The following is a 56,030-nucleotide window of genomic DNA, read 5'->3' on the forward strand; positions in this document are numbered from 1 at the left end:
CGTACGGCGGCCACCCACTGGATGTACGCGGCGCTGTTCGCCGAGCGCTATCCGGCCGTACGGCTCGACCCGTCCGTGCTCTACGTCGACCACGGCGATGTGCTGACGGGGGCGGGGTCCACGGCGTGCATCGACGTCTGTCTGCATCTGGTGCGCGAGGACTACGGCACCGAGGCGGCGAACACCCTGGCCCGGCAGCTCGTCGCGCCCGCCCACCGGCCGGGCGGTCAGGCCCAGTACATCGAGGCCCCGCTGCCGGAGCGCACCGACGACTCGCTCGCCCCGCTGCTGCACTGGGCCGCCGAGCGGCTGCACGAGCCGCTGACCGTGGCCGACCTGGCCCACCGCGCCCACACCAGCCCGCGCACCCTGGTCCGCCGCTTCCACGCCGCCACGGGCACGACGCCGCTGCGCTGGCTCCAGGGCCAGCGGATCGCGCGCGCCCGGGAGCTGCTGGAGGGCGGCGATCTGCCGGTGGACCGGATCGCGGAACTGTGCGGACTGGGTACGGCGGCCAACCTGCGCCGCCACTTCACCCGGGCGGTCGGGGTGCCCCCACACGACTACCGCCGCGCCTTCCGCGCCCGCGAGGCGCGAACGCCCTCGGCCGTCTGAGCCCGGCGGATGTTTCCCCTCCCCGCCCCTTCCCGGCAGTATCGATATGCGGCTCCGCCGCGTGGGGGGCTCCGCCCCAGACCCCGGGGTCCAGGGGCGAAGCCCTTGGTATCGGGAAGGGGCGGGGAGGGGAAAGATTCCTGAACCGTCGCCCCTACAACCGTGGGTCCACCGGCTCCGACTCCAGCGCGAGCACCGCGAAGACCGCCTCGTGGACGCGCCACAAGGGCTCGCCCTCCGCCAGCCGGTCCAGCGCCTCCAGGCCGAGCGCGTACTCGCGCAGGGCGAGTGAGCGCTTGTGACCCAGGTGGCGCTCGCGCAGGCGGGCCAGGTTCTCCGGGCGGGTGTACTCCGGACCGTAGATGATGCGCAGATACTCGCGGCCCCGGCACTTCACGCCCGGCTGGACCAGCCGCCCGTCGCCCTTTCGGACAAAGCCCTGGAGCGGCTTGACCACCATGCCCTCGCCGCCCTCGGCCGTCAGCTCCAGCCACCACCGCACGCCATCGGCGACCGACGCCTCGTCCTCGGTGTCGACGATCAGCCGGCGGGTGGGGGTCAGCAGCCGGGCGCCGTCGGCGGCCGGCTTCTCCGCCTCGATCATCCGGTCGATCAGGGCGAGCTGCTGGTCGTGCGGAAGCGCGGTGGCGAGGTTGCGGCCCTGGACGGCCAGGATCTGGAACGGCGCCATCCGGATACCGTTCAGCCCGTCGACCGGCCAGCAGTAGCGCCGGTAGGCATCGGTGAACGCGGCCGCGTCCGACGCCCGTTCACGCTGCTTGTCCAGCAGCGCGGACACCTCGACACCGCGCGCCTCCGCGCCCTCCAGCGCCGCGAGGACGCCGGGGAGGACGGCGCGCGAGGCGGCGCCCACCGCCGCGTACTGGTGGCGCAGCAGCCCCTCGGCCTTGAGCGACCACGGCATCAACTCGGCGTCCAGCAGCAGCCAGTCGGTGTCCAGCTCCTGCCACAGCCCGGCCCGGTCGAGGCAGTTGCCCAGCCCGCGCAGCACGGTCTCCGTGAGCCGGGCGTCGTCGAAGAACGGCCGTCCGGTACGGGTGTGGATCGCGCCGGAGACGCCGTCCGGCGTGCCGAACCGCTCCCGCGCGACATCCGCGTCACGGCACACCAGCGCCACCGCACGCGAGCCCATGTGCTTCTCCTCGCAGATCACCTGGCGCACCCCGTCCGCGCGGTAGGCGGCGAACGCCTCCGCCGGATGCTCGAGGAAGCCGCCGTCGGCGGCTTCGCCGCCGGTCCCCTCCTTGGAGGTGGCGGTCGGCGCCATGGTGGGCGGGAGATAGCCGAGCAGCCGGGGGTCGACCGCGAAACGGCTCATGACCTCCAATGCCGCCGCCGCGTTCTCCTCCTTGACCGCGATCCGGCCCATGTGGCGGGTCTCGACGATACGGCGGCCCCGTACGTCGCCCAGGTCGAGCGGACGGCCGTCGGAGCCTCCGGGGGCCTCGGTGGTCAGCGGCTTGACCGGTTCGTACCAGACCCGCTCGGCCGGGACGTCCACCAGCTCGCGCTCCGGCCAGCGCAGCGCGGTCATCCGGCCGCCGAAGACACAGCCGGTGTCCAGGCAGATGGTGTTGTTGAGCCAGGAGGCGCGGGGGGTGGGGGTGTGGCCGTAGACGACGGCGGCGCGGCCGCGGTAGTCCTCGGCCCACGGATAGCGCACGGGCAGGCCGAACTCATCGGTCTCCCCGGTCGTCTCCCCGTACAGGGCGTGCGAACGTACCCGGCCGGAGGTGCGGCCGTGGTACTTCTCGGGCAGCCCGGCGTGACACACCACCAGCGACCCGCCGTCCAGTACGTAGTGGCTGACCAGCGACTCGATGAAGTCCCGCACCCGGTCGACGAAGGCCGGGTCCGCCCGGTGCTCCCGGTCCAGCTGCTCCACGGTCTCGGCGAGGCCATGGGTGACCCGGACCTTGCGGCCCTTGAGGTAGCGGGCGAGCTTGTTCTCGTGGTTGCCGGGCACGCACAGGGCCGCGCCGGAGGCGACCATGCCCATCACCAGGCGCAGCACCCCGGGGCTGTCGGGGCCGCGGTCGACGAGGTCGCCGACGAAGACCGCCGTACGGCCCTCGGGGTGAGTGGCGTCGACCGGGCGGCCGAGGTCGTCACGGCGCAGGGCGTAGCCCAGCTTGCCCAGCAGGGTCTCCAGCTCGGAGCGGCAGCCGTGGATGTCGCCGATGATGTCGAACGGGCCGCTGAGATGGCGCAGATCGTTGTAGCGGCGCTCGGTGGCGACCTGCGCCACCTCGACCTCCTCGGCGCCGCGCAGGACGTGCACCTTGCGGAACCCCTCGCGCTCCAGGGACTTCAGCGAGCGGCGCAGCTCACGGCGCTGGCGGGGGATGACATGGCCGGGCATTCCGGCGCGGTCGGGGCGCTGCGCGTTGCGCCGGGCGCACTCGCCCTCGGGGACGTCGAGGACGATCGCCACGGGCAGGACGTCGTGCTCCCGCGCGAGCGCGATCAGGCTGCGGCGGGACTCGCTGCGGACGTTGGTGGCGTCGATGACGGTCAGCCGGCCGGCCGCCAGCCGCTTGCCCACGATGTAGTGGAGCAGGTCGAAGGCGTCGGGGGTGGCGCTCTGGTCGTTCTCGTCGTCGGCGACCAGCCCGCGGCAGATGTCGGAGGAGACGATCTGGGTGGGCAGGAAGTGGCGCCCGGCGAAGGTGGACTTGCCGGAGCCGGTGGTGCCGACGAGCACCACGAGGGACAGGTCGGGCACGCCGATGGTGCGCTTCTCCTCGGTCATGCCGCTGCCTCCTTCGTCGTGGTCGTGGTGGTCTCTGGGGCGGTGCTGTCACCGCTCGCGGCGCCGATACGGAAGAGCGCCAGCTGGGTGGGCGGGCCGACCTCGGGGTCCTCGGGGCCGACGGGGCGGAACTCCACCGCGTAGCCATGCCGTTCGGCGACCTGCCCCGCCCAGGTCCGGAACTCCTCGCGGGTCCACTCGAAGCGGTGGTCGCCGTGGCGCATCCGCCCGGCGGGCAGGGTCTCCCAGCGCACGTTGTACTCCACGTTGGGCGTGGTCACCACGACGGCCTTGGGCCGTGCGGCGCCGAACACCACATGTTCGAGGGCGGGCAGCCGGGGCTGATCCACATGCTCGATCACCTCGCTGAGCACCGCCGCGTCATATCCGGCGAGCCGGGAGTCGGTGTAGGTGAGCGCGCCCTGGGTCAGCTTCAGCCGGGCCGACTGCCGCTCGGCCGCGCCCGTGTCGAAGCCGGGGCGGTCCAGCCGCAGCCTCCGCGCCGCCTCGTTGAGCGCGCGCATCGACACATCGACGCCCACGATCTCGGTGAACCGCGCATCCTTCAGCAGCGCACCCAGCAACTGGCCCTGGCCGCAGCCCAGATCGAGGACCCGGGCCGCCCCGACCCCGCGCAGGGCGTCGAGTATCGCCTCCCGCCGCCGTACCGCCAGTGGCACCGGCCGCTCCTCGGAACCCTCCTCGCTCTCGTCCTCCTCCATCAGCTCGGCCGCCGCCGGTTCGCCCACGGCGTTGTCGATCTCCTCCGCCGCGGTGTCGTCGGCCTCGGCGAGCCGCGCCAGCTCCAGCCGCTCCAGCGCGCTGCGCGTCAGCGACCAGCGGCGGGCCAGATAGCGGTTGGTGATCAGCCGCTGCTCGGGGTGGCTCTCCAGCCAGCCCTCACCGGAGCGCAGCAGCTTGTCGACCTCGTCCGGGGCGACCCAGTAGTGCTTGGCGTCGTCGAGCACGGGCAGCAGCACATACAGATGGCGCAGGGCGTCGGCCAGCCGCAGCTCGCCCTCCAGCACCAGCCGTACGTACCGCGAGTCGCCCCATGCCGGGAACTCCTCGTCCAGCGCCACCGGCTCGGCCGTCACCGCCCAGCCCAGCGGCTCGAAGAGCCGCTCGACCAGGGCGGCGCCGCCGCGCGCGGGCAGCGCCGGCACCTCGATCCGCAGCGGCAGCGCCCGCTCCGGCAGCTCGGGCCGGGCCTTGCACTGGCCCCGCAGAGCGCTGGAGAAGACCGCGCTCAGCGCGACGGCCAGCAGGGAGGAGGCGGCATACGGGCGGTCGTTGACGTACTGCGCGAGCGCGGAGTCGGGGGCGCCGCCCCGGCCCTTGCCGCGGCCCCGCCGCACCAGCGCCACGGGGTCCACTTCCAACAGCAGCGCCGCGGTGCAGCGTTCGGCGGTCGCCTCGGGGTAGAGGACATGCGCGGTGCCGTAGGAGGTCGAGAACCGCTGCGCCTTGTCGGGATGCTTGTGCAGCAGAAACCCGAGGTCGGTCGCGGGGCGCTCGGCGGTGCCGGTGGTGGTTATCGTCAAGAACACCCGTCCGAGTATCGCCCGACGCCCCTCCCTCACCTAATGGTTTCTCACCACCGCCGCCAGCTCCGCGATCCGCTCCGGGCCCACTCGGCAGCAGCCGCCGATGAGTCGCGCACCCGCGTCCCGCCATGCCTTCACCCGTCCCGGGTCGAAGGTCGCCCGGCCGCGCCAGCTCCGTGCCGTGGCATCCCACTCCTCTCCGCTGTTCGGATAGACCACCACCGGCTTGCCGGTGATCTCGGCCGCGATCTCCACGGCCCGGTCCGCGTCGCCCGGCTCACAGCAGTTGACGCCGACGGCGATCACCTGGTCGACCCCCGCGGCCAGGGCGAACGCGTCCCTCAGCGGCTGTCCGGCCCGGGTGGTCTCCCCTGCGATGCTGTAGGAGAGCCAGACCGGAACCCCGCATCCCTCGGCGGCACTCAGCATCGCCGCGGCCTCATCGGCGTCCGGCACCGTCTCCAGCGCCAGCGCGTCGGGCCCGGCCGCGGCCAGGGCCTCGATCCTCGGCCGGTGGAACCGGGCCAGCTCGGCCACGCTCAGCCCGTACCGCCCGCGGTACTCGCTGCCGTCGGCCAGCATCGCCCCGTACGGGCCGACGGAGGCGGCGACCCACACCGGCCCCGCGCCCCGCTCGCCCCCCGCCGTCCGTTCGGCGGCCGTGCGCGCCAGCTCGACGCTGCGCCGCAGCAGCGCCGTGGCCTCCTCACGACCCACACCCCGGTGGGCGAACCCCTCGTAGGTGGCCTGATAGCTGCCCGTGATGAGCACCCGAGCGCCCGCCCGGGCGTAGGCGGTGTGGGCCGCCTCGAGCTGCCCCGGGTCGTCGGCCAGCAGCCGAGCCGACCACAGCTCGTCGGAGAGATCGCAGCCCTGTGCCTCCAACTGGTTGGAGAGACCGCCGTCGAGGACGAGCGGTCCGCGCTCCAGCGCGGCGGCCAGGGAGGTGGGGGGTACGGACATCACGGGTGCTCCTGGTGGTGCGCTCAGCCCAGCTGGGTCTGGACCTGCGAGGAAATCAGCTCCAGGTGGTCGAGGTCGGTCAGGTCCAGCATCTGGAGGTAGAGCCGGGAGGCGCCCGCCTCCGCATAGCGGCCGATCTTCTCGACCACCTCGGCCGGGGAGCCCGCCAGACCGTTCTCCTTCAGCTCGCCGACCTCCCGGCCGATCGCCGCGGCCCGCCGGGCGACCTCGGCGTCGTCCTTGCCCACGCACACCACCAGCGCGTTGGAGTACACCAGGTCGTCGCCCTTGCGGCCGGCGGCCTCGGCCGCCTCCCGCACCCGGCCGAACTGGCGCTCGCTGTCCTCGGGCGAGGCGAACGGCATATTGAACTCATCCGCGTACCGAGCGGCCAGCCGCGGGGTGCGGGTGGCCCCCTGGCCGCCGATCAGCACCGGCACCTTGCTCTGCGCGGGCTTGGGCAGCCCCGGGGAGTCCACCAGCTGGTAGTGGGCACCGTCATGGCCGAAGGTCTCGCCGACCGGGGTCTGCCACAGCCCGGTCACGATGGCCAGCTGCTCCTCCAGCCGGGCGAACTTCTCCTTCGGGAAGGGGATCCCATAGGCCCGGTGCTCCTCCTCGAACCAGCCCGCGCCCAGGCCCAGCTCGACTCGTCCACCCGACATCTGGTCGACCTGCGCGACCTGGATCGCCAGCACACCGGGCAGCCGGAAGGTGGCGGCGGTCATCAGGGTGCCCAGCCGGATCCGCCGGGTCTCGCGGGCCAGCCCGGCCAGGGTGATCCAGGCGTCGGTGGGCCCAGGGAGGCCGTCCACGTCCCCCATGCGGAGGTAGTGGTCGGACCGGAAGAAGGCGTCGAATCCGAGGTCCTCGGTGGCCTTGGCGACGGTGAGCAGCGTGTCGTAGGTCGCCCCCTGCTGGGGCTCGGTGAAGATGCGAAGATCCATGGCACCCATCCTGCCTCGTCACGCCGCACCACCCCACTCCCCACCCCACTCGCGGAAGGTGAGGTGCCTGAGCATGCCGTGCACCCGGTCCCGGGCCTCGTCCGCCGCGTCGATCGCCTCCACGCACTGCCAGTACAGCGCCTCCTCCTCGGTATTGGAGGCGACTCCGACCAGCGCGAAGCCCGCCTCCGCCAACAGCTCGCCCAGCGCCAGCAGCACCTCCCTCGGATCGCGCACCTCCGAGAGCTGGGCGGCCCGTAAACCGCCGCCGCGCAATGTGGGGTGGTGCAGCGCCGGGTGGAACAGGGCGCCACGCGCCCGCCCGCCCGCCTCGCACAGACCGCGCGCCTCCGCTCGCGCGGCCGCCGGGCCGCTCACCACGAAATATCCGCCGACCGCTTCGGCCAGCGCTTGAACCTGCCAGGCTTCGGCCACGATGTCGTGCACGCTCCCGGCCTTCGCCAGGGCGTGCCGGGTGACACCGATCAGCCGCATCGCGTCCATTCCCCGCACCCCTCTCAACGGACTTCCGAGCCCGTCACTCCTCCACTACCCAGAGTGATGACTAACAGGCCGAAAAGCTAGGGGAATTCAGGAATCTGTTGACAACAGTTGCGGTGTGGATAACTTCATCATCACAGAGAGTGACGGATCAAGGGGTCGGAGCCCCGCGAGCCACCGGAGATCACGGTTCACCGCCACAGCCCCCGTTCACCGGCATAGCCCCCCGTTCACCGCGAGACCACCCATTCACCGCGAAAGCCCCCGTTCGCGGTCGGCCCCGCCGGCGCCGCGCCCCGCACGGCTACGCGCCCCGCACGCGTACCCGCACCCCCACCCGTACGCGCTCAACGCCCGTACGCCCTCAGCGCGCCCCGTTCACCGGAAACCGCGTCTCGTTCCGGTCGATCTTCGCCGAGAGCGCCGCGAGCGCGTCGATCCCCAGCACCTCGCAGAACTGGAGCAGATACGCCAGCACATCGGCGACCTCGTCCTCGACTCGGCCCGCCCTCCCCTCGTCCTCCATCACCCGCGCCGACTGCTCAGGCGTCAGCCACTGGAAGATCTCCACCAGCTCCGACGCCTCGACGCTCAGCGCCGCCGCGAGGTTCTTCGGGGTGTGGTACTGCTGCCAGTCGCGCGCCGCCGCGAAGGCGGCCAGCCTGCGCTGAAGCATCGCCACATCCAGGCCGTCGCCGTCGGTTCGTCGCTCGCTCTCATGGGACTCGCTCACGCCCCAGGTTTACCACCGTGACGGGGGCGTCCCCGACCGCCCCCGTCACGTCCCCCACCGTCCCCACGAGCCGGATGTGCCCCCGTGCGCACATCCGGGCCGCCACCCCCAGGAGCTCCCGCGCCTGCCGCCGGTCCAGACACCGGTCGAAACCGTCGGCCAGCACGGTCAGCACCTGCCGCGCGGGGAGCACATCGGCCGCCGGGTCCACGGCCAGCACACCGGGCCCGGTCAGCAGCACCAGCGCGAGCGCGAGATACCGCAGCTCGCCGTCGCCGAGGCGCTCCACGGGCATCGCGCCGAGCTCCCCCTGCTCGACCAGGGCCCGCACCACCCCGTCCGCCCGCCCCTCCGTGACCAGCCCCTCGACCGGCCCGGCGCACCCCGCCCGGACCGCCGCGACCAGCGCCGCGTGCCGCGTGCCGCACTCCCGGCTGGTCCGCCGCAGCACCGCCGCCAGGTTCTCGCAGCCGCCGCGCAGCCGCCCGTCCCTCGGCGCCGCCGGCGCCCGCATCCGGTCCGGCCGCGGATCGCAGGGGAAGACCGAGCGCAGCGCGATGACCACCTGCTCGGCGGCGGCGAGCGCGAGCCGCTGCCCCTCCGTCGTGCCCGCGACCCGCAGCGGCAGCAGCGAGGTCGCCAGCCGGTCGTCGGGCAGCGGGGCGCGGGTCACCGCGACCGCGCCCGCCGTGTGCCAGGCGGCCTGGACACAGCGCCGCCCCGGGTCGCGCAGCGCCGTCTCCAGCAGGGTCTCCCCCGCCCCCGTCATCCGCTCGCCCACGATGCGCAGTTCGGGCTCGGCCTGGACGGCGACATCGACCCGTACCGGCCCGACCGGGCCGTCCACGGTGCAGCCGATGCGGAAGCCGCGCCGCCCCTGCCGGTCCGGCCGCGCCCGGCGCGGGATGTACGCGGCCGGATCGCGGAACACCTCCGCGAGCCGGGCGCCGCCCGCGAGCCGCGCGAGCGCCGCGTACGCCTCCAGCACCCCGGACTTGCCGCTGCCGCTCGGACCGGAGATCAAGGTCAGCGGTCCCAGCCGGAACGCGGCACGGCGGTGGCTCTTGAAGGCCGACAGCCTCAACTCGGAGACGATGGGCCGCAGTTCGGTCCTTGCGGGCAGCAGCCCGGATGCGCTCATGCTCCGGAACATATCTGTGGCACATACCGCCGAACCGTTACTCCTTCCGTATCTTCCTACCATCGGGGGATAGCCGCCGTGGCCGATGATGACCAAGGGACAGCGGATGTTCAGCGCTCGAGGAATTGAGGACGGTACGGGGGCCCATGGCTGACAGCACGTTCTGGATCGCGGCCCTCACCGGTGGCACCGCCGTCCTCGCCAGCTGGGTCACCAGCCGCGGCAACACCCGGGCTGCCCGGATCCAGGCGGACACCGCGGCGCTCGCCCAGCGCGCGGAGCGGCTGCGCGACAGCAGGCGCACCGCGTATCTCGATCTGATCGAACAGACCCACAGCATCGGCGAGTTGTACTGGGAGGTCGCCGCCGTCGAGCGCACCGGCGCGACGGAACGCCGCCTCGCCCTCCTGGACGAGCTGGCCGAGCGGGAGCGCGACGAGTACGGCAAGATGCGCCGCTGTGTGCGCGTCGTCGAGCTGGAGGGCCCGGCCGCCGCGGCCACCGCGGCGAACGCGTTGCAGAAGGCCACCGGCCCGTTCCACCGCGCCCTGGGCGCGATGCGCTCCGGCGAGCCGGAGGCGGGGCAGCGCTTTCACGCCGCGTTCAGACCGTTCTGGCAGGCCCTGACGGAGTTCGTGGACGCCGCGAAGACGGCTCTCCAGGAGGTCTAGCGGGGCGCCCTGGCCAGGCCCTCCAGGAGGTCTGGTGGGGCGCCCTGACCAGGCGTGGCGGGACGGCCCGACGGGGCATGACGAGGCGTATGGGGCGCGTTGTCAGGAAGCGGACGGGACGGGCGGGAACGCCTCCGCGAGAAGCCGCCGGACGCACCGAGTTTGTCAACTACATGTCAGTCCGGCCCACTTCACGGCCCGCCCGCACCGCCGCCCCTGAAACTCGGACGGTGGCCGTCGGCCCGGGGCCCGAGGGGCGCCATCAGCACCGATGCTGAGACGTGGATCGCTTCCCTAAACCCTTTGGCGGAGCCGCCCTCACCCCCCAGGCCGATTTCCACGAGGACACGTGGTGCGGCCCGAACGGCTGTCCTAGCGTGCCTCTTACTGGAACCTTAACTCCCTAAGGAGCGTCATGTTCGGGCGAATAGGACGGTTCGCCGTCAACCGTCCATGGCTGATCGTCGCGATGTGGGTCATCGCCGCGGTCGGCCTGGCCATCCTTGCCCCACCGCTGAAGTCCAGCTCCGACCAAGCTGACTTCCTGCCCTCGCACTACGAGTCGGTGCGGGTGACCAAGCTCCAGGAGCACGCGTTCCCGCAGCAGGAGAGCGCGGCCGCCATCCTGGTCTACCAGCGGTCGGACGGCGGAAAGCTCTCCGAGGCCGACAAGGCCGCCGTCATCAAGGCGACCAAGGGGTTCCAGGACAAGAAGTACAAGACCTTCAAGTCCGTGGTGACCACGCCCCAGGCCGTCTCCAAGGACGGCAAGATGGCGCTGGGCAACATCTACTCGACCAAGAAGAACCTCTACGACGAGGACACCCAGCAGTCGATCAAGGATCTGCGCGAGGACCGCGACAAACTGCTGAAGGGCACCTCACTGAAGGTCGATGTGGCCGGTCCCGCGGCCTCGGGGCTCGATTCCGCCGAGTCCGAGGGTGACACCGACGCCATGATCATGATGGCCACCCTGGTCCTGATCATCGTGCTGCTCGGCGCCATCTTCCGCAGTCCGCTCATCGCGCTGATGCCCGTGCTGATGATCCTGGTGATGTTCATCATGGCCCAGGGTCTGATCGGCACCGCCAGCGACTGGTTCGGGCTCGAGGCCGACAGCAGCGTCTCCGCGATCCTGATCGTGGTGCTGTTCGGCGTCGGCACGGACTACATGCTGTTCCTGCTGTTCCGCTACCGCGAAAACCTCCGCCAGGGCCAGGAGCCCAAGGAGGCCTTGATCCAGGCGGTCACCCGGGTCGGCGAGACCATCGCCTCGGCGGCCGGCGCGGTCATCGTGGCGTTCCTCGCCCTGACGCTGTCGACTATGGGCAGCATGCGCGCCATGGGGCCCTCGCTGGCGATCTCCGTCGCGGTGACCCTGGTGGCGGCCCTCACCCTGGTGCCCGCGGTGTTCTCGCTGCTGGGAACGAAGGCGTTCTGGCCGTCCAAGGCGTGGAAGCAGTCGCCACGCAACCGGCTCGCCAACGGCACCGGCTCCCTGGTCTCGCGCCGTCCCGGGCTGATCGCCACGGTGTCCGCCTGTGTGCTGGCGGCGCTCGCGGTGGGCGCGTTCGGCTTCAAGGCCGAGTTCGACACCGACAGCTCGCTGCCGAAGGACCTGGAGTCCGTCAAGGCCATGACGGAGCTCCAGAAGAGCTTCTCGGCCGGTGAGTCCGACCCGAGCCTGGTGTACGTCGAGTCCAAGGACGGCGCCAAGCTCGACGCCGCGGCGCTGACCGGATTCCGGAAGAAGCTGGAGGGGGTCGAGGGCGTCGGTGAGGTCTCCCCCGCCGTGCCCAACCCCAAGGGCGACGTGGCCCAGTTCAGCGTCGTGCTGAAGTACCGGCCCGCCTCCGAGAAGGCCATCGAGCTGGTGGCCGGCGACCTGCGGGACACCGCGCACAGCTCCGCGCCCCAGGGCAGCGAGGCCCTGGTGGGCGGGACGACCGCGGTGCTTGGCGATATCGAGGACGCGGTCAACCACGACTACCGGCTGGTATTCCCGGTCGCGGGCGTGGCCATCATGCTGATCCTCGGCCTGCTGCTGCGCAGCGTGGTGGCGCCGCTGTACCTGATGCTCGCCGTGGGCCTCGGCTTCGCCGCGACCCTGGGCTCGACGGTCTGGCTGTTCCAGGACATCAGGGGCGAGCACGGCCTGCTCTTCATGCTGCCGATCGTGGTCTATCTGTTCGTGGTGGCGATCGGCACGGACTACAACATCCTGATGGTGGCCCGATTGCGGGAGGAGGTCGGGAAGGGCAAGTCCCCGGCCGAGGCGGCCCGGCTCGCGGTGGCCCAGTCGGCGCCGACGATCGGTTCGGCCGCCATCATCCTGGCGGGCACCTTCGGTGTGCTGATGCTGGCAAGCAACACCATGCTCCAGCAGATGGGCTTCGCCGTCGCCTTCGGCATCCTGCTCACCGCGTTCATCATGGCGCTGCTGCTAGTGCCGACGGTGACCGCGATGCTCGGCTCCAAGGCGTGGTGGCCCAACCACCGCTTCGACTCCCCGCACGCCTCCGGTGCCTCCGGCCCGGGGCGGGCCGAGGAGACCGACACCACGGAGACCGTACGGGTGTGATCCGCGGCTTACGCGGCCGCCGAAACGCCGCGGTGGCCCTTCGCGACCCGGTCGCGGAGGGCCACCGGGCGGACCGGTGTGACCGGTTGGGGCGGCTGGCCGCGTACGGGGGCTCCGCCGCCATGGCCCCCTACGTCGTCATCAAGGTGTCGTGGGTGGTCGGCTCACTGCTCGGACTCGCGCCCGTCGGGGCCGGGTTCGGGCTCGCCGAATGGGTGGTGCTCAACACCGTCACGATCGGCATGGCGGTCGTCGGGATCACTCTCGGACTGGCCCTGGCCCGGCCGTGGGGGATGCGGCTGCCCGGGGTGCCGCTGCTCTTCTGCGCCTGGGTCGGCGCGGGGTTCCTGGTGTCGATGCTGCCGTACGCGGTGGCCGACTCACTGCTGTCGGAGCCGGACACCTCCGGGTCCGGGACCGGGTCTGGGTCTGGGGGCGACAGCGACCCGCGGATGCCCGGCTGGGAGGCCGCCCTGATCCAGTTCGGCTTCATCGGCATGGGTCTGGGCCTCACCCTCGCGCTCCCCGCCTATCTGCGCAGACGCTGGCCGGAAGCGTTCACCGGCCGGGCCGGCGCCCCCTCACCGCCCGGCCGGGCGGCCGTGGCGCTCGGCGCCGCCGTCGGCCTGGTGTGGCTGTACTGGGCGGCGGGCGGCACCGCGGGCCTCGCCCACCCCGACGAGGCCCGCACCACCTGGCGCCTGCTGTGCGGGATCTGCGGCACCTGGGCCCTGGTCGCCGCGTCCGCCGTCGCCCACCCGCGCCGCGAGCGCCCCGGCCGCCTCCCCCGCTGGCTGCCGACGGTCCTCGGCTGGCTCGGCTCGGGCTCGCTCTTCGCGTGGAGCGGCTGGAAGCTGCCCTTCACCCTGTACGTGGCGATCGCCTCGCCCCCCGACGTGGTCCTCCCGGAGCGGCTGGGCCTCGCGATCACCCTCCACCTGTGCGCCGTCCTGGCGGGCGGCACGATGATGTGGACCCTCACCCGCACCCCGTCCCGGACCACCCCGGCCGCGACCCCGGCCGCCTGACGCCGCCCGACGACAACAGCCGCGCGGGCCGGAGCCTTCCGCCTCAGCGCTCCTCGCGGACGGGCTCCAGCACCGCCACGCACTCCACGTGATGCGTCACCGGGAAGAGGTCGAAGGCGCGGGTGCGGCGTGGGGCGTAGCCCGCGTCGTGGAAGTACTTGAGGTCGCGGGCGAGGGCCGCCGGGTCGCAGGCGACGTAGGCGATGCGGCGGGCGCCCAGGGCCGCGAGGCGGGTGACCGTCTCCCGGCCCGCGCCCGCGCGGGGCGGGTCCAGGACGATCAGGTCGGCCTCGGTGATCCCGGTGCGGGGCAGCACCTGCTCGACCTTGCCGTGCTCGATACGGACGCGCTCCAGGTCCTGGAGGTTGTGCCGGGCGTCCTCGACCGCGCGCTTGCTCGACTCGATGCCCAGCACCGCGCCGCGCTCCCCCACCCGCTCGGCGATCGCGCCCGCGAAGAGGCCGACGCCGCAGTACAGATCGAGGGCCATCTCGCCCTTACGGGGCATCAGACCCTGCATCACGGCCTCGACGAGCATGTCCGCCGCCTTCGAGTGGACCTGCCAGAAGCCGCCCTCGCCGACCCGCCAGGTGCGGCCCGCCGCGCGCTCGCGGACGAAGGGGCGGCCGTGGACGCGGTGCACCAGACGGGCGCGGTCGCGGCCGCGGGACTCGCTGACCCGCAGCACGGAGACCGGCCGGTCCAGCTCCACGATCGGCAGCCGTCCGCCGGGGCGCGGGGTGAGGACCACCTGCCGGTCGGAGGAGCCGGTGGCGGCGATGGCCTCCACGGTGGCGATCTGGGGCCATTCGCGCTTCTCGACGCCGAGTTCGGTGACGCCGGGGGCGGCGATCAGACAGTGGTCGATCGGCTCGACCTCGTGCGAGCGGTGGCGGCGCAGCCCGGGATGGCCCTGCTCGTCCACCGCGTACTGCACCCGGGTGCGCCAGGCCGGGACCTCGCCGCGGGCCACCTTGTCGCCGGGCGCGGGCTCGACCGTGCCGTCCCAGCCCGCCTCTTCCGGGGTGAGCCCGGCCAGCCGGGCCAGCTGCTCGGTGATCACGTCGGCCTTGAGCCTGCGCTGGGCGCCGGGGGCGGCGTGCTGCCAGTCGCAGCCGCCGCACTTGCCGGGCCCGGCGAACGGACACGGCGCCTCGACCCGGTCCTTGGAGGCGTCCAGCACCCGCACCGCGTCGGCGCGCAGGAAGCGCGCGCCCTCCTCGCCCTCGGTCACCCGGGCGACGACCCGCTCGCCGGGCAGCGCGTGCCGGACGAACAGCACCTGGCCCTCGGCGGTCCTGGCGATGCAGTGACCGCCGTGCGCCACCGGGCCGACCTCGACCTCGTACTCCTCGCCGACCAGCGATGCCTTGGGTTCACTTTGCATGGCGGGCTCAGGCTCCAGAAGGGGTGAGGGGGCACGGTGGGACAACAGCCCACCAGTCTACGTCGCGCCGGACCGCACCCCGTCACCCCGGAAGACCCGATATGCGGCTCCGCCGCGGAGCGCTCAGCGTCCCGGCACCTGCGAGGTGACCCCCGGCTTCTCGCCCTTCGCCCCCTTCTCGCCCCGCTCCCGCTTGGGCGGGATCACCGGGCCGCGCCGCACCGCACCCGGCGCGTTCCACTCGGCCCGCTTGCGGGCCCGCTTCCGGGCCAGCTCGGAGGAGTCCAGCTGCCACGGCACGGAGGTCACCATGACGCCCGGGGTGAACAGCAGCCGCCCCTTGAGCCGCAGCGCGCTCTGGTTGTGCAGCAGATGCTCGTACCAGTGGCCGACCACATACTCGGGGATGAAGACGGAGACCACATCGCGCGGGCTCTCCCGGCGCAGGCTCTTGACGTAGTCGATGACCGGCCGGGTGATCTCGCGGTAGGGCGAGTCGAGGATCTTGAGCGGCACGTCTATGCCGCGCTCGTGCCACACCGTCTGGAGCGCCTTGGTCTCGGCGGGGTCCACGTTGATGCTCAGCGCCTCCAGCCGGTGGGAGCGCATCAGCTTGGCGTAGGCCAGGGCGCGCAGCGTCGGCTTGTGGACCTTGGAGACGAGGACGATGGAGTGCACCCGGGAGGGGCGCACCTCCTCCTCGTCGAGCTGTTCGGTGGCCGCCGCCAGCTCCTCGGAGACGCCGTCGTAGTGGCGCCTGATGGCCGTCATGGTGACGTAGAAGATGACCATGCCGAGCAGGGCGACCCAGGCGCCGTGGGTGAACTTCGTCAGCAGCACCACGACCAGCACCAGGCCGGTGAAGAAGGCCCCGAAGGTGTTGATCGCGCGGGCGCGGATCATGCGGCGGCGGTTGTTGGGGTTCCGCTCGGTGGCCAGATGGCGGTTCCAGTGCCGCACCATGCCGGTCTGGCTGAGGGTGAACGAGACGAAGACACCGACGATGTAGAGCTGGATCAGCCGGGTGGAGTCGGCCCCGTAGAGGTAGACCAGGACGGCGGCGGCCGAGGCCAGCAGCACGATGCCGTTGGAGAAGGCGAGCCGGTCGCCGCGGGTGTGCAGCTGGCGGGGCAGATAGCGGTCCTGGGCCAGGATCGAGCCGAGCAGCGGGAAGCCGTTGTACGCGGTGTTGGCGGCCAGGAACAGCACCAGCGCGGTGGCCGCGGCCAGCACCACGAAGAAGAACGAGCCGTCGCCGAAGACGGCGGCCGCCACCTGCGAGATCACCGGGTTCTGGGTGTAGTCGGCACCGAGCGGTGCCCCGTTCTTCAGCAGGTCCCGCGCGGGGTTCTCGGCCATCTTGACGTTGGTGGCCAGGGCGAGGGTGATGATGCCGACGAACATGGCCACGGCGAGGCCGCCCATGAGCGCCAGCGTCGTGGCCGCGTTACGGCTCTTGGGCTTGCGGAAGGCGGGCACGCCGTTGCTGATCGCCTCGACGCCGGTCAGGGCGGCACAGCCGTCGGAGAACGCGCGCAGCAGCAGGAAGATCAGCGCGAAGCCGGCCAGCCCGGTCTGCTCGGCGTGCACCTCGTAGCCCGCGGTGGGGGCCTTCATGTCGTCGCCCAGGACCAGCCCGCGGTAGGCGCCCCAGAGGATCATTGCGAAGACGCCGCCGACGAAGACATAGGTGGGGATCGCGAAGAGCTTGCCCGACTCCCGTACGCCCCGCAGGTTCATGAGCGTCAGCAGCAGAATGATCCCGACCGCGCACAGCGTCTTGTTCTCGACGAAGAAGGGGACGGCCGAGCCGAGGTTCTCCACACCCGAGGAGATCGACACCGCCACCGTGAGGACGTAGTCGACCAGCAGGGCGCTGGCGACGGTCAGTCCCGCCTTGGGGCCGAGGTTGGTGGTGGCGACCTCGTAGTCACCGCCTCCGCTGGGGTACGCGTGGACGTTCTGGCGGTACGAGGCGACCACCGTGAACATCAGCACGACGATGGCGATCGTGATCCACGGGCTGTAGTGGTAGGCCGACGCACCCGCCACGGACAGAACGATCATCACCTGCCCCGGCGCGTACGCGACGGAGGACAGGGGGTCGGAGGCGAAGACGGGGAGCGCGATGCGCTTCGGGAGGAGGGTCTCCCCCAGCTTGTCGCTGCGCAGCGCCCGCCCGATCAGGATCCGTTTCGGGAGGTCGGTCAGTTTGGACACGCAGAGGATCGTAAGGGGTAGCCCGGGCCCCCGCCCACCCGCCCACCCCCGGGAAAAGGGGCGGACGGGAGCGCGGACCCCGGGGCGGTCAGGCCAGCCGCGCGGGCAGGGTGCGGTGGCCGTTGGAAATGAAGGACTCCACCGGCTCCAGCGGGCCCTGCCCGGACGCGAGCGTGAGCCCGGGGAAGCGGTCGAAGAGCGCCGGGAGCGCGATCGCGGCCTCCAGCCGCCCCAGCGGGGCGCCGACGCACAGGTGGACGCCGTGGCCGAACGCCAGATGGCTCTTGACCTGCCGGGTGACGTCGAACGCGTCCGCGTCGCCGTGCACCTCCGGGTCGCGTCCGGCGGCCGCGTAGGCGGCCAGGATCGCGTCGCCCTTGCGCAGCACCACGCCGCCGTCCAGCTCGATGTCCTCCACGGCGTAGCGCAGCGGCAGGTTGGCGACCGGGGCGGAGTGCCGCAGTGTCTCCTCGATCACATCGTCCCAGGTGGCCCGGCCCGCCCGGACGTGCTCGAGCTGCTCGGGCCGGGTGAGCAGCGCGTGGATGGCGTTGTCCAGGAGGTTGACCGTGGTCTCGTGGCCGGCCGAGAGGAACAGGGCGAGGGTGTCGGTGAGCTCCTTCTCGCTGAGCCTGGAGTCGCTCTCCTCGTCCCGCACCGCGATCAGCCCGCTGGTCAGGTCGTCGCCGGGCGTCTCGCGCTTGGTGGCCACCAGCTCGCCGAGGACGGCGTACATCTCGCCGTAGGTGGCGGTGACCTCCTCCGCGGAGGCAGAGGTGTGGAAGATGCTGTCCACGACCCGGCGCATCCGCTCGCGCAGGTGCTCGTCCTCGAGCCCGAACAGCTCGGAGATCACCTGGATGGGCAGCGGGTACGCGTACGCCTCGCGCAGGTCGACCACCTCGCCCGGCCCGGCGGCGGCCAGGTCGTCCAGGAGCCTGGCGCAGATCTCCTCGATGCGCGGCCGCAGGGCGGCGGTGCGCCGGGCGGTGAACGCCTTGGAGACCAGGGTGCGCAGCCGCCGGTGCTCACCGCCGTAGGCCGTGAACATGTTCTCCACGGCGACCCAGGTGATCAGCGGCCACTCGGGCGAGATCTCACCGTTGTTCCACGCGGGCCAGTGCTGCCGGGGGTCCTTGGAGACCCGGGGGTCGGTCAGCAGCTGTTTGAGCGTGCGCTGGCGGGTTATTGCCCACGCCACCACGCCGTCAGGAAGCTCAACAAGCGTCGCCTCGCCGCCCGCTGCGACTCGGGCTGCCTCTCCGACAATGTCTCGGCCGGCGGGGTCGAGGACGATGGGACGGGGTTCCACTGGCTGCCTCCAGGGCTCTCGTCGAATGGGGCCGACTTGGACACGGACGCCGCGAACGGCTCGGCCTGAGCCGCCGCCTGGGCGGGGAAGCGCACCGGCAGGGCGGCCAGGGCACGGTGGAAGGGTCCGGTCCGCCAGGTCAGCCGCTCGGCGGGGACCGCGAGTTCCATGTCCGGAAGGCGGTCCAGAAGCCGCTCGATGGCCACGGAGGCGATCACCCGGGCGGGCCGCTCGGCGGGGCAGCGGTGGGCGCCCGCGCTCCAGGCCAGGTGGGCGCGGTTGCCGGAGCGGCGGTCGGAGGCCAGGGCGGCCTCGTGGTTGGCCGCCGCGTAGCTGATGAGCACCGGGTCGCCCTTGCGCAGCCGTACGCCGGCGACCTCGCAGTCGTACCGGGGGAAGCGGGTGCCGTAGTTGGCCATCGGCGGGTCGTTCCAGAGCACCTCGTCCAGGGCGTCCTGGACGGGCATGCTGCCGCCGGACAGCTCACCGGCGAAGCGGTCGTCCGACAGCAGCAGCCGCAGCGCGTTGGCGATCAGGTTCTGCTGGGGGTCGGTACCGGCCGCCATCAGCAGGATGATCTGCTGCATCAGCTCTTCGTCGGCGAGCTGCGAGGGGTGCGCGATCAGCCAGGAGGTGACGTCGGCGGCGAGCTGCTCGCGCTTCTCCGCCACCAGGCCGGAGATCCACCGCAGCAGTTCGTCGTTGGCGGCCGCCGCGTCCTCGCCGCTGTCGAAGAGCTTCATCATCGTCTCGACCAGCTTCGGCCCGTCCGCCGGGCGGGCGCCGAAGAGCTGGTTGAAGACCAGCAGCGGGAGCACCGACGCGTACTCGGTGATCAGATCGGCCCGGCCCCGGGAGGCGAAGGCGTCGATCAGCGTCTCCGCGCTGCGCTCGACGTACTCGCTGAGGGCGTGCGGATCCACCCGGTCCAGGCTGTCGGTGATCGCCCCACGCAGCCGGGCGTGTGCCTCACCATCGCTGAACAGCGCGTTCGGCCGGTACATCAGCATCGGCGCGACCGGGTTGTCCGGCCCCACGGTGCCGTCCTGCACCGCCCGCCAGCCGCGCGGGTCCTTGGCGAACCGCTCGGTGTCGCGCAGGATCTCCAGGCCGAGCTGATAGCTGGTGACCAGCGAGGCGTACACCCCCGGTGACAGCTCGACCGGTGCGATGGGCCCGAAGGTGGCGCGCATCCGCGCATAGGCGCCGTGCGGGTCGTCGGCGAACTCCTGCCCGTACATCGGTACGGCGGCGCGGGACCCGGTGGCGCCCCCGGCCTCGGCGGGGGCGGCGTGCGCGGGGCAGCCGGGCGGCGGAACGGGCCCGGCGGCTGGACTATTGGTCACACAATCTCCTGAGAACTACGGGTCTGGCGGGCCTGTAGGTACTGGACGAGGGCGATCAGCGCGTGGGTGGAGGAGATCCGGTCCCGGGCGTCGCAGGTCACCAGGGGCGTCTCCGGAAGCAGATCGAGGGCCTCCCGGACCTCCGGCTCGGCGAAGCGGGGAGCGCCCTCGAAGTGGTTGACGGCGACGGCGTACGGCAGTCCGTGTTCCTCCAGGACGGCCATCACCGGGAAGGACTGCTCCAGCCGCCGGGTGTCGGCCAGCACCAGCGCGCCCAGCGCCCCGAGCGTCATGTCCCGCCACAGCCGGGTGAAGCGCTGCTGCCCCGGTGTGCCGAACAGATAGAGCACCAGGGACTCGCTGAGGGTGAGCCGGCCGAAGTCCATGGCGACGGTGGTGGTCGTCTTGTCCTCGGTGCCCCGCAGATCGTCGGTGAGCGCACCGGCCTCGGTCATCGTCTCCTCGGTGCGCAGCGGCCGGATCTCGGACAGCGAGCTCACATAGGTCGTCTTGCCGACCGCGAAGTGCCCGACGACCAGGATCTTCGCCGCCACCCGCACCGTGGCCGGGAGATAGGCCGCCTGGTCAGAGGCGAGCGCGGAGTCCATCGAGCACCTCCTGGAGCAGCTGGACCTCGGGGAGCTCGGCGGGCGGGATGGGGGCCCGCGCGCTGATGTGACCGCTGTCCACGAGGTCGCCGAGCAGGACCTTGGTGACGCTGACGGGCAGCTCCAGATACCCGGCGACCTCGGCCACCGAGAGCGCGCCGCCCAGACACAGCTCCATGACCCGCCGCTTCTCCGGGCTGAGCCCGGTGAGCGGCCGGTCGGGGTGGGCCATGACCAGGGTCACCAGGTCGAAGGTGTTACGAGTCGGGTAGGCACGGCCGTCGGTCACGACATACGGCCGTACCAATCCTCGTTCGCGCCTCCCCGGACTCATGCGTGACTGCCGATCCCCTGCCGCGGGAGGCCCTGCCTCGGCGGGCTGGTGAGTTCCTTGCCGAGCCGGTCGACAAGCTTCTGCATCCGGTAGCTGACCGCCTCCATGTCCACCGCCTCGGTGGCCGAGACCGCCAGATACGCGCCGGGCCCGGCGGCGATCAGGAAGACGTACCCGCCGACGAACTCGACGAGCGTCTGCTGCCAGGGCGTCTCGTGCGGATCACAGAACTCGGAGGTGGAGCGGCTGATCGATTGCAGCCCGGAGAGTGCGGCGGCTTGGCGCTCGGCCTCGTCGCGCGCGATGCCCTGGGAGTGTGCCCGGAGCATCCCGTCCGCGGAGAGCAGGATCGCGTGCCGCGCCTCCGGCATCTTGACGACCTCGTCGAGCATCCAGCCGAGCTCGTTGTTGAGATGGTCGTTCATGCCTGGCGATTCCCTTCGTCATGGTCAGGGGCGGAGTCCTGGGTGGCGGAACGGCCGGAGCGGGTGCCGCGGGCGAACGCGCCCATCCGCGAAGCGGTTTCCTTCGCCGACCGCACACGGAACGCGCCCGTGTCGGGGTCGGCGGCGCCGGTCTGCCCGGCGCCGGTGGTCCAGTCGCCGGGTGGCGGGGTGGCGGCGGCCTCCCGGCGGCGGCGCTTGGGCAGACCGCCCGCCGTGGTGCCGTACACGCGTGTGGCCTCGCCGTCGGGGGACGGCTGGGGCGCCGGGGCGGGTGCCGGTTCCGGGGCGGCTGCCGCCGGGGCCGGGGCCGGGCCCGGGGGCTGGGTCTGGTGCGGGATCGGCGCCTGGTGCGGGGCCGGGGCCTCGTGCCGGGCCGGGGCCTCGTGCGGAGCCGGGGCCTCATGCGGGGCCGGGGCCTGGTGGATCGGGGACGGCTCCTGCGCCTGGGCCGGGACGGTCGGCGCCTGCGGCGCCCTTCTGGGGGGACGGGTCCGGCGGGAGGGCAGGGTGTGCAGCGGTTCGGCGCCCTCGGGATCCTGCCCGGCGGTGCCCGGCCGCCCGTCGGGGTCGACGTGGGTGAGCAGCTCGGTCGGCAGGAACAGCACGGCGCGCACACCGCCGTACGGGGACCGGGTGTCCACCGAGACGCTGAAGCCGTACCGCGCGGCCAGCAGGCCCACCACGGCGAAGCCGAACTGCGGCGGGTCGCCGAGCCGGGAGACGTCCACGGCGCGCTGGCCGGAGAGCAGGTTGGCGGCGCGCTGGACCTCCAGGCCGTCCATGCCCACACCGGCGTCGTCGATCACGATGCAGGCCCCGTTGTGCACCGGCTGGAGGCTGACCTCCACCGAGGTGTTGGGCTGCGAATGGCGGGCGGCGTTGTCCAGCAGCTCGGCGACCGCGAGCACGGTGGGCTCCACGGCCCGGCTCACCACGGCGACGTCGATCAGGGTGTGCACCTGCACCCGCTGGTAGTCGCGGATGCGGGACTTGGCGCCGCGGACCACATCGGTCAGCGAGGAGGCCAGCCGCTGCCTGCCGGGCCAGGAGCCGCAGAGCACCGCGATGGCCTGGGCGCGCCGGCCGAACTGGGCGTTGGCGTGGTCGATCTCCAGCAGGTCCCGCAGCACATCGGGGTTGTCGTGCCGCTCCTGCATCTCGGAGATGGAGACCTGCTGTTCGTTGGCGAGTCCCTGGACGGCTCGCATGGACGCCTTGAGCGCCGCCTTGGCGGAGGCGTCGGCGCGCGTCTGCGCCTTGTCCACCGCCCGGGTGAACTGCTCCATGACGGCGTGCAGGCTCTGCGCGAAGGCCGTGCCGGCCAGCTTCTCGTCGCGCAGGCCCGGCAGCGGGCCGGGCTGGCTCAGCGCGTCGGCGATCGAGGGGAGGCGTACGTCGACGAGGTGGCGCACCTCCTCGTCACGGGCGCGCAGGCTGTCCTCGAGCGTGGCGTTGCGCCTGCGGACTCCGGCGGTGATCTGCCGCTGGCGGATCAGAAGCACCAGGACGACGAGAAGCGCGGCGGCCAGACACCAGCTCACCGCCTCCGATATGTGATCAGTCATCAGGAACCTCGTGCAGGGGAAACGCGGGCGCGGAAGGAACGCTCAGAGCCCTGATGTCCCGTCCGGAAACGGAATACGACGATCATCTTAGCCATGTCGTGACCTAGCGTCCGACACCCGTGACAAAGTTCGAACCGGCGGGAATCACCCGCCATTTGTCATGTGGTTTCGGTGAAGATCCGGGATTTCAGACGAAGATGAAGGGTCGCGACCACCTGAGGAGCGCCGTAACCCGGCCCCACCGTAGTGGTCACGGCTGATCACCGACAGCTTTTTCACTGGGCATCCGCAACCGGAAATGATCGTTACCTCTTTCCTCCCGGCGTGTCCGCGATCACCTCCGGCCAGCTCCGCTCATCACCGATCACCGTGGGAACTTTCGCGCTATGTCATACGTCACCACCTTCGTTCCCGGACCGTCGTGCGCGGACGGGGGAGCGGGCCGCCGGTACGGATACGGTGGGGACAGGTGCCGCGGCGGCCGATTCCCGTCGTCCCCGGGCACCGGCATCGGGGTTCCGCCCCGCTGTCGCCCCGTAGGTCCTGGAAGGAAGATGTGAGCAGGGTGTTTGCGCAGGTCGGCACGGTCATCAGGAGTGCGGGGTAGGACGCATGCATATCGTGATCATGGGCTGTGGCCGGGTGGGCGCGGCCCTCGCCCAGACCCTGGAGCAACAGGGGCACACGGTCGCGGTCGTCGACCAGGACCCCACCGCCTTCCGCCGCCTCGGCGCGGGCTTCGGCGGGCGCCGGGTGACCGGCGTCGGCTTCGACCAGGACACCCTGCGCGAGGCGGGCATCGAGGAGGCGGGCGCCTTCGCCGCGGTCAGCAGCGGCGACAACTCCAACATCATCGCGGCCCGGGTGGCCCGCGAGATGTTCGGCGTGGAGAACGTGGCGGCCCGGATCTACGACCCCCGCCGCGCCGAGGTCTATCAGCGCCTCGGCATCCCGACCGTGGCCACGGTGCGCTGGACAGCCGACCAGATGCTGCGGCGGCTGCTGCCGTCCGGCGCGGAGCCGCTGTGGCGGGACCCCAGTGGCGGGGTCCAGCTCGCCGAGGTGCACATCTCCCCCTCGTGGGTGGGCCACAAGGTCAGCAAGCTCCAGGAGGAGACCGGTGTGCGGGTCGCGTTCCTCACCCGGCTCGGCGAGGCGATGCTGCCCACCTCCGAGACGGTGCTCCAGGAGGGCGACCTGGTGCATGTGATGATGCGCACGGACGAGGTCGAGAAGGTCGAGGCGGCCTTTGAAAAGGGTCCCGAGGAGGCCGGCCGATGAGAGTTGCCATTGCCGGTGCGGGCGCCGTGGGGCGTTCCATCGCGAGCGAGCTGCTGGAGAACGGGCACGAGGTGCTCCTCATCGACAAGGCGCCGACCGCCATCTCGGTGGAGCGGGTGCCGCAGGCCGAATGGCTGCTGGCCGACGCGTGCGAGATCACCTCGCTGGACGAGGCGGCGCTTCAGCGCTGCAACGTGGTCATCGCGGCCACCGGTGACGACAAGGTCAACCTCGTCGTCTCGCTGCTCGCCAAGACCGAGTACGGGGTGCCCCGGGTGGTCGCCCGGGTCAACAACCCCAAGAACGAGTGGCTGTTCAACGAGGCGTGGGGCGTCGATGTGGCCGTCTCCACCCCGCGTCTGATGTCGGCGCTGGTCGAGGAGGCGGTGAGCGTCGGCGATCTGGTGCGGCTGCTCCGCTTCAGCCACGGCGACGCCAACCTGGTGGAGCTGACGCTGCCGCCGGAGGCGGCGCTGGTGGGCACCCGGGTCGGCGATGTGGAGTGGCCCGAGGACACCACGCTGGTCACCATCATCCGCGGCACCCGCGTGCTGACCCCGAACAAGGACGATGTGCTGGAGGCCGGGGACGAGCTGCTGTTCGTCGCGGCGCAGGCGCGCGAGGAGCAGCTCGAGCAGCTGCTGTCCGTCCAGCGCCAGGACACCGCCGGTTAGGCCGCCGGCCGGGCCGGTTAGGCACTGAGGTCCGCCGCCCTGGGCTCCCGAGCCGGGAGCCCAGGCGCCCCGAAGGGGCGCGGGGCTGTGTCGATGTGCGGCTCCGCCGCGTGGGCGCGACCAGCCACGACGGCGCCGCGGACGATCGACGACAGCTCAGGGCACTTCCCGCGGAGCGCTTAGTGCCGGGGCGGCTGCCGGTCGGCGGATTCGGTACGGGCCTCGGACACGATCTGGCCGGTCCACTCCGAGAGCAGCGGATCGGCGGCCTTGCCGGCCTCGGCCTTCGCCCGCTCGCGGTCCCGCTCGGCCTTCTCCTCCGCCTCCATCTCCGCGATGACATCGATCGGCGGCGGGGCCTTGGCCAGGAAGATCCAGGTCAGATAGACGCAGAGCAGGAACGGCGGAATGCCGAGCGCGACCTTGACCCAGCCGAGCTGGGTGGCGTCCCCCCACCAGTAGAGCGGGAACAGCACCGCCGACTTGGCCAGCAGGATCAGCCCCCACGCCCAGGTGGACCGGGTGTAGGCGCGGAACCGGCCGGGGTTGCGGGTGCGCCAGGAGAGGTTCTCCTTCAGCATCGGCCCGAGCAGCACGCCGATGAGCGGGAAGCGGAAGATCGCCGAGAGGATGTAGGCGATCGCCAGGCCCAGGGTGTAGAGCATGCCCGGCAGATAGAAGTTCTTCGCGTCGCCGGACATCATCGCGAAGATCGCGCCGAACGCGACCCCGAAGACCCCGCTGAAGGCGTGCTTCAGCGTCTCCTTGCGCACCAGCCGGGTGAGCCCGAGCAGCACGCTGAGGCCGAGCGCGGCGATCGCGGCGAGGTGAATGTCCCGCTTGATCGTGTACAGCAGGACGAAGACCAGACCGGGGACGGTGGTGTCCACCATGCCCCGCACCCCGCCGAACGCCTCCAGGAGCGCGGTGTCCGCCGCCGCCCTGCTGTCGGCGGCGGTGCGTCGGTGCCCGGTCGGGGGCGTCTTGTCGTCTGGCGTCACCGGCTACTCCTGTCCGAGCGGTCGGAGTTCGTACTTCGGATTGAACAGCACCCGGCGCCCATGGCTCATGGAGATCCGGCCCGAGGCGATCAGCTTGCGCCCCGGTTCTATCCCGATGATGGAGCGACGGCCCAGCCACACCACGTCCAGCGCGGCGGTGCCGTCGAAGAGCTCCGCCTCCAGTGCGGGAACTCCGGCCCGCGGCCTGAGGGTCACCGTGCGCAGCGTGCCCGTCACCTTGACGATCTGACGGTCACCGCAGTCGCCGATCTTGGTACAGCCCGCGGCCTCCGCGTCCTGCTGCAACTCGGCGGAGTGCAGTTCCTCCTGGGAGCTCGACAGCCGGTCCAGCATCCGCCGGAACCGGCCGACCGGTTTGTCGGACCTGTCTCCCCTGTCAGCCCCGTCGGAGGGGTGGCGTACGGAACTCATACGGCCAGCGTACCGGTGCGCCATCGGCGAAACGCCGTCCCCGCGCTCATCGCTCGAACCGGTAACCCATGCCCGGCTCGGTGACGAAGTGCCGCGGATGCGAGGGGTCGGTCTCCAGCTTGCGGCGCAGCTGCGCCATGTACACCCGCAGGTAGTTGCTCTCGGTGCCGTACGAGGGGCCCCAGACCTCCTGGAGCAGCTGCTTCTGGCTGACCAGCCGGCCGGCGTTGCGCACCAGGACCTCCAGCAGATGCCATTCGGTGGGGGTCAGCCGCACATCGCGGCCGTCGCGATGGGCCTTCTTGGCGGCCAGGTCGACGGTGAACGCGTCGGTCTCCACCACCACCGAGTCCTCCGGCCGCCCCACCGGCTCGGCGCGGCGGACGGCCGCGCGCAGCCGGGCGAGCAGCTCGTCCATGCCGAACGGCTTGGTGACGTAGTCGTCCGCCCCGGCGTCGAGCGCCTCGACCTTCTCGTCCGAGGTCTGACGGGCGGAGAGCACCAGGATCGGCACCCGGGTCCAGCCCCGGAGCCCCCTGATCACCTCCACCCCGTCCATATCGGGCAGTCCGAGGTCGAGCACGATCACATCGGGATGGCGGGCGGCGGCGAGCCGGAGTGCGGTGGCACCGTCCGAGGCCGCGTCCACCTCGTACTTGCGCGCCTTCAGGTTGATCACGAGGGCGCGCACGATCTGCGGCTCGTCGTCCACCACGAGCACCCGGTTCATCTGGCGGGCCTGCCTTTCTGCTCTGTTGTGCCTGACGTGGAGCCGACCTGGACCGGGAGGCCGGGGGCGGCCGGCGGGCGGCCCCGGGCGACCCGCAGCGTGAGCACCATGGTCATCCCGCCGCCGGGGGTGTCCTCGGCGGTCAGCCGCCCGCCCATGGCCTCGGCGAAGCCGCGGGCGACGGCGAGCCCGAGGCCGACCCCGGCGCCGCGCGGGGCGTCCCCGTACCGCTGGAAGGGCTCGAAGATACGGTCCTTCTCGCTGTCCGGCACGCCCGGCCCGCCGTCGGCCACGCGCAGCTCCACCCGGTCGCCGAGGGCGCTCGCGGAGACCAGCACGGGGCGGTCCGGCGGGCTGTACTTCACCGCGTTCTCCACGATGTTGGCGACGGCGCGCTCCAGCAGCCCGGGGTCGACCGCGACCATCGGCAGCTCCTCGGGGATGTCGAGGGCGACGTCGGCCTCGGGAACGCCGACGAGCGCCATCGGCACCACCTCGTCCAGGTCGATCTCCCGGATGAGCGGGGTGACGGTGCCGGTCTGGAGCCGGGAGATGTCCAGGAGGTTGCCCACCAGGTGGTCCAGCCGGTCGGCGCCGCTCTCGATGCCCTCCAGCAGCTCGGCCTCGTCCTCCGCCGACCAGGCCACGTCATCGGCGCGCAGGGAGCTCACGGCCGCCTTGATGGCCGCGAGCGGGGTGCGCAGATCGTGGCTGACGGCGGCGAGCAGCGCGGTGCGGATGCGGTTCCCCTCGGCCAGCTCGCGGGCCTGCCCGGCCTCCTGGGCCAGCCGCTGCCGGTCGAGGACGACGGCGGCCTGGGCGGCGAAGGCGGCGAGCACGCGGCGGTCCTCGGCGGGCAGGACCCGGCCGGAGAGCGCGAGCGCCATATGGTCGCCGACCGGCATGTCCACCTCCGCGTCCTCGGGCCGCTCGGGCGGCGGGGTGCCGCCGTGGCCGCCGACGCTGCCCGCGCAGGTCCAGGGGGCGACATCGCTCTCCCGCTCCAGCAGCGCGACGGAGTCCATGGCGAACGTCTCGCGGACCCGCTCCAGCAGCGCCTCCAGGCTGGTCTCGCCGCGCAGCACGCTGCCCGCGAGGAAGGACAGTATCTCGGACTCGGCGCGCAGCCGGGCGGCCTGATGGGTGCGGCGGGCGGCGAGGTCCACCACGGAGGCCACGCAGACCGCCACCGCCACGAAGATCGCTATGGCGACGATGTTCTCGGGGTCGGCGATGGTCAGGGTGTGGGTGGGCGGGGTGAAGTAGTAGTTGAGCAGCAGCGATCCGACGGCCGCCGAGGCGAGCGCGGGCACCATGCCGCCCAGCAGGGCGGCCAGCACATTGAGGAACAGGAAGAGCAGCACCTCGTTGGCGAACCCGGGCCCGGCCTCGGAGGCGAGGGTGGCGCCGGTGGCGGTGAGCAGCAGCGTGAGCAGGGCCGGTCCGGCCACCCCGACCACCCAGCCCGCGATCAGCCGGGAGCGGCCCAGCCGGGCGCCGCGCGCCACCGGCAGCCCGCGCCCCTTGGCGACCTCGTCATGGGTGACGATATGGACGTCCAGATCGGGCCCGGACTCCCGGGCGACGGTGGCGCCCACCCCGGGCCCGAACATGTACTGCCAGGTCTTGCGACGGCTGGAGCCGAGCACGATCTGGGTCGCGTTGACCCCGCGGGCGAACTCCAGCAGCGCCCCGGGGATGTCCTCCCCTATGACGTGGTGGAAGGTGCCCCCGAGGTCTTCGACGAGGGTGCGCTGGACCGCAAGCTCCTTGGGCGAGGCCGAGGTCAGACCGTCGCTGCGGGCGATGTAGACGGCGAGGATCTCGCTGCCGGAGCCCTTGGCCGCCATCCGGGCCGCCCGGCGGATCAGCGTCCGCCCCTCCGGGCCGCCGGTCAGCCCGACGACGATGCGCTCACGGGCCTGCCAGGTGGAGCGGATGGAGTGCTCGTCGCGGTACTGCTGGAGGTATTCGTCCACCCGGTCGGCGGTCCACAGCAGGGCCAGCTCGCGCAGCGCGGTCAGGTTCCCGGGCCGGAAGTAGTTCGACAGCGCGGCGTCGACCTTGTCGGGCGCGTAGATGTTGCCGTGCGCCATGCGGCGGCGCAGCGCCTGGGGCGACATGTCGACCAGCTCGATCTGGTCGGCCCGGCGCACCACCTCGTCCGGGACGGTCTCCCGCTGGCGCACCCCCGTGATCGACTCCACCACGTCCCCCAGCGACTCCAGGTGCTGGATGTTGACGGTGGAGACGACGTCGATGCCCGCCCGCAGCAGCTCCTCGACGTCCTGCCAGCGCTTCTCGTTCCGGCAGCCGGGGACGTTGGTGTGGGCGAGCTCGTCGACGAGCGCGACGGAGGGGCGGCGCGCCAGCACCGCGTCCACGTCCATCTCGCTGAAGGCGGACCCCCGGTACTCCACCTCCCGGCGGGGCACCTCCTCGAGCCCGTGCATCATCACCTGGGTGCGCCGGCGGCCGTGGTGCTCCACGAAGCCGACCACGAGGTCCGTGCCGCGCTCGACCCGGCGGTGCCCCTCGGACAGCATCGCGTAGGTCTTGCCGACGCCCGGTGCCGCACCGAGGTAGATCCGCAACTTTCCGCGTCCCATGCCCCTATTTTCCCTGTTGGACGGCGCCTGAGCGCTCGGCGAGCCTCCGGCGGGCGATACCCGTCGAGCAAACCTCGCCCCCGGCCGGACCGGCCGTCCCTTGACGCCTCCCTTACGGCCGGTGGCGCCCTCTTGACGCGTCTCTGACGCGGGGCGCCCGAAGCCCTCGGGGCGAACCAGCAGGAAAAAGCCGGTGGGCCGTACTCCGCAGAGAAGAGTACGGCCCACCGGTAGACGCTCACATCGGGCCGGGCCTTACGCCGTCGGCTCAGCCGGACGCGAGCGAGCAGCCCGCCAAGGCGTCAAGACCGGAGGGGGCGGTCGAGCCCTGGCGGGAGATCGAGAGTTCGATGCGGTCGATCGTCGAGGCGCGCTTGTCCTTCAGCGGACCGAGGATCGCGTTCTGTACGAAGTTGGGGCCGCCCTCGCCAGCGGAGGAGGCCAGCCGCTTGTTGGCCTCGTCGAGCTGGGTCTGGAGCAGCGCGAGATTGCGGTCCACCTCGGCCTGGGCGGCGGCCGGTACGTCGCCGATCCCGGAGGCGACGTCGGGGCAGCTGATGGTCTGGCCGGAGCCCGCGCCGGCCCCGCCGCCCTGCTCCTGCCCGCCCTGGTCGGCTCCCCCGCCCTGCTCCTCGGCGGGCTGGGAGGCGGCGGCGGTCGGGCTCGCGGCGCCGCCCGCCTCGCCGCCCGCGCCGGTGTCGGAGCCCGCTCCCGCCCCGCCGTCCGACAGCGTGCACTCGGCGAGCGCGTCCAGCCCCGCCGGCTTCTCGGCATGCCGTCCTATGGAGATCGCGATGCGGTCCAGGGTGGACTTCCGCTTGTCCGCCAGCGGCCCGAGGATGGCGTTCTGCACGAAGTTGGGGCCGCCCTCGCCCTGGCTGGTGCTGAGCCGCTTGTTGGCCTCCACCAGCTGGGTGTCCAGCAGGGCGAGGTTGCGGTCCACCTCGGCCCGGGCCTCGGCCGGGATCTCCGGGAGGGAACCGGAGACGGCGGGGCAGCTGATGGCCGAGGCCGCCTTGGTCGACGCACTGGCGTCACCGCTGCCGTCCTGACCGGCCATGGCGGCTCCCACCACGACGGCCGCACAGGTGATACCGCCGATCGCCCCGGAGAGGAGGATTCTCCGGCGGTGGAGTAACGGAAGGCCACGCGACATCTGATCACTCACCTCGTTGAGGTCGGACAGGGGGTGTCTCTCGCGACGCGCCTTCTCCCCCTCGGAGCGTCACAAGGTCTCGCGCCCATGAGTACGGCCGGTGCGGCGGATGTGTTCAACGGGTTCCGGGAAAACCCCGAAAACCCGAAGGGCGGGCTCCGGAACATGCCGAAGGGGCCCGGGGTCCTGCCCCGGGCCCCTTCCGGGCCTTGGCTCTCCGCCGTACGCGAGCTGCCGTACGCGAGCTCTCACGCGCCGTACGCGAGCTCTCGTACGCGGTACGCCGACTCTCGTACGCGAGGACCGCTCAGCGCACCTCGGAGATCTCCGGGCCGCGCTGGAGCCGGTCGGCGCCGCCCGCGAACCGCGAGCCCTGCGCCTCGTCCTGCTGCACCCCGTCGGGCACCATCTGCGCGTCGTCCGGCAGCTTGAGGACGATCGGGTCGCGCGGGGCCATCGGGCCCTCGCCGCGCACCACGACCGTGTCCCGGAAGATCGCTTCCAGGAGGCTGCCGGTCTCGGGCTGCACCGCGCCCTGCCCGGAGATCACACCGCGCAGGAACCAGCGGGGCCCGTCCACGCCGACGAAGCGGACCACCTGCACACCGTTCTTGCCGTCCGGGAGCTGCACCGGCACCTGGGCGCGCAGCTCCCAGCCGAGCGGACCCTCGACCTCGTCCACGATCCCGCCCTGCTGAGTGATGCCGGTGGCGATCTCGTCGCGCACCTCGCCCCAGATGCCTTCCTTCTTGGGCGCGGCGAACCCCTGGAGCTGCACGGCGCTGTCCCGCAGCACCACGGTCGCGGCGACGATCGCGTCCCCCGCGACCTCCACCCGCAGCTCCATGCCCTCCACGCCGGGCACGAACAGACCACCGAGGTCCACCCGGCCCTCGCCGGGCTCACGCACCTCGGACACGTCCCAGGGGCCCTCGGGGCGCGGGGCCGGAGGCAGGCTCACCCGCTCGCTCTCCACGGGTGCGGCGGTGTCCTCAGCGCCGTCCGCGTCCTCCGCGTCCTCGGCCAACTCGTCGGAGGTCACGTCGAGCGACTCGACGTCCTCCTTGCTGCGCTTGCGGCGACGTCCGAACACGTCATCGTCCTTCCCGGTCGGAACCGACCGAAGCGTATCCATTCCCACCCGTTGTGCCGTCCACGGCGGCATGACCGCCGGTGGACCCGAAGCCCCCTTCGGCCCGCGCCGACCCGGGAAGCTCCGCCACCTCCTGGAAGCGCACCTTCTCGACCTGCTGGACGACCAGTTGAGCGACCCGGTCGAAGCGCTCGAACCGCACGCTCTCGCGCGGGTCCAGATTGACCACGATCACCTTGATCTCTCCACGGTACCCGGCATCGATGGTCCCCGGGGCATTCACCATGGCGACGCCGCAGCGCGCGGCGAGTCCGGACCGTGGATGCACGAAGGCGGCATACCCCTCCGGGAGCGCGATAGACACTCCGGTGGGCAGGACCGCGCGCTCCCCGGGGGCCAGCTCGGCGGGCTCGGTGGTGACCAGGTCGGCCCCGGCGTCGCCGGGGTGGGCGTAGCCCGGGACCGGCACCTCGGGGTCCACCCTGCGGATCAGCACGTCGACGGGGAGCGGGCTCATGGGTTCACCTCGAAAGCGCGCGCGACCTTCACCTGATCCGGATCGGCGAGCGCCGCGTCGATCTCCTCCGCCCGGCCGTTCTCGATGAAGTGGTCGACCCGCACCTCTATGAAGAGGGCCTGCGCCCGCACCGCGACGGGGCCGTCGGGGGCGTCGATCCGGCCCGTGGCCGTGCAGTAGATCTTGCGGCCGTGCACGGCGTTCACCCGTGCCTCCAGGTGGAGCTCGGCGCCGACCGGCACGGGCCGTACGAAGTCCGTCTCCAGCCGCCCGGTCACCGCGATCACCCGCTGGAGCCAGTTGAGCGACCCGAGCGTCTCGTCCAGCGCCGCGGCCAGCACCCCGCCGTGGGCCAGGCCCGGCGCGCCCTGATGGCCGCCGCGCACGGTGAACTCGGCGGTGACGCTCACGCCCTCGCCCGCCCGTGTGGTCAGCCCCAGGCCCCCGGCCTTGTCGCCGCAGCCGAAGCAATGGTCGTAGTGCGCGCCGAGGGCCTCCCCTGGCGCGGGCGCGTCGGGGTGGCGCACGGGGGCCTTGGAGTCCTCCGGCGGCGTCAGCCCTGTCGTTCGTCCACTCACAACGGCTGACCTTACCCGCGAGAACAGTCCGGGTCGGCGGCCGTGCCAAGCTGATACGCATGCAGCCTTACGAAGAACGCCTCAGCGCGCCCCGTTCCTGGTGGTTCATCGCCGTCCTGATGGGGGTCTCGGTGGGGTTGATCATGCTGCCGTTCGGCACCCTGCCGATGCTCGGCGGGCTGATCGGCGGGGCGGCGCTGGCCTGTGTGGCGGTGAGTTCGTACGGCTCGGCGCGGGTGCGCGTGGTGGCGGACTCGCTGGTGGCCGGCGAGGCGAGGATCCCGGTGTCGGCGCTGGGGACCCCTGAGGTCCTGGACGCCGCCGAGGCGGTCGCCTGGCGGTCCTACAAGGCCGATCCGCGGGCGTTCATGCTGCTGCGCAGCTACATCCCCACCGCGCTGCGGGTGGAGGTCACCGATCCGGAGGACCCGACACCGTATGTGTATGTGTCCACACGGAATCCGGAGGCGCTCGCCGCCGCGCTCACGGCCGTGCGCTCGGCGTGACAGGGGCGCGCGAGGAGCTCATTTCTCCAGGGCCACGGGGAGGTCCCAGGGGACCTGCTTGGCCCGCAGATCCTTGCGGACCTTGCGCGCGAGCTTCTTGGTGTCGCGCCGGTTCATCGCGGCTCCCACGGCCGCGCCGATCATGAAGGGCGCCAGGGTCGGCATGTTCCGGAAGCCGCGTCTGAGGACCTGCTGCCGCAGCTCGCGCTTCATCTGGACGCCGAGAGCCGCGTTGACGGTCGCCGGCTGGGCGACGTCGATACCGCGCTCCTCGGCCCAGGCGCCGAGGTAGGCGATGGCGCGCTGACGCGTGGAGCCGGGCGCCCGCACCCCGTAGACCTCGTGCAGCTCGGCGATCAGCTTGAACTCTATGGAGGCCACGCCGACGATCTCGGCGGCCAGCTCGGTGGGCATGGCGGGCGGGGCCGGCAGCATCGCCGCGGCACCGACGCCCGCGCCCACTGTGGCGGTGCCGCCCGCGGCACCGGCCACCAGCTTGTCCGCGAGCTCTTCGGGGCCCAGCCCCGGGAACTGCTTGCGCAGCGTCGCGAGATCGCGGACAGCAATGCGTGGAGCGTTCGCGATGATCCGGTCGGCGACCGCGTAGACCCCCGCTCTCGCGCGCTCACCGCCTCGTCGTGCACCACGGCCGACAGCGGTCGCGAGCGAGGCCATCCGGCCTCGCTCGGTCTCGTTCATGTCGTCGTGTTCCACCTCCACGCCGACCCCGCGGCTCAGGCCGCGCAGTCGCGGCAGATCGGCTGGCCGTTCTTGGTCTCGGCGGCCAGCTGGCTGCGGTGGTGCACAAGGAAGCAGCTCATGCAGGTGAACTCGTCGGCCTGGCGGGGCAGGACCCGGACGGACAACTCCTCGTTGGAGAGGTCCGCACCGGGCAGCTCCAGGCCCTCGGCCTGCTCGAACTCATCCACGTCGACGGTGGACGCGGACTTGTCGTTCCGCCGGGCCTTCAGCTCCTCGATGCTGTCCTCGTTGACGTCATCGTCGGTCTTGCGTGGGGTGTCGTAATCCGTTGCCATGTCTGTCTCCCCCTCTGGGTGTCTGTGGTGTCTCCAGCGCACGTAACGCGTGAGAGGCCGGACTTGTGCCCGACCCGAGGCGGAGATTTTGCCTCACATCAAGGTCTGTTACTCAATCGACACCCAACCGCACCCCTGAAGAGGTGATCGGGTTGGATGGCCATCGGGACCGTACACGGTCCGAATGTCGCACTCACATGCGCCATGACGTGTACTTCCCGTGATCACGGCCCCCGAAAACCCGGATTTTCCCGGCTTTCTGTCGACCGTGACGATCACACAGCGTATATGGCCGGAAAATCGCCCATGTGATCGATCACACACCCTACATCGGGTGGTCGGATCACGAAAATTCCGCCCAAAGCGAACACGTCCCGGCGGGCCCCCGGCCGCGGGATCTTCGGCATCACACCGGCAGCACCACCCTCATCACCAGGCCGCCTCCCTCGCGCGGCTCCGCCGCGATGCGTCCGCCGTGGGCGCGCGCCACCGAGCGCGCGATCGACAGCCCGAGGCCGACGCCCTTGTCGCTGCCGGTGCGCTCCGTACGGAGCCTGCGGAAGGGCTCGAAGATGTTGTCCATCTCGTAGGCGGGGACCACCGGGCCGGTGTTCGCGACCACCAGCACGGCCTGGCCCTGCCGGCTCTCGGTGGTGACCTCCACCCAGCCGTCCTTGGCCACGTTGTACCGCACCGCGTTCTGGACCAGGTTCAGCGCGATCCGCTCCAGCAGCACCCCGTTGCCCTGGACCACCGCGGGGGCGCGCTGTCCGCGCAGCTCCACGCCCTTGTCCTCCGCCTCCGACCGCACCTGCTCCAGCGCCTGGGAGGCCACCTCGGCGAGGTCCACCGGCTTGCGGTCCACGATCTCGTTGTCGCTGCGGGCCAGCAGCAGCAGGCCCTCCACCAGCTGCTCGCTGCGCTCGTTGGTGGCCAGCAGGGTCTTGCCCAGCTGGGTCAGCTCCGGGGACGCCTGCGGGTCCGAGAGCTGCACCTCCAGCAGGGTGCGGTTGATCGCCAGCGGGGTGCGCAGCTCATGCGAGGCGTTGGCGACGAACCGCTGCTGGGCGGTGAACGCCCGGTCCAGGCGCTCCAGCATCTCGTCGAAGGTGTCGGCGAGCTCCTTGAGCTCGTCGTCCGGGCCGTCCAGCTCGATCCGGCGGGACAGGTCCGAGCCCGCCACCTGGCGAGCGGTCCGGGTGATCCGGCCGAGCGGCGAGAGCACCCGCCCGGCCATCGCGTAGCCGAAGGCGAAGGCGATCACGGACAGGCCCAGCAGGGCTATCAGGGAGCGGCGCAGCAGCCCGTCGAGGGCCAGCTGGCGCTGCTCCTTCATGCAGGTGTTCAGGACCGCGTTGAACTGGTCGGGGCTGCTCTGGCCGATGATCTCGGGGCAGGTGTTGTTGGTCGGCTGGACACTGCCGCCGACCAGCTTGAACGGCAGTTCGTTGCCGACGTGCAGGGCCTGAGCGGCCAGCAGGTAGATGATCGTCAGCAGCACCACCCCGGCGATCAGGAACATCCCGCCGTACAGCAGGGTGAGCCGTATCCGGATCGTGGGGCGCAGCCAGGGGTTGGTACGCGAGCCGGCCTGCGGGTCCCAGCTGGGCTTGGGCGGGACCGTCGGCGGCAGCGGGGTCGGAGTCGTCGCCATGCCTGATCAGATCCGGTAACCGGAGCCGGGGACGGTGACGATCACGGCGGGCTCGCCCAGCTTGCGGCGCAGGGTCATCACGGTCACCCGCACCACATTGGTGAACGGGTCGGTGTTCTCGTCCCAAGCCTTCTCCAGCAGCTGCTCCGCGGAGACCACGGCGCCCTCGCTGCGCATGAGCACCTCCAGCACCGCGAACTCCTTCGGCGCCAGCTGGATCTCCTTGCCGTCCCGGAACACCTCGCGGCGGTTGGGGTCCAGCTTGATCCCGGCGCGCTCCAGGACGGGCGGCAGGGCGACGGTCGTCCGGCGGCCGAGCGCCCGGACGCGGGCGATCAGTTCGCTGAAGGCGAAGGGCTTGGGCAGATAGTCGTCCGCGCCGATCTCCAGGCCCTCCACCCGGTCGCTGACGTCGCCGGAGGCGGTGAGCATCAGCACACGGGTGGGGATGCCGAGTTCGACGATCTTGCGGCAGACGTCGTCACCGTGCACGAGGGGCAGGTCCCGGTCGAGGACGACGACGTCATAGTCGTTGACGGCGATCCGCTCCAGGGCGGCGGCTCCGTCATACACGACGTCGACGGCCATGGCCTCCCGGCGTAGTCCGGTGGCCACCGCATCGGCGAGCAGCTGCTCGTCCTCGACGACGAGTACGCGCACGTCGTTGGTCCTTCCATGATTGCCGCAGTGGGCGGGGTGATCTCGCCGAACTCGATGAGTGTTCGGCGCCTCCATCCTGCCTCGAAGTCTCATAAACCGGCGGTAAGAGGGTCGCCGCGGGATCGCCGCGGGATCCCGAGTGCGGATCATGGCCGCGGCGGAGGGGTCCGCGGCGGTCGGAACACCGAATTCAGATTCTTTCGGGTCCGGAGGTTTCCCCCGAAGACGGGGTGGGGAGGACGACTGCACACCCGCGATCACGCCCTGTCCCCGGCATATCTGGCTGGCATTGCCGTCGGCAGGGGCCACTCACGTGATCAACCCGCCGTCGGCACACCCCCGTGCCACCGACCCACGACGAGGGGGCGCAACATGGACGCGTTCACCGCAGGCATTCTGCAGCGCATAGAGAACACCAAGTCCGATCTCATTCGCGCCCGTGAGACGGGCGACGACTTTCTTGTGGACGTGGAGCAGTCGGAGCTGGAAGACCTCCGTCGCCTCGCCGCCGAGCACGGCGTCGAAGTAAGCGCCTCGTTTGCTTGATCCCTTGTGGATTCCGGACCCGATCCAGATCCGGATTCCATGTGACCGTGTGACCGATTCCCATTCACCGCCGGATGGCGATCCAGAAAACATCCGGTAACCACGCCGAAGCGCCCCGGAGTCCTTGTGACTCCGGGGCGCTTCCGTGTGTGTGGAGGGCCGGGGACGGGATCAGTCGTGCCAGGCGCCCAGGTCGTCCAGAAGCCCCCGCAGCGGCTCGAAGAGGCCGGGGGCGGCGGCGATGGTCAGCTCGGTGGAGGCCGGGACGCCCGGCCGCCCTCCGGTCAGCGCGCCCGCCTCGCGCGCTATGAGCGCACCGGCCGCGAAGTCCCAGGGGTTGAGCCCGCGCTCGTAGTAGCCGTTGAGCCGGCCGCAGGCCACATCGCACAGATCGATGGCGGCGGATCCGCCGCGCCGGATGTCCCGCACCCGCGGCAGCACCTCATTGAGCACCCTGGCCTGCCCGATGCGGCGCTCGCGCACATACCCGAAGCCGGTGCCGATCAGCGACTCCTCCAGCGGGGCCGCGGGGCGGCAGTGCACCTGCTCCCCGTTCCGCCAGGCGCCCTGGCCCAGGACCGCGTGGAAGGTCTCGCCGCGCGCCGGGGCGATCACCACCCCGACGACCGCCTCGCCGTCCTTCTCGGCGGCGATGCTGACCGCCCACGACGGCAGGCCGTAGAGATAGTTCACGGTGCCGTCGAGCGGGTCGATCACCCAGCGCACCCCGCTGCTGCCCTCGCTGCTGGAGCCCTCCTCCCCCAGCACCCCGTCCCGCGGGCGGCGGCGCGCGAGGAGGTCGGTGATCAGCTTCTCGGCGGCGATGTCCATCTCGGTGACGACGTCGATCGGGCTGGTCTTGGTGGCCGCCACCCCGAGGTCGGCCGGGCGGCCGTCGCGCAGCAGGTCCCCCGCGCCGCGGGCGGCCTCCAGCGCCGTCTCGAGGAGTTCGGTCATGAGCGGGTCGGTCATCGTGCTCCTTAGCGGATTGCCCGGAGGGGCGAGCGGCGGTGGCGGGCCGGGACGGTGGGCTCGGTCGGCCGGGGCCTGGGGCGGGAGGGCGCGGTCGGCCGGAGCCCGGGACGGTGGGCGCGGCCGGCCGGAGCCCGGGGCGTGCGGGCGGGCGCGGTCAGTCGGCGCCCGCGGCGGCGGGGCGCGGCGACCGGGCCGGGCAGCAGCCCACCGGGCACACGTCATGGCTCGGGCCGAGGGCGCCCAGGGCGCAGCGCACCGGGGCGACCGCCGCCCGGCCCTCGGCGAAGCGCTCGGTGGCCGCGCGCTCCAGCACCAGCTCGCGTACGCACGCGGCGAACCGCGGGTCGGCCCCGACGGTCGAGGCGCGGGAGACCGGCAGACCGAGCTCGGCGGCCTTGGCCGTGGCCTCGGTGTCGAGGTCGTACTTGACCTCCATATGGTCCGAGACGAAGCCGATCGGGACCATGACGACGGCTGGCGCGCCCTCGCCGTGCAGCTCCTCGAGGTGATCGCAGATGTCCGGCTCCAGCCAGGGGATGTGCGGGGCGCCGCTGCGCGACTGGTAGACCAGCCGCCAGGGGCGCTCGACACCGGTCTCCTCGCGCACCGCGTCCGCGATCAGCCGGGCGACATCGAGGTGCTGGGCGACGTACGCACCGCCCTCCCCGTCCGCGGTGTGCGCCTCCACCGGGCCGGAGGTGTCGGCGGCGGCGGTCGGGATGGAGTGGGTGGTGAAGGCGAGGTGGGCCCCGGCCCGCCGGTCCTCGGGCAGTTCGGCGAGGGCGGCCAGCGTGGTGTCCACCATGGGCCGCACGAAGCCGGGGTGGTTGAAGTAGTGCCGCAGCTTGTCCACGCGCGGCAGCGGCAGGCCCTCGCCCTCCAGGGCGGCCAGCGCGTCCGCCAGGTTCTCGCGGTACTGCCGGCAGCCCGAGTACGAGGCGTAGGCGCTGGTGGCCAGCACCAGGATCCGGCGGTGACCGTCGGCGGCCATCTCGCGCAGGGTGTCGGTCAGATACGGCGCCCAGTTGCGATTGCCCCAGTAGACCGGCAGGTCCAGGCCGTGCTCGGCGAAGTCCTTGCGCAGCGCGTGCAGCAGCTCGCGGTTCTGCGCGTTGATCGGGCTGACCCCGCCGAAGAGGAAGTAGTGCCGGCCGACCTCCTTCAGCCGCTCGCGGGGGATGCCCCGCCCGCGCGTGACGTTCTCCAGGAACGGCACGACGTCATCGGGGCCCTCCGGACCGCCGAAGGAGAGCAACAGCAGTGCGTCATAGGGGTCGGGGGCAGGCTGTACTGACTGATCCGGCATGCTCCCGATCCTGCCACCCGGCGCTGACGGGCGGGAAACGGCCCTGCGCGAACCGGGCCCAGGCCCGTAATCTGTATCAGCGCTCTACGATCCTTACCCTGCTCACGGCGGAGTCTGCCTTGCCCAGTCCCAGCCCCTACCGCGCGATCTTCGCCGCCCCCGGCGCCAAGCAGTTCTCCGCGGCCGGCTTCCTCGGGCGGATGACGCTGTCCATGGCGGGCATCGGCGTGGTCACCATGGTCTCCGAACTCACCGGCCGGTACGGGCTCGCGGGCGCCCTGTCGGCCACGCTGGCGCTCTCCGCCGCCGTCATCGGCCCGCAGATCTCCCGGCTGGTCGACCGGCACGGCCAGCGCCGGGTGCTGCGTCCCGCGACCCTCATGGCACTCGCCGCCGTCTGCGGGCTGCTGCTGAGCGCGCACCAGGGCTGGCCGGACTGGACGCTGTTCGTCTTCGCCGCCGCGTCCGGCTGTGTGCCCAGCGTGGGCTCCATGGTGCGGGCCCGCTGGGCGGCGATCTACGGGGACTCCCCGCGCGAGCTGCACGCCGCGTACGCCTGGGAGTCCATCGTCGACGAGATCTGCTTCATCGTCGGGCCGGTCATCTCGATCGGGCTGTCCACCTCCTGGTTCCCGGAGGCGGGCCCGCTGCTGGCCGCCTGCTTCCTGGCGGCCGGGGTCTTCTCGCTGACCGCGCAGCGGGCCACCGAGCCCGTACCGCATCCGCGCGGGCACCACACCGGCGGTTCGGCGCTGCGCTCGCGCGGGCTCCAGGTGCTGGTGGCCACCTTCATGGCGACCGGCGCGATCTTCGGGGCGATCGACGTGGTGACGGTGGCCTTCGCCGAGGACGAGGGCCACAAGGGCGCGGCCAGTCTGGTCCTGGCGGTGTACGCGGCGGGCTCCTGCCTCGCGGGCGCGGTCTTCGGGGTGCTGCGGCTGAGCGGTCCGGTGTCCCGTCGTTGGTTGTGGGGTATTTGTGCGATCGCCGTGAGTATGATCCCGCTCCAACTGGTCGGGAACCTGCCGTTCCTGGCTGTGGCGCTCTTCGTCGCGGGCCTGGCCATCGCACCCACGATGGTCACCACCATGGCCCTTGTCGAACGGCACGTACCACGCGCGCATCTGACCGAGGGGATGACCTGGGTGAGCACCGGGCTCGCGGTCGGGGTGGCGCTCGGCTCGTCGGCCGCCGGATGGGTGGTGGACGCGGCCGGCGCCCGGGCGGGGTACGCGGTGCCGGCCGTGGCCGGGGCGCTCGCGGCCGCGGTGGCGTTCCTCGGGTACCGCCGGCTCCGGCCGGCGCCACAGCGGGAGGGGTCGGGTGCGGATGGCCGTCAGGACCGTCAAGACCGTACGGAGCAGCGTGTGGCGTAACTGGGCGGGGAACGTGATGGCCCGCCCGACGCGGATCGTCGCCCCGTCGTCCACGCAGGAGCTGGCCGAGATGGTGCGCCGGGCGACGGCGGAGGGGCTGAAGGTGAAGGCGGTGGGCACCGGCCACTCCTTCACCACCGCGGCCGCCACCGACGGGCTGCTGATACGCCCGGACCGGATGGCGGGGGTGCGCGGTCTCGACCGCGAGGCGGGGACCGTGACCGTCGCGGCCGGCACCTCGCTCCGGCAGCTCAACGAGACGCTGTCGGCCCATGGTCTCTCGCTCGTCAATATGGGCGACATCATGGAGCAGACGGTGGCCGGGGCGACCTCCACGGGCACCCATGGCACCGGCCGGGACAGCGCCTCGATCGCCGCCCAGATCAAGGGTCTGGAGCTGGTGACGGCGGACGGTTCGGTGCTGCGCTGCTCGGCGGAGGAGAACCCGGAGATCTTCGCGGCGGCCCGGATCGGGCTCGGAGCGCTCGGCGTGGTCAGCGAGATCACCTTCGGGGTGGAACCGGAGTTCCTGCTCTCGGCGCGCGAGGAGCCCATGCCCTTCGACCGCGTGATGGCCGATTTCGAACAGCTCGTGGCCGAGAACGAGCACTTCGAGTTCTACTGGTTCCCGCACACCGGAAACTGCAACACCAAGCGGAACAACCGCAGCACCGGCCCCGCCGCTCCGGTGGGCCGGGTCAGCGGCTGGGTGGACGACGAACTGCTGTCCAACGGCATCTTCCAGGTGGCCTGTTCGGTGGGCCGGGCGGTCCCCGCCACCATCCCCGGAATCGCCAAAATCTCCAGCCGCGCCCTGTCCGCCCGGACCTACACGGACATCCCTTACAAAGTCTTCACCTCTCCGCGCCGGGTGCGGTTCGTGGAGATGGAGTACGCCGTGCCGCGCGAGGCCGCGGTCACCGTGCTGCGGGAGCTCAAGGCGACCGTCGAGCGATCCGGACTGCGGGTCAGCTTCCCGGTGGAGGTGCGCACCGCGCCCGCCGACGACATCCCGCTGTCCACCGCCTCCGGGCGCGAGACCGCGTACATCGCCGTCCATCTGTACCGGGGCACTCCGCACCGGGCGTACTTCACGGCGGCCGAACAGATCATGATCGCGCACGGCGGCCGTCCGCACTGGGGCAAGCTGCACAGCCGCGACGCCGCCTATCTGGCCGGGGTCTACCCCCGGTTCGGCGAGTTCACGGCGGTGCGCGACCGGCTGGACCCGGACCGGCTGTTCACCAACGACTATCTGCGGCGGGTGCTCGGCGACTGACGGGGCATGGGCCGTCGGCCGACTGACGGGGCATGGCCCGTTCGCCGACTGACGGGTCACGGCGCGCCGGTGGCGCCGGGGGTGGGCACGGCCTCGCCGGGCACGTCCGTTCCGCTCTCCGTGGCACCGCCGGACGGGGTCCGGGAGGGGCCCGGGGTGGTGGACGCGGAGGTGCCGGGCGCGGTCGCGCCGCCGCTGCCGCCGTCCTGGCCGGAGCCGTCGCCGGAGCCCTTGTCAGAGCCGTTGCCGGAGCCGGACGATCCGGACGCGTCGGGCGTCGGCGTGGTCGAGGCGTCGGCCGCGCCGCCCCCGCGGGAGGTGTCCGGGGACGGCGCCTCGTCGCCGCGCCCGGAGGAGCCGGGGCTCCGCGGCGGGGCGGACGGGTCCCGGCGCGAGGGGCCGGGGGTGGACTCCGACCCCGAGGAGCCGCTCACGCTGTCGCTGACGGTGGTTCCGGTCCGGTTCTCCCCCCAGACGTTGGACACCGGGCCGCCGGAGAACATCTCGATCCCCGTGATCACGCTCATGGCGACGACGAAGACGGCGGCCGCCCCGACGGCGTGGCGCCGCCGGACCCGCGGCCGGGCGCCGTGCGTGGTCGGCTCGCCGTACTCACCGGGGGCCGGGGTCCGCACGACCGCGACCGGCTCGGCTGCCTCGGCTGGCGCGACCGGCTCGGTGGCCGCGACCAGCTCGGCTGGCGCGACCGGCTCGGTGGGCTCGGCTGGCTCGGTGGGCTCGGTTGCCTTGGCTGGCCCGGCTGGCACCCCGGATCGTCCCGTAGACGCCCAGTTTGGACGCGAGCACCGCGGCGGCGAGCTTGCCGTGCATCTCCCGCCTCGCTTGGACATTCGTTCCAGCTTGCAGGGAGAAGTGACCGATAAACGAAGCGGATCGTTCCGATTCTGTCGTTTCTGTGAAACTTGCCACCCAAATTGGGCCTCACTTCGAAGGATTCGGGCTGCCATCCCCCTCTCGGCCATGAACTCGGCTGGCGTGCCGCTCTACCTGAGCGGCCCGAATGGAGTACTGTGGCGAGCCTTGGCCCCGCTTTCCCGTCCGGCCGCCCGGACCCAACGGGAGGGGTCAGAGGGCGGCAATCAACCGGCCCGGGCAACTCGGCAAAGTTGTGGCAGGCTGCACCCGGGCAGGCCACACTCGTCTAGCGGGAGAGCAGCGACGCAACCGTGACGTCGGCAGGCACCACCCGGGAGGTCCCCATGCCCGAACTGCGTGTCGTGGCCGTCAGCAACGACGGCACACGGCTGGTGCTCAAGGCTGCGGACAGCACGGAGTACACACTTCCCATCGACGAGCGACTGCGCGCCGCGGTGCGCAACGACCGCGCTCGGCTCGGCCAGATCGAGATCGAGGTCGAGAGCCATCTGCGGCCCCGTGACATCCAGGCCCGTATACGTGCCGGCGCCACCGCCGAAGAGGTCGCGCAGATGGCGGGCATCCCCGTCGACCGCGTGCGGCGCTTCGAGGGCCCGGTGCTCGCGGAGCGCGCCTTCATGGCCGAGCGCGCCCGTAAGACTCCCGTGCGCCGCCCCGGCGAGAACACCGGACCGCAGCTCGGCGAGGCCGTGGCGGAGCGGCTGTTGCTGCGCGGCGCCGAGAAGGACACCACGCAGTGGGACTCCTGGCGGCGCGACGACGGCACCTGGGAGGTGCTGCTGGTCTACCGGGTCGCCGGTGAGCCGCACTCGGCGAGCTGGACCTACGACCCGCCCCGGCGGCTGGTCCAGGCGGTGGACGACGAGGCGCGGGCGCTGATCGGCGAGGCCGACGACACGCCCGAGCCGAGCTTCCCGTTCGTGCCGCGGATCGCCCGGCTGCCGCGTGACCGGGACAGGGACCGCGACAGGGACCGGGACCGGACGTCGCCCGAGCGCCTCGGCGACGACGACGCCCCGGCGCCCGCGTCCGCGTCCGTCTCGCTGGACGACGGTCTCGGGGAGCGGGACTCGCTCACCAGCCTGCTGGAGGCCGTGCCCAACTTCCGGGGCGACATGGTCGTGCCCGAGGCGCCGGTCGCGTCGGCGGCCCCGCCGCCGGAGGAGCCCGCCGAGGAGCCGGAGGCCGTCGAGCCGCCCGCCTCCGCGGCGAGCGCGGGTTCGGCGTACGCGGATGTGCTGATGCCGCGCTCGGTGGCGGGCCACCGCGACCGGCTGACCGGTACGACGGACCGCCAGGCGGAGGCGGACGGCGTCCGCCCGGGCCGCCGGGCCGCGGTGCCGAGTTGGGACGAGATCGTCTTCGGCACCCGCCGCAAGAAGCAGGAGTAGCGGCTGCCGCCGCGCCGACGGGCCCCGCCACCGCACGCCGGTGGCGGGGCCCGTCGGTGTGGTCAGCCCCGCTCGGGGCCAGTGGCCACCGGGCGGGCGCTGTCCGAGGACCATTCGCTCCAGGAGCCGACGTACAGGGCCGCCGGAACGCCCGCGACCGCGAGCGCCAGCACCTGGTGCGCGGCCGAGACCCCGGAGCCGCAGTACACCCCGACCTCGGCGTCCCCGGTGGCGCCCAGTGCCGCGAACCGCTCGGCCAGCCGCTCGGCGGGCAGGAAGTGGCCGTCGTCCGTGACGTTCTCCGCCGTGGGGGCGGAGACCGCGCCCGGGATATGGCCGCCGACGGGATCGATGGGCTCGACCTCCCCCCGGTAGCGCTCGGCCGCGCGCGCGTCCAGCAGCACCCCGCGCCGGGCGAGCGCCGCCGCGTCGTCCGCCTCCAGCAGCGGCAGGGCCCCGGGCCGCGGGACGAAGTCGCCCTCGGGTGCGTCCGGCACCTCGGTGGTCAGCGAGCCGCCGACCGCCGTCCAGGCGGGCAGCCCCCCGTCGAGCACCCGGACGGACGGATGGCCCGCCCAGCGCAGCAGCCACCAGGCGCGCGCCGCGGCCCACCCCTGTCCGCCGTCGTACGCCACCACGCGCCGGTCCTGGCTCACCCCGGCTCGGCGCATCGCGGCCGCGAACGCGGAAAGATCGGGCAGGGGGTGGCGGCCGGACTTTCCGGGCGGGCCCGCGAGCTCGGTGTCGAGGTCGACGTAGACGGCACCGGGCAGATGCCCCGCCTCGTATGCGGGGCGGCCGGGAGGCCCGCCGAGCTGCCAACGCACATCGAGCAGGAGCGGAGGATGATCCTCCGCCAGCTCGCTCATGAGATCGGATGCGGTGATGATGGCATGCATAGGGATCATCCTTGCGTAGGTATCTCTGCGTCGATTGGACCACCCGGTCACCTGGTGTACGTCCGGGTGACACCAGAGCGCAATGAAGCCGAAACGGATGCGAGGTAGTAATTCGGGCATTCTGCTTCGAGGCACGGTGAATTGCCGCTCCGCCAGGGCGCTATGTGCCACAGGTGGTGCAAACATCTGTCGGACCCCCCGCATCAGCACCTCCGCACGACCGCCCCGCGCCGCCGACCGGCCCGGGGCCGTACGTCCACCACGATGGTCCGAGGAGAGAATGACGTATGACCGAGGCAGCGACTCGGCGCACACCGGGCACGCCCTGCTGGACGAGTCTGATGGTGCACAGCCTTGCCGCGACACAGGACTTCTACCACTCCCTGTTCGGCTGGGAGTTCACCCCGGGCCCCCAGCAGCTCGGCGCGTATGTCCGCGCGGTCCAGGGCGGCCGGCCGGTCGCCGGGTTGAGCGAGCTGCCTCCGGAACGCCATCTGCCCGTGGCCTGGATGACCTATCTGGCCTCCGACGACGCCGATGAGACCGCCGAGATGATCCGCGCGTGCGGCGGCACCGTGGCGGTGGGCCCGCTGGACGCCGGCGAGGCCGGCCGGATGCTGATCGCCGCCGACCCCGAGGGCGCGGTGTTCGGGGTGTGGCAGGAGTGCACCTACGCGGCGGCGGAGCCCGGGGCGCCGGGCACTCCGGTCTGGCACGAGCTGCTGACCCGTGACGGCACCGGGGTGCTGAAGTTCTACAAGATGGTCTTCGGCTATCAGCCGGAGCCGGCCGCCCCGGAGGAGCCGGGCTGCCGCACCCTGCGGCTGGACGGCCGACCGGTCTGCGCGGTCCAGAGCGTGGGCGACGCCCTGCCGCGCGGCCGGGGCCCGTACTGGATGACCCACTTCGCCGTGGACGACGTGGACGAGACGGTGCGCCGGGTGACCGCGCTGGGCGGTCAGATGGTGCGGCCTCCGTCGCGGGGAGCGAGCGGCCATCGGGCCACGGTGCGGGACCCGGAGGGGGCGGCCTTCACCGTCGTACGGCGCGCCGAGGGATGAGCCGGGCGCCGGCCGGGGGGCCATGAGTCGAGCACCGGCCAGGGGCCGGGGCCGGGCCACGGGAGAACCCCGTCAGTCGACGGGCAGCACCTCCGGTGACAGGGCGGCGGCGCGCGCCCGGGCGGCCGTCATACGGCGCCGGTGGTGGCGCCGGCACAGCACCTCGTAACCGACCTCGTTCCCCGGCCGGTTGACGTCGCCCACGACCACCTGGGCGCCCTCGACGACCATCTGGCCGCCGACGGTACGGGCGTTGTGCGTCGCCCGGGCGCCGCACCAGCACAACGCCTCCACCTGGAGCACCTCCACCCGGTCGGCGAGCTCCACCAGGCGCTGGGAGCCGGGGAAGAGCTTGCTGCGGAAGTCGGTGGTGATGCCGAAGGCGAAGACGTCCACCTCCAGGTCGTCCACCACCCGGGCGAGTTGGTCGATCTGCGGCGGGGTCAGGAACTGCGCCTCGTCCGCGATGACGTAGTCGACCCGGCCCCCGGCGGTCAGCGCCTGGACCACATGGGTGTAGAAGTCGAGGTCGTCGGCGACCTCGATGGCCTCGGTGGCCAGCCCGAGCCGCGAGGAGAGCTTGCCCTCGCCCTCCCGGTCGTCCCGGGTGTAGATCATCCCCTGGAGCCCGCGCGCCGAGCGGTTGTGCTGGATCTGGAGAGCGAGGGTGCTCTTTCCACAGTCCATCGTTCCGGAAAAGAACACCAGCTCGGGCATGAGGAGGCGGGGCCTTTCGTAAAGCGGGGGTGACCGGGGCGGAGGTGAGCGGGGCGGGCGTGAACGGGGGCGCTCAGGAGCGTACTTCGAGGAGCGGCACCAGCTGCTCCAGGGGGGTCATCGAACCGTGCAGCCCGACCATGGCGGACTCCTTCGGCTCGGTGTGCGAGGCGACGATCGCGACATCGTCGCGCGCGGCGGCCACGATGTCGCCGATCCGCCGGTACACCCGGTCGTCGACGCCCTTACCGCCGCCATCGGCACCGCCGGGCCCGCCGAACCAGCCCGCCTCGATGGCCTCGTCACGGCCGGCCACCCACATCCGCTCCCCCAGCACCTCGCGCCAGACGGCCAGCACATCGCCCGCGGCGCCGGGGACGGCGTACACATGGCGGGCGCGGCCCTCGCCGCCGAGCAGCGAGACGCCCGCGCGCAGCTCCCAGTCCTCGTCGAAGTCGATGCGCGACTCCGGGTCGAAGGGGATGTCGATCATGCCGTGGTCGGCGGTGACATAGAGCGCCGAGCGGGGCGGCAGCCGCTCCGCCAGCCGCTGGGCGAGCCCGTCCACATAGCGGAGCTGGTCGCGCCACTCGGGCGAGTCCACGCCGAAGCGGTGCCCCTTGCCGTCCACCTCGCTGTAGTACGTGTAGACGAGCGAGCGGCCCGCGGCGGCGAGCTGCTCGGCCGCGAGGTCCATCCGCTCCTCACCGGTGAGCCGCCCGTGGAAGGTGCCGCCGCTGAGCGCGACCTTGGTGAGCGGGGTCTCGGCGAAGGTGGGCGCGGAGACCTGGCAGGTGTGCACGCCCGCGGCGTCGGCGAGCTGGAAGACGGTCGGATACGGCTGCCAGGCGTGCGGCTCCGTCCAGGGCTGCCAGCGCAGCTGGTTCATCAGCTGGCCGGTGTCCGGGTCCAGCACCGTGTAGCCGGGCAGGCCGTGGGCGCCGGGCGGCAGTCCGGTGCCGACCGAGGCGAGTGAGGTCGCGGTGGTGGACGGGAAGCCCGCGGTGAGCGGCTCCCCCGAACCGTTCAGCGAACTGGGCAGCAGCGAGGTCAGAAAGGGCGCCTCGTCGGGGTGGGCGCGCAGCAGCTCCCAGCCGAGGCCGTCCACCAGGAAGACGCAGACGCGGTCGGCGGGCGCCAGCGCCAGACCGGAGGTAACCCCCGGGACCTCCTGGCCCGCGGCCACGGCGGGCAGCAGATCGGCGAGCGAGCCGGTGCCGTACCGCGGCAGGGGCGCGGAGCGGGGGTCGAGCGGGGCGGGCTCGGGCCAGAAGGAGGCGGTGGAGGGCAGCGGGCCGGTGGCGGGACCGGACATCAGCGACCGGCGTCCGGGGTGGCCGCGGTGGCCTCGGAGAGCGCCTGGGCGAAGGCGAGGGTCTGACGGACGGTGTCGGGGCCGTCCCCGGCCTCGCTGACCCGCAGGCTGAGGTCGTCGGCGGTGGACGAGCCGGTGTAGCCGTGGTCGGCCTCGCAGTTGGGGTCGCCGCAGGCGGCGGGCTCCAGGTCCAGGCGGCTGACGGCGCCCCAGCCGATGGTCAGCACGACCTCGCGGGGCAGCGTGCCCGGGGTGTACGACTCGGGGTTGGCGACGACGCGGCTGAGCACGACCGAGGAGATCCGCTGGAGCTTCACGGACTCGGTGGAGGTGGTGGCGTACGGCGACGGGGAGGTGCCGTCCGCGGCCTGCTCGTCGGTGTGGCTGACGATGAAGCGATTGTCCGTGAGGACCAGCACCGTCACATGGCGGCGGACCTCGTTGGCGTCGAAGGTGGTCTCCTGGTGGACCAGGAACGACACGATGGGCTCGCCGCCCACGGCGGCCTCCACCGCCTCGGCCACGAGTGCCGGGTAATAGCCGCTGCGCTCGATCGCCGCGCGCAGCCCCTGGGTCGTCGTACCGGTCTTCGCCATGTGCACCATCCTACGGGGCGACGCCGACACGGGCGCCCGTGCCCGTCAAGGCTCGGACGACTCCCGCCGAGGTTCGGACGACCGCACGCCGAGGTTCGGTCGCCTCGGCAGGCGCCTCGGCAGGCGGCTCGGCAGGCGGCTCAGTAGGCGGGCATGTGGCGGGGGCCGAGGTCGGTGCGCGGGGGCGGCGGGGCGAGCCGCGCCGAGGCGCCGAGCACAGACAGTCCGTGCTGGGCGACGACGACGGGCTCGAGGTCGACGGCGACCATCTCGGGGTGGTCGTCCACCAGGCGGGACACCCTCAGCAGCAGCTCCTCGAGGGCCTCGGTGTCCACCGGCTTGGAGCCGCGCCAGCCGAACAGCAGCGGCGCGGTGCGGATGGACCGGATCAGCTCGGCGGCGTCCCGGCCGGTGACGGGGACGAGGCCGTGGGCGGTGTCGCCGAGCAGTTCGGACGGGGCGCCGGCGAGCCCGAAGGAGAGCACGGCCCCGGCGGCGGGGTCGATGGCGGCCCGTACGACGGTGTCCACGCCGCGCGGCGCCATCCGCTGCACGACCAGCCCCAGCTCCTCGGGGCGGCCCAGGTAGTCGGTCAACTCGGCGTAGGCCCGGCGCAGTTCCGTCTCGCTGCCCAGCTCCAGCCGCACCCCGCCCAGGTCGGCGCGGTGGCGCAGCTGGGGGGCGGTGGGCTTGAGCGCGACCGGGAAGCCGAGCCGCTCGGCGGCCCTCACGGCGGCGTCGGGGTCGGGCGCGGGGAGCGCGGGCAGCACGCTGACGCCGTAGCGGGCCAGCAGGCGCTGGGTGTCGGCGGCGGACAGCTCGACGCCGGGACCCGGGCCGTCGAAGGCCCCGCCGCTCGTCGCTTCGCCGGTCCCGACAGCCACGCCAGGGCCGGTGCCGACAGCCACGTCATGGCCGGTCCCGTCAGCGGTTCCGACGCTCGCGCCGCCGCCCGTGCCGTCGCCGCCGTGGCCGTCCGCCGGGGCCAGCAGCACCTGGATGTCGGCGGCGGCGCCCGCCTCGTCGATGTCGTCGTACTCCGGGACCCGCCCGGGCTCGGCGGCCTCCTCCCGCCAGCGCGCGTACCGTACGGCCTCGGCGAGCGCGCGCACGGCCCGCTCGGCGGCGGGGTAGGCGGGGATCCTGCGGGTGCCCGGGGCGGGCTCGGCGCCGGTCCCGGCCAGGGCCTGCGCGAGTTCCTGGATCTCCAGGTGGACCACCGCCACCGGCTTGGCGGGACCGGGCCCGGGAGTCTGCGCCGCCTCCCTTACGGCCGCCGCGAGGGCCTGGGCGCTGCCGTCGCCGACCCAGGGGATGGCGGTGACGATCACGGCGTCACAGGTGTCGTCGGCGAGGGCCTCGGCAAGGGCGCGCCGGAAGTCGTCCGGGGTGGCGTCCGTGGTCAGGTCGCGGGGCGGCAGCGGGCGGAGTTCCTCGGTGAGGCAGGCGTCGTAGGTGATCAGGCCGAGCGACTCGGAGTTGCCGAGGATGGCGACGCGCGGACCGGCGGGCAGCGGCTGGGAGGCGAGCAGCACCCCGGTGTCGGCGAGTTCGGTCACGGTGTCGACCCGGATGACGCCCGCCTGCCGCAGCAGATCGGAGACGGTGGCGTCCGGGATCCGGGTGGTCGGTACGGCATGGCCGGTGGGGGCGCTGCCGGTGTGGCGGGCGCCCTTGACGACGACCACTGGTTTGACGGCCGCGGTGCGCCTGGCGAGCCGGGTGAACTTGCGGGGGTTGCCGATCGACTCCAGGTACATCAGGACGACGTCGGTCAGCGGATCGTCGTACCAGTACTGGAGCAGGTCGTTGCCCGAGACGTCCGCGCGGTTCCCGGCGGACACGAAGGTCGATATCCCCGCGATCCCGGCGAGGCTCGCCAGCCCGGCGCCGCGCCGGTTCAGCCCGGACAGCAGCGCGATGCCGATCGCCCCGGACTGGGTGAACAGGCCCAGCCGGCCGGGGTTGGGCAGCTGTGGGGACAGGGAGGCGTTCAGCCGGACGCCGTCGGCGGTGTTGATGACGCCGAAGGCGTTGGGGCCGATGACGCGCATGCCGTAGGACCGGGCCTGGCGGACCAGCTCCCGCTGCCGGTCACGGCCCTCGCCCCCGCTCTCGGCGTATCCGGCGGAGAGCACGACGAGCCCCTGGACGCCGTGGTCGCCGCATTCGGCCACGACGGCGGGCACCCGCTCGGCGGGGACGGCGACGACGGCCAGGTCCACGGGCTCCTCTATGGCGCGCAGCGAGCGGTGGGCCGGGACGCCCTCGGGCTCCAGGCGCGTCATGTCGTCGGGGAAGGCGTGGTTGACGGCGTGGACGCGCCCGGTGAAGCCGCCGTCCAGGAGGTTGCGCAGCACGGTGCGGCCGACACCGCCGGGCGTGCGGCTGGTGCCGATGACGGCCACGGAGCCGGGCGCGAGCAGCCGCTGGACGGAGCGCGCCTCGGCGCGCTGCTCACGGGCGCGCATGACGGCCAGGGAGCGGTCGGTGGGTTCGAGGTCGAACTCGAGGCGGACGACCCCGTCCTCGAAGCTGCGCTTCTGGGTGTAGCCCGCGTCCGTGAACACCTTGATCATCTTGTTGTTGGCGGGCAGCACCTCGGCGGCGAACCGCCGGATGCCCCGTTCGCGTGCCACGGCGGCGATGTGTTCGAGGAGCGCGGAGGCCACCCCACGGCCCTGGTGGGCGTCCTGGACGAGGAAGGCGACCTCGGCCTCGTCGGCGGGGGCCGCGGCGGGCATCCCCCGGCCGTCGATGCGGTCGTACCGAACGGTGGCGATGAACTCATCCCCCACGATGGCCGCCAGGCCCACCCGGTCGACGTAGTCGTGGTGGGTGAAGCGGTGGACATCGCGATCGGAGAGACGGGGGTAGGGCGCGAAGAAGCGGTAGTACTTCGACTCGTCCGAGACCCGCTCGTAGAAGCTGACCAGCCGCTGGGCGTCATCGGTGGTGATGGGACGGATCTGCGCCGTGCCGCCGTCCCGGAGCACCACATCGGCTTCCCAGTGGGTCGGGTAGGCGTGATGGTCCGACGGGCTCCGCATGGGAGCCAGGGTACGGGCCCGCCCGGTCCGGATGGTGGACACCCTTGCGTCGGGGCCAAGTGTCGGGGGAAGGTCCGTGTCGGGCCAGTCCGGGCATGGCCGGGCTCACTCGGACATCGTTCGGGTGAATCCGGACACCGTATGATTTTGGTCTAGACAACACCACCGTCACACCTGAAGGGCAACACCATGGCTGAGCGCCGCGTCACCATCGGCTGGGCCGAGGGCCTGCACGCCCGCCCTGCGTCGATCTTCGTCCGGGCGGCCACCGCCGCCGGCGTCCCCATCACGATCGCCAAGGGCGACGGCACCCCGGTCAACGCCGCCTCCATGCTGGCCGTGCTCGGCCTGGGCGCGCAGGGCGGCGAGGAGGTCGTCCTCGCTTCCGACGCGGACGACGCCGAGGTGGCGCTCGACCGTCTGGCGAAGCTGGTGGCGGAGGGGCTCGAGGAGCTTCCCGAGACCGTCTGACCCCGGGCGAGCCCTGCCTGGAATTCCCTGGTGATTCCCGGAGTGATTTCAGGGATTCGGCACGGCGGGGCCGCGGTGGCCGTAATGGTCACCGCAGCCCCGCCGTTTTCATGTTTCCGCGTACAGAATTCCCAAGAGTTGTATACGGGAGCTCTGTTAATTCCGGCCGCTCGCCGTGTTGACGGAATGTTTCGAAGTCCTCACCGGAATCGGGCGGCGCAGCCGGTATTCCGACAGCGCGCGCTCGGTGTGCGCGGTGGCGAGCGCCCGCGCGCGGTCGGCGTCGCCGCGCGCCACCGCGTCCACCAGCGCGCCGTGCTCCGCCCAGGACTCCATGGCCCGCGCGGCCGGGTCGGGGCGCACGGCGCCCTCGGGGGGCGCGGGCCGCGGGCCGGGAGCGGCCGCGTACACCCACGCGGTCTTACGGCGCAGCTGGACGAGCAGCGCGGCCAGGCTCGGGCTGCCGGACGCCTGGGCGAGCGTCTCGTGGAACCAGTCGCCCAGCGGCCGCAGTTCGCCGAGCTGACCGCCCTGGGCCCGCTCCCGGCCGAGCCGGACCAGTCCGCGCAGCACCTTCAGATGGGCCTCGGTGCGGCGCTGTGCGGCCCGTGCGGCGCCCAGCGGCTCCAGCAGCGCGCGGATGTCCAGCAGATCGGCCGCCTCGCGCTCGGAGGGCTGGGCGACGCAGGCCCCCGCGTGCCGCCGGGTGGTCACAAAGCCCTCGGACTCCAGGGTGCGCAGGGCCTCGCGGACCGGCACCCGGGAGACGCCGTAGCGCCGGGCGAGCAGTTCCTCGGTGAGGCGGCTGCCGGGCTGATACGCACCGGAGACGATGTCGTCGCGAATCGCCGCGCAGATCGCGTGTGCCGAAATCCGGCGACCGCCCTGGACCGCGTTCGTATCCCCGCTCATTTACGGTCCCGCATTGTCGAACCTCCGCCTTAACGCCCGCGAAACTAACCATGGAACGCGCGTTGACAGACTCTATTCCACGCGGCCGCCATTTCCGATGGCGGGAAGCATTTCATGGATATTTTTTGGTCAGCCGGGCGGTGGCACGCCGAAGGCCCCGTCCGGCGGACGGGGCCTTCTCGGAAGTCTCACGGGGTCTCGGAATCCCGGGATCCCGGGATCGTGGGACCCGCGCGGCGTTCGCGCCGGACGCGCGACGGGTCAGACGTTGACGCCGTGCGTCAGACGTTGACGCCGTGGTTACGCAGGTACGACAGCGGGTCCATGTCCGAGCCGTAGTCCGGGCTGGTGCGGGCCTCGAAGTGCAGATGCGGTCCGGTGACGTTCCCGGTGGCGCCCGACAGGCCGATCTGCTGGCCGGGGGTGACCTTCTGGCCGACCGAGACGCTGATCGACGACAGGTGGCCGTACTGGGTGTACGTGCCGTCGTTCATCTTGATGACGACATTGTTGCCGTAGGAGCCGCCCCAGCCCGCCTCGACGATCTCGCCCATGCCCACGGAGTGCACCGTGGTGCCGGTGGAGGCGTGGAAGTCGATACCGGTGTGGGTGCCGGAGGACCACAGCCCGCTGGACGCCTGGTAGCCGGTGGAGACGTAGGAGCCGCTGATCGGCGACACGAAGGTGTTGAGGCGCTTGCGCTCGGCCTCGCGCGCCGCGCGCTCCTTGGCCTCGCGCTCGGCCTTGGCCTTCTTCGCCGCGGCCTCCGCCTTCCTGGCGGCCTCCTGGCGGGCGATCGCCTCTGCCTTGGCCTTGGCGGCGGCCTGCTCGGCGGCGGTCTCCTGGGACTGCGCCTGGGCCTCGATGTGGTCCGCGATCCCGTCGCCGATCACGATCGCCTGGGTCAGACCGGTCTGCTGGGGATCGGGGGCCCCGTCGGCCGCGAACGCCTGTCCGGTGATCCCGGCGACCACACCCGAGGCGACGGTCGTGATGCCCACGACGTTGGCGCTCGTGCGGATGTTGACCTTGGTGGTGCGGCGGTGCTTCCCGGTGGCAGTGCGGGTGGACGCCATACTGAGGCGCACTCCTTTCCTTCCTTCTCGCCTACCGGGTTAGCTGACGGGTTCGGAGCAGGAAGGTCTCCTACGGACCCCTCCCCCGGCCGGGGAAGGCGCCCGATTCACCCCTGGGGACGTGTTGGGTCCCCGGCTCCCCTGGCTTGCGCCGTACGGGGACTCGGCGATGACTGTCCGGTGCCGCGGGTGCGGCGGGTCGCTGGCGAACAGCCGGACTGACGCTAAACGGGCTCGCTTTCGATCACCAAACGGTTCCGGTTTTTTGTTGCTCTCCCCACAAACCAAACAAGCAGTCAATCCTATAAATCGGGCATGTCGGATGGACTCCGGCGCCCTTCCGGGGCCGGGGTCCCTCCGCCGCCGGCTCATGGACCGGAGGCCCACCGGACCGTCCGCGGGACCGTCAGCGAGTCGGCCGGACCGGTGGTTCAGCGCACGGATCCGGCCAACTCTCCCCGCCTCAGTTGGAGATGACGCTGACCTCGCCGATGCCCAGCGCCCGGACCGGCTCCTCGATCGCCGAGGCGTCCCCGACCAGCACCGTGACCAGCCGGTCCGCCGGGAAGGCGCTCACCACCGCGGCGGTGGCCTCCACCGTGCCGGTCTCCGCCAGCCGGGCGTACAACTGCGCCTGGAAGTCGTCCGGAAGATGCTGCTCGACCTGGTCCGCGAGGGTGTTCGCGACGGACGCCGCCGTCTCGTACTTCAGCGGGGCGACGCCCACCAGGTTCTGCACCGCGACATCGCGCTCGTCGTCGGTCAGCCCCTGCTCCTTCAGCGTGCGCAGCACCTTCCAGAGGTCGTCCAGCGCGGGGCCGGTGACCTCGGTGGCCACCGAGCCGCTGATCGCCAGCATCGAGGCGCCCGAGGAGCCGCCCGTGGGCGACGGGGGCCCGGAGCGCAGCACCTGGCCGAAGGCGCGCACCCCGTAGGTGTAGCCCTTCTCCTCGCGCAGCACGCGGTCGAGGCGGGAGGTGAGGGTGCCGCCCAGGCAGTACGTGCCGAGCACCTGCGCGGGCCAGACCCGGTCGTGGCGGTCGGCGCCCACGCGCCCGATGAGCAGCTGGGTCTGCACCGCGCCCGGCCGGTCGACGATCACCACACGGCCGGTGTCGTCCGCGACGATCGGCGGAGCCGTGCGCGGCGCGCCCGCCCCGCCCGTCCAGGCGCCGAGGGTGTCCGCGAGCGCCCGGTCCAGGTCGACGCCGCCGAGGTCGCCCACGATGACGGCGGTGGCGGTGGAGGGGCGGATATGTGCCTCGTAGAAGGCCCGCACGGCCGCGGCGTCGATGCCCTCGATGGTCTCCTGGGTGCCCTGGCGCGGCCGGGACATCCGCGACTCGGCCGGGAAGAGCTCCGCGGAGAGGGCCATCGAGGCGCGGCGGGCCGGGTTGGCCAGCTCATGGGGGATCTCGTCCAGCCGGTTGCGCACCAGCCGCTCGACCTCGCCGTCCGGGAAGGCGGGGGCGCGCAGCGCGTCGGCCACCAGACCGAGCGCCTTGGGCAGCCGGGAG

The 56,030-nt window shown here is 72.3% G+C and carries 51 protein-coding genes and 1 riboswitch (2 of these 52 running past the window's edge); of the genes, 13 read left to right on the forward strand and 38 right to left on the reverse strand.

What is annotated here, in order from left to right; translation table 11 throughout:
• On the forward strand, positions 1-615 hold the 3' portion of the coding sequence (locus ACT2CW_RS33495) for a GlxA family transcriptional regulator (RefSeq protein WP_445519311.1). The gene continues 393 nt to the left of window position 1, outside the view; only the last 615 of its 1,008 coding nucleotides appear in the window; its start codon lies off the left edge, out of view; it ends in the stop codon at positions 613-615.
• Between the two features lie 154 nt (positions 616-769).
• Here ACT2CW_RS33495 and ACT2CW_RS33500 read toward each other — a convergent pair whose 3' ends face one another.
• The 7 genes from ACT2CW_RS33500 to ACT2CW_RS33530 all read right to left on the reverse strand — a co-directional run bounded on the left by ACT2CW_RS33500 (position 770) and on the right by ACT2CW_RS33530 (position 9,220).
• On the reverse strand, positions 770-3,388 hold the full coding sequence (locus ACT2CW_RS33500; protein WP_445519312.1) for a polynucleotide kinase-phosphatase: 2,619 nt from the start codon (positions 3,386-3,388) through the stop codon (positions 770-772).
• A complete protein-coding gene (locus tag ACT2CW_RS33505; RefSeq protein ID WP_445519313.1) occupies positions 3,385-4,938 on the reverse strand; it encodes a 3' terminal RNA ribose 2'-O-methyltransferase Hen1 in 1,554 nt (517 codons plus the stop codon). The genes ACT2CW_RS33500 and ACT2CW_RS33505 overlap by 4 nt, the downstream gene beginning before the upstream one ends.
• A 33-nt stretch (positions 4,939-4,971) precedes the next feature.
• Positions 4,972-5,898 carry a homocysteine S-methyltransferase gene (mmuM, locus tag ACT2CW_RS33510; protein WP_445519314.1) on the reverse strand — a complete coding sequence of 309 codons (927 nt, stop codon included), beginning with the start codon at positions 5,896-5,898 and terminating at the stop codon, positions 4,972-4,974.
• Positions 5,899-5,921: 23 nt separating this feature from the next.
• The gene (locus ACT2CW_RS33515) at positions 5,922-6,845 is read right to left on the reverse strand and encodes an LLM class F420-dependent oxidoreductase (RefSeq protein WP_164429991.1); all 924 of its coding nucleotides are present in this window, start codon (positions 6,843-6,845) and stop codon (positions 5,922-5,924) included.
• Between the two features lie 18 nt (positions 6,846-6,863).
• Positions 6,864-7,349, reverse strand: coding sequence for a DUF6099 family protein (locus ACT2CW_RS33520; protein WP_020867923.1), 486 nt, complete (start codon positions 7,347-7,349; stop codon positions 6,864-6,866).
• A gap of 361 nt (positions 7,350-7,710) precedes the next feature.
• Complete coding sequence (locus tag ACT2CW_RS33525) at positions 7,711-8,022, reverse strand: nucleotide pyrophosphohydrolase (RefSeq protein WP_182471613.1); 312 nt, start codon at positions 8,020-8,022, stop codon at positions 7,711-7,713.
• Positions 8,023-8,062: 40 nt separating this feature from the next.
• Positions 8,063-9,220, reverse strand: coding sequence for a hypothetical protein (locus tag ACT2CW_RS33530; protein WP_037962379.1), 1,158 nt, complete (start codon positions 9,218-9,220; stop codon positions 8,063-8,065).
• A gap of 146 nt (positions 9,221-9,366) precedes the next feature.
• Between ACT2CW_RS33530 and ACT2CW_RS33535 the strand changes: the two genes are divergently transcribed.
• The 3 genes from ACT2CW_RS33535 to ACT2CW_RS33545 all read left to right on the forward strand — a co-directional run bounded on the left by ACT2CW_RS33535 (position 9,367) and on the right by ACT2CW_RS33545 (position 13,500).
• Positions 9,367-9,891, forward strand: a complete 525-nt coding sequence (locus ACT2CW_RS33535; protein ID WP_445519315.1) for a hypothetical protein — start codon at positions 9,367-9,369, stop codon at positions 9,889-9,891.
• A gap of 415 nt (positions 9,892-10,306) precedes the next feature.
• Positions 10,307-12,472 (forward strand): MMPL family transporter, encoded by a 2,166-nt coding sequence (locus ACT2CW_RS33540; RefSeq protein ID WP_445519316.1) that lies wholly within the window; start codon positions 10,307-10,309, stop codon positions 12,470-12,472.
• Entirely contained in the window at positions 12,469-13,500 is a 1,032-nt protein-coding gene (locus ACT2CW_RS33545) for a hypothetical protein (RefSeq protein WP_445519317.1), read from the forward strand. Before ACT2CW_RS33540 ends, ACT2CW_RS33545 begins: the two co-directional genes overlap by 4 nt.
• Before the next feature lie 43 nt (positions 13,501-13,543).
• Here ACT2CW_RS33545 and ACT2CW_RS33550 read toward each other — a convergent pair whose 3' ends face one another.
• From ACT2CW_RS33550 to ACT2CW_RS33585, 8 genes are all read right to left on the reverse strand, one after another.
• On the reverse strand, positions 13,544-14,887 hold the full coding sequence (locus ACT2CW_RS33550) for a class I SAM-dependent RNA methyltransferase (protein ID WP_445519318.1): 1,344 nt from the start codon (positions 14,885-14,887) through the stop codon (positions 13,544-13,546).
• A gap of 123 nt (positions 14,888-15,010) precedes the next feature.
• Positions 15,011-17,107, reverse strand: coding sequence for an APC family permease (locus ACT2CW_RS33555; protein ID WP_164429983.1), 2,097 nt, complete (start codon positions 17,105-17,107; stop codon positions 15,011-15,013).
• An 88-nt stretch (positions 17,108-17,195) separates the two neighbouring features.
• Entirely contained in the window at positions 17,196-18,311 is a 1,116-nt protein-coding gene (locus tag ACT2CW_RS33560) for a cytochrome P450 family protein (protein ID WP_445519319.1), read from the reverse strand.
• Entirely contained in the window at positions 18,293-19,765 is a 1,473-nt protein-coding gene (locus ACT2CW_RS33565; protein WP_445519320.1) for a cytochrome P450, read from the reverse strand. Before ACT2CW_RS33565 ends, ACT2CW_RS33560 begins: the two co-directional genes overlap by 19 nt.
• Positions 19,762-20,373, reverse strand: a complete 612-nt coding sequence (locus ACT2CW_RS33570; protein ID WP_037962354.1) for a GTP-binding protein — start codon at positions 20,371-20,373, stop codon at positions 19,762-19,764. The genes ACT2CW_RS33565 and ACT2CW_RS33570 overlap by 4 nt, the downstream gene beginning before the upstream one ends.
• Positions 20,351-20,707: a DUF742 domain-containing protein gene (locus ACT2CW_RS33575; protein ID WP_037962352.1), complete on the reverse strand. Its 357-nt coding sequence runs from the start codon at positions 20,705-20,707 to the stop codon at positions 20,351-20,353. The genes ACT2CW_RS33570 and ACT2CW_RS33575 overlap by 23 nt, the downstream gene beginning before the upstream one ends.
• On the reverse strand, positions 20,704-21,132 hold the full coding sequence (locus ACT2CW_RS33580) for a roadblock/LC7 domain-containing protein (RefSeq protein WP_037962350.1): 429 nt from the start codon (positions 21,130-21,132) through the stop codon (positions 20,704-20,706). The genes ACT2CW_RS33575 and ACT2CW_RS33580 overlap by 4 nt, the downstream gene beginning before the upstream one ends.
• Positions 21,129-22,718, reverse strand: coding sequence for an ATP-binding protein (locus tag ACT2CW_RS33585; protein ID WP_445519321.1), 1,590 nt, complete (start codon positions 22,716-22,718; stop codon positions 21,129-21,131). The genes ACT2CW_RS33580 and ACT2CW_RS33585 overlap by 4 nt, the downstream gene beginning before the upstream one ends.
• A 612-nt stretch (positions 22,719-23,330) precedes the next feature.
• Between ACT2CW_RS33585 and ACT2CW_RS33590 the strand changes: the two genes are divergently transcribed.
• Both ACT2CW_RS33590 and ACT2CW_RS33595 read left to right on the forward strand, forming a co-directional pair.
• The gene (locus ACT2CW_RS33590; RefSeq protein WP_037962347.1) at positions 23,331-23,999 is read left to right on the forward strand and encodes a potassium channel family protein; all 669 of its coding nucleotides are present in this window, start codon (positions 23,331-23,333) and stop codon (positions 23,997-23,999) included.
• Positions 23,996-24,673 carry a potassium channel family protein gene (locus ACT2CW_RS33595; protein WP_064458559.1) on the forward strand — a complete coding sequence of 226 codons (678 nt, stop codon included), beginning with the start codon at positions 23,996-23,998 and terminating at the stop codon, positions 24,671-24,673. Before ACT2CW_RS33590 ends, ACT2CW_RS33595 begins: the two co-directional genes overlap by 4 nt.
• A 179-nt stretch (positions 24,674-24,852) precedes the next feature.
• Here ACT2CW_RS33595 and ACT2CW_RS33600 read toward each other — a convergent pair whose 3' ends face one another.
• From ACT2CW_RS33600 to ACT2CW_RS33635, 8 genes are all read right to left on the reverse strand, one after another.
• Positions 24,853-25,674 carry a DUF3159 domain-containing protein gene (locus ACT2CW_RS33600; RefSeq protein ID WP_445519322.1) on the reverse strand — a complete coding sequence of 274 codons (822 nt, stop codon included), beginning with the start codon at positions 25,672-25,674 and terminating at the stop codon, positions 24,853-24,855.
• Between the two features lie 3 nt (positions 25,675-25,677).
• A complete protein-coding gene (locus tag ACT2CW_RS33605) occupies positions 25,678-26,106 on the reverse strand; it encodes an OB-fold nucleic acid binding domain-containing protein (RefSeq protein WP_078559625.1) in 429 nt (142 codons plus the stop codon).
• A gap of 46 nt (positions 26,107-26,152) precedes the next feature.
• Positions 26,153-26,836 (reverse strand): response regulator, encoded by a 684-nt coding sequence (locus tag ACT2CW_RS33610; RefSeq protein ID WP_138917144.1) that lies wholly within the window; start codon positions 26,834-26,836, stop codon positions 26,153-26,155.
• Positions 26,833-29,445 carry an ATP-binding protein gene (locus ACT2CW_RS33615; RefSeq protein ID WP_445519323.1) on the reverse strand — a complete coding sequence of 871 codons (2,613 nt, stop codon included), beginning with the start codon at positions 29,443-29,445 and terminating at the stop codon, positions 26,833-26,835. The genes ACT2CW_RS33610 and ACT2CW_RS33615 overlap by 4 nt, the downstream gene beginning before the upstream one ends.
• 268 nt (positions 29,446-29,713) lie before the next feature.
• A complete protein-coding gene (locus ACT2CW_RS33620) occupies positions 29,714-30,601 on the reverse strand; it encodes a hypothetical protein (RefSeq protein ID WP_445519324.1) in 888 nt (295 codons plus the stop codon).
• 307 nt (positions 30,602-30,908) lie between these two features.
• Entirely contained in the window at positions 30,909-31,694 is a 786-nt protein-coding gene (locus ACT2CW_RS33625; RefSeq protein ID WP_051573833.1) for a DUF3710 domain-containing protein, read from the reverse strand.
• A gap of 1 nt (position 31,695) precedes the next feature.
• Complete coding sequence (gene dut / locus ACT2CW_RS33630) at positions 31,696-32,211, reverse strand: dUTP diphosphatase (RefSeq protein WP_445519325.1); 516 nt, start codon at positions 32,209-32,211, stop codon at positions 31,696-31,698.
• Positions 32,208-32,789 (reverse strand): PaaI family thioesterase, encoded by a 582-nt coding sequence (locus ACT2CW_RS33635; RefSeq protein ID WP_138917148.1) that lies wholly within the window; start codon positions 32,787-32,789, stop codon positions 32,208-32,210. Before ACT2CW_RS33635 ends, dut begins: the two co-directional genes overlap by 4 nt.
• Before the next feature lie 59 nt (positions 32,790-32,848).
• On the opposite strand from ACT2CW_RS33635, the gene ACT2CW_RS33640 reads away from it, so the two are divergent.
• Positions 32,849-33,295, forward strand: a complete 447-nt coding sequence (locus tag ACT2CW_RS33640) for a DUF3093 domain-containing protein (protein ID WP_182471434.1) — start codon at positions 32,849-32,851, stop codon at positions 33,293-33,295.
• 18 nt (positions 33,296-33,313) lie between these two features.
• Here ACT2CW_RS33640 and ACT2CW_RS33645 read toward each other — a convergent pair whose 3' ends face one another.
• The 4 genes from ACT2CW_RS33645 to ACT2CW_RS33660 all read right to left on the reverse strand — a co-directional run bounded on the left by ACT2CW_RS33645 (position 33,314) and on the right by ACT2CW_RS33660 (position 36,646).
• Positions 33,314-33,994: a hypothetical protein gene (locus ACT2CW_RS33645; protein WP_199335359.1), complete on the reverse strand. Its 681-nt coding sequence runs from the start codon at positions 33,992-33,994 to the stop codon at positions 33,314-33,316.
• 35 nt (positions 33,995-34,029) lie between these two features.
• Positions 34,030-34,332, reverse strand: a complete 303-nt coding sequence (locus tag ACT2CW_RS33650; RefSeq protein WP_009714537.1) for a DUF4193 domain-containing protein — start codon at positions 34,330-34,332, stop codon at positions 34,030-34,032.
• A 406-nt stretch (positions 34,333-34,738) separates the two neighbouring features.
• Positions 34,739-35,986: a sensor histidine kinase gene (locus tag ACT2CW_RS33655; RefSeq protein WP_445519326.1), complete on the reverse strand. Its 1,248-nt coding sequence runs from the start codon at positions 35,984-35,986 to the stop codon at positions 34,739-34,741.
• A gap of 6 nt (positions 35,987-35,992) precedes the next feature.
• Positions 35,993-36,646 (reverse strand): response regulator transcription factor, encoded by a 654-nt coding sequence (locus tag ACT2CW_RS33660; RefSeq protein ID WP_014055413.1) that lies wholly within the window; start codon positions 36,644-36,646, stop codon positions 35,993-35,995.
• A gap of 372 nt (positions 36,647-37,018) precedes the next feature.
• On the opposite strand from ACT2CW_RS33660, the gene ACT2CW_RS33665 reads away from it, so the two are divergent.
• A complete protein-coding gene (locus ACT2CW_RS33665) occupies positions 37,019-37,192 on the forward strand; it encodes a hypothetical protein (protein ID WP_020867951.1) in 174 nt (57 codons plus the stop codon).
• Between the two features lie 171 nt (positions 37,193-37,363).
• On the opposite strand, the gene ACT2CW_RS33670 is transcribed toward ACT2CW_RS33665, so the two are convergent.
• Positions 37,364-38,164 carry an inositol monophosphatase family protein gene (locus tag ACT2CW_RS33670; protein ID WP_445519327.1) on the reverse strand — a complete coding sequence of 267 codons (801 nt, stop codon included), beginning with the start codon at positions 38,162-38,164 and terminating at the stop codon, positions 37,364-37,366.
• 157 nt (positions 38,165-38,321) lie between these two features.
• Positions 38,322-39,473: a ferrochelatase gene (locus ACT2CW_RS33675; RefSeq protein WP_445519328.1), complete on the reverse strand. Its 1,152-nt coding sequence runs from the start codon at positions 39,471-39,473 to the stop codon at positions 38,322-38,324.
• Positions 39,474-39,592: 119 nt separating this feature from the next.
• Between ACT2CW_RS33675 and ACT2CW_RS33680 the strand changes: the two genes are divergently transcribed.
• Both ACT2CW_RS33680 and ACT2CW_RS33685 read left to right on the forward strand, forming a co-directional pair.
• Positions 39,593-40,849, forward strand: coding sequence for an MFS transporter (locus ACT2CW_RS33680; protein WP_445519329.1), 1,257 nt, complete (start codon positions 39,593-39,595; stop codon positions 40,847-40,849).
• Positions 40,803-42,128, forward strand: coding sequence for a D-arabinono-1,4-lactone oxidase (locus ACT2CW_RS33685; protein WP_445519330.1), 1,326 nt, complete (start codon positions 40,803-40,805; stop codon positions 42,126-42,128). Before ACT2CW_RS33680 ends, ACT2CW_RS33685 begins: the two co-directional genes overlap by 47 nt.
• Positions 42,129-42,184: 56 nt before the next feature.
• On the opposite strand, the gene ACT2CW_RS33690 is transcribed toward ACT2CW_RS33685, so the two are convergent.
• On the reverse strand, positions 42,185-42,895 hold the full coding sequence (locus ACT2CW_RS33690; RefSeq protein WP_445519331.1) for a hypothetical protein: 711 nt from the start codon (positions 42,893-42,895) through the stop codon (positions 42,185-42,187).
• 420 nt (positions 42,896-43,315) lie between these two features.
• Here ACT2CW_RS33690 and sepH point away from each other — a divergent pair, with 420 nt between their 5' ends.
• Positions 43,316-44,416: a septation protein SepH gene (gene sepH / locus ACT2CW_RS33695; protein WP_198281359.1), complete on the forward strand. Its 1,101-nt coding sequence runs from the start codon at positions 43,316-43,318 to the stop codon at positions 44,414-44,416.
• Between the two features lie 62 nt (positions 44,417-44,478).
• On the opposite strand, the gene ACT2CW_RS33700 is transcribed toward sepH, so the two are convergent.
• The gene (locus ACT2CW_RS33700; RefSeq protein WP_445519332.1) at positions 44,479-45,315 is read right to left on the reverse strand and encodes a sulfurtransferase; all 837 of its coding nucleotides are present in this window, start codon (positions 45,313-45,315) and stop codon (positions 44,479-44,481) included.
• A gap of 287 nt (positions 45,316-45,602) precedes the next feature.
• On the opposite strand from ACT2CW_RS33700, the gene ACT2CW_RS33705 reads away from it, so the two are divergent.
• Complete coding sequence (locus ACT2CW_RS33705; protein WP_445519333.1) at positions 45,603-46,376, forward strand: VOC family protein; 774 nt, start codon at positions 45,603-45,605, stop codon at positions 46,374-46,376.
• Between the two features lie 72 nt (positions 46,377-46,448).
• On the opposite strand, the gene ACT2CW_RS33710 is transcribed toward ACT2CW_RS33705, so the two are convergent.
• From ACT2CW_RS33710 to ACT2CW_RS33725, 4 genes are all read right to left on the reverse strand, one after another.
• Positions 46,449-47,093 carry a thymidine kinase gene (locus ACT2CW_RS33710; RefSeq protein ID WP_164432434.1) on the reverse strand — a complete coding sequence of 215 codons (645 nt, stop codon included), beginning with the start codon at positions 47,091-47,093 and terminating at the stop codon, positions 46,449-46,451.
• Between the two features lie 73 nt (positions 47,094-47,166).
• Positions 47,167-48,408 carry an alkaline phosphatase family protein gene (locus tag ACT2CW_RS33715; RefSeq protein WP_445519334.1) on the reverse strand — a complete coding sequence of 414 codons (1,242 nt, stop codon included), beginning with the start codon at positions 48,406-48,408 and terminating at the stop codon, positions 47,167-47,169.
• On the reverse strand, positions 48,408-49,004 hold the full coding sequence (locus tag ACT2CW_RS33720) for a DUF5998 family protein (RefSeq protein WP_164432438.1): 597 nt from the start codon (positions 49,002-49,004) through the stop codon (positions 48,408-48,410). Before ACT2CW_RS33720 ends, ACT2CW_RS33715 begins: the two co-directional genes overlap by 1 nt.
• A gap of 140 nt (positions 49,005-49,144) precedes the next feature.
• Positions 49,145-52,054, reverse strand: coding sequence for a bifunctional acetate--CoA ligase family protein/GNAT family N-acetyltransferase (locus tag ACT2CW_RS33725; RefSeq protein ID WP_445519335.1), 2,910 nt, complete (start codon positions 52,052-52,054; stop codon positions 49,145-49,147).
• 189 nt (positions 52,055-52,243) lie between these two features.
• On the opposite strand from ACT2CW_RS33725, the gene ACT2CW_RS33730 reads away from it, so the two are divergent.
• Positions 52,244-52,525 (forward strand): HPr family phosphocarrier protein, encoded by a 282-nt coding sequence (locus ACT2CW_RS33730; RefSeq protein ID WP_020867963.1) that lies wholly within the window; start codon positions 52,244-52,246, stop codon positions 52,523-52,525.
• A 156-nt stretch (positions 52,526-52,681) separates the two neighbouring features.
• On the opposite strand, the gene ACT2CW_RS33735 is transcribed toward ACT2CW_RS33730, so the two are convergent.
• From ACT2CW_RS33735 to ACT2CW_RS33745, 3 genes are all read right to left on the reverse strand, one after another.
• Positions 52,682-53,437: a GntR family transcriptional regulator gene (locus ACT2CW_RS33735; RefSeq protein WP_164432442.1), complete on the reverse strand. Its 756-nt coding sequence runs from the start codon at positions 53,435-53,437 to the stop codon at positions 52,682-52,684.
• A gap of 281 nt (positions 53,438-53,718) precedes the next feature.
• On the reverse strand, positions 53,719-54,513 hold the full coding sequence (locus ACT2CW_RS33740; protein WP_164432444.1) for a M23 family metallopeptidase: 795 nt from the start codon (positions 54,511-54,513) through the stop codon (positions 53,719-53,721).
• A 14-nt stretch (positions 54,514-54,527) separates the two neighbouring features.
• A riboswitch (cyclic di-AMP (ydaO/yuaA leader) is annotated at positions 54,528-54,692 on the reverse strand.
• Between the two features lie 284 nt (positions 54,693-54,976).
• A protein-coding gene (locus ACT2CW_RS33745; RefSeq protein WP_445519388.1) for a M16 family metallopeptidase crosses the window boundary here: on the reverse strand, positions 54,977-56,030 show its 3' portion. Its footprint extends 329 nt past the window's final position; the window shows 1,054 of its 1,383 coding nt (coding positions 330-1,383); the start codon falls outside the window, past its right edge; its stop codon occupies positions 54,977-54,979.

The organism is Streptomyces sp. NEAU-174, assembly GCF_052665095.1.

Coding starts and splice junctions, on each gene's coding strand:
- ACT2CW_RS33525 (WP_182471613.1), bottom strand. CDS start 8,022: ATGCTTCAGCGCAGGCTGGCCGCCTTCGCGGCGGCGCGCGACTGGCAG.
- ACT2CW_RS33610 (WP_138917144.1), bottom strand. CDS start 26,836: ATGAACCGGGTGCTCGTGGTGGACGACGAGCCGCAGATCGTGCGCGCC.
- ACT2CW_RS33595 (WP_064458559.1), top strand. CDS start 23,996: ATGAGAGTTGCCATTGCCGGTGCGGGCGCCGTGGGGCGTTCCATCGCG.
- ACT2CW_RS33675 (WP_445519328.1), bottom strand. CDS start 39,473: ATGCCGGATCAGTCAGTACAGCCTGCCCCCGACCCCTATGACGCACTG.
- ACT2CW_RS33500 (WP_445519312.1), bottom strand. CDS start 3,388: ATGACCGAGGAGAAGCGCACCATCGGCGTGCCCGACCTGTCCCTCGTG.
- ACT2CW_RS33710 (WP_164432434.1), bottom strand. CDS start 47,093: ATGCCCGAGCTGGTGTTCTTTTCCGGAACGATGGACTGTGGAAAGAGC.
- ACT2CW_RS33725 (WP_445519335.1), bottom strand. CDS start 52,054: ATGCGGAGCCCGTCGGACCATCACGCCTACCCGACCCACTGGGAAGCC.
- ACT2CW_RS33685 (WP_445519330.1), top strand. CDS start 40,803: ATGGCCGTCAGGACCGTCAAGACCGTACGGAGCAGCGTGTGGCGTAAC.
- ACT2CW_RS33515 (WP_164429991.1), bottom strand. CDS start 6,845: ATGGATCTTCGCATCTTCACCGAGCCCCAGCAGGGGGCGACCTACGAC.
- dut (WP_445519325.1), bottom strand. CDS start 32,211: ATGAGCCCGCTCCCCGTCGACGTGCTGATCCGCAGGGTGGACCCCGAG.
- ACT2CW_RS33570 (WP_037962354.1), bottom strand. CDS start 20,373: ATGGACTCCGCGCTCGCCTCTGACCAGGCGGCCTATCTCCCGGCCACG.
- ACT2CW_RS33540 (WP_445519316.1), top strand. CDS start 10,307: ATGTTCGGGCGAATAGGACGGTTCGCCGTCAACCGTCCATGGCTGATC.
- ACT2CW_RS33640 (WP_182471434.1), top strand. CDS start 32,849: ATGCAGCCTTACGAAGAACGCCTCAGCGCGCCCCGTTCCTGGTGGTTC.
- ACT2CW_RS33605 (WP_078559625.1), bottom strand. CDS start 26,106: ATGAGTTCCGTACGCCACCCCTCCGACGGGGCTGACAGGGGAGACAGG.
- ACT2CW_RS33590 (WP_037962347.1), top strand. CDS start 23,331: ATGCATATCGTGATCATGGGCTGTGGCCGGGTGGGCGCGGCCCTCGCC.
- ACT2CW_RS33720 (WP_164432438.1), bottom strand. CDS start 49,004: ATGGCGAAGACCGGTACGACGACCCAGGGGCTGCGCGCGGCGATCGAG.
- mmuM (WP_445519314.1), bottom strand. CDS start 5,898: ATGTCCGTACCCCCCACCTCCCTGGCCGCCGCGCTGGAGCGCGGACCG.
- ACT2CW_RS33575 (WP_037962352.1), bottom strand. CDS start 20,707: ATGAGTCCGGGGAGGCGCGAACGAGGATTGGTACGGCCGTATGTCGTG.
- ACT2CW_RS33585 (WP_445519321.1), bottom strand. CDS start 22,718: ATGACTGATCACATATCGGAGGCGGTGAGCTGGTGTCTGGCCGCCGCG.
- ACT2CW_RS33520 (WP_020867923.1), bottom strand. CDS start 7,349: ATGGACGCGATGCGGCTGATCGGTGTCACCCGGCACGCCCTGGCGAAG.
- ACT2CW_RS33730 (WP_020867963.1), top strand. CDS start 52,244: ATGGCTGAGCGCCGCGTCACCATCGGCTGGGCCGAGGGCCTGCACGCC.
- ACT2CW_RS33550 (WP_445519318.1), bottom strand. CDS start 14,887: ATGCAAAGTGAACCCAAGGCATCGCTGGTCGGCGAGGAGTACGAGGTC.
- ACT2CW_RS33735 (WP_164432442.1), bottom strand. CDS start 53,437: ATGAGCGGGGATACGAACGCGGTCCAGGGCGGTCGCCGGATTTCGGCA.
- ACT2CW_RS33665 (WP_020867951.1), top strand. CDS start 37,019: ATGGACGCGTTCACCGCAGGCATTCTGCAGCGCATAGAGAACACCAAG.
- ACT2CW_RS33705 (WP_445519333.1), top strand. CDS start 45,603: ATGACCGAGGCAGCGACTCGGCGCACACCGGGCACGCCCTGCTGGACG.
- ACT2CW_RS33670 (WP_445519327.1), bottom strand. CDS start 38,164: ATGACCGACCCGCTCATGACCGAACTCCTCGAGACGGCGCTGGAGGCC.
- ACT2CW_RS33655 (WP_445519326.1), bottom strand. CDS start 35,986: ATGGCGACGACTCCGACCCCGCTGCCGCCGACGGTCCCGCCCAAGCCC.
- ACT2CW_RS33535 (WP_445519315.1), top strand. CDS start 9,367: ATGGCTGACAGCACGTTCTGGATCGCGGCCCTCACCGGTGGCACCGCC.
- ACT2CW_RS33650 (WP_009714537.1), bottom strand. CDS start 34,332: ATGGCAACGGATTACGACACCCCACGCAAGACCGACGATGACGTCAAC.
- ACT2CW_RS33620 (WP_445519324.1), bottom strand. CDS start 30,601: ATGTCGCGTGGCCTTCCGTTACTCCACCGCCGGAGAATCCTCCTCTCC.
- ACT2CW_RS33530 (WP_037962379.1), bottom strand. CDS start 9,220: ATGAGCGCATCCGGGCTGCTGCCCGCAAGGACCGAACTGCGGCCCATC.
- ACT2CW_RS33615 (WP_445519323.1), bottom strand. CDS start 29,445: ATGGGACGCGGAAAGTTGCGGATCTACCTCGGTGCGGCACCGGGCGTC.
- ACT2CW_RS33700 (WP_445519332.1), bottom strand. CDS start 45,315: ATGCATGCCATCATCACCGCATCCGATCTCATGAGCGAGCTGGCGGAG.
- ACT2CW_RS33740 (WP_164432444.1), bottom strand. CDS start 54,513: ATGGCGTCCACCCGCACTGCCACCGGGAAGCACCGCCGCACCACCAAG.
- ACT2CW_RS33645 (WP_199335359.1), bottom strand. CDS start 33,994: ATGAACGAGACCGAGCGAGGCCGGATGGCCTCGCTCGCGACCGCTGTC.
- ACT2CW_RS33580 (WP_037962350.1), bottom strand. CDS start 21,132: ATGAACGACCATCTCAACAACGAGCTCGGCTGGATGCTCGACGAGGTC.
- ACT2CW_RS33715 (WP_445519334.1), bottom strand. CDS start 48,408: ATGTCCGGTCCCGCCACCGGCCCGCTGCCCTCCACCGCCTCCTTCTGG.